The sequence below is a fragment of the Pseudalkalibacillus decolorationis genome (assembly GCF_024609785.1).
Classification (GTDB): domain Bacteria; phylum Bacillota; class Bacilli; order Bacillales; family Fictibacillaceae; genus Pseudalkalibacillus; species Pseudalkalibacillus decolorationis.
Window position 1 is genome coordinate 1 of the sequence record NZ_JANHJQ010000005.1, and the last position, 57671, is coordinate 57671.

Genomic DNA, 57671 nt, shown 5'->3' on the forward strand with positions numbered 1-57671 from the left:
TCCCGTATATAAGTTTTCGGGGCTCCATCCCTTCAGCCATTTGGTTTTCGGCCCACTGTCTTGCTGTCTACGCTTAAAGATAGGAGTTACCTCCAACCCTCCAAGACTCGCTACAGGTGAATGGCTAGTTCTTACCTGATGGGGTTCCCACCCATTATGGAATATCACCTATGCTCGGACGCTCTATACTTTCTTAACGTGAAAAAAAGGATTGACCCAATAACGAGTCATCCTTTTTCGAGCATTCTTTTATTTATTCTACAGTCTTTGATACTAATAAGTTTGTAAGACTATCGATTACCCCTTTGTTTTGCTCCTCACTACCGACAGTGATTCTGACACAGGTAGGAAATCCAAGTGCGTTGCCTGACCGGACGATATAACCTTGTCGCAGTAAATATTGGAAGACCTCATCCCCTTGTTTCGTTTTAAAATCTATTAAAATGAAGTTACCCTGAGAAGGATAATAGCTAAGACCATGCTGATCACAAAATTGTTCATACAAAACCATTCCTTCACGGTTACGGGCTTTACACATCTTAAGGTAATCAAGATGATCGAGCGCTGTGATAGCCGCTCTTTGGGCAACTCTAGATGTATTGAAGGGTTCACGAACAGGATCGACGACCTGAATTAAGTCCTCATGAGCTACACCATATCCAATCCTTAACGAAGCAAGACCAAATGCTTTTGAAAACGTCCGCAAAACAACGAGGTTCGGGTATTCCCGTTGTAATTCAATCGTGTCAGGGTAGTCTGGTGCATCGACATATTCACAATACGCCTCATCACAAGCTACGATAACATCGCTTGGAACACAATCTAAGAAAGAAACAAGCTTGTCCTTTGGAATGTACGTACCTGTTGGGTTGTTTGGTGTACAAAGCCAAACAATCTTAGTGTCCTTATCAATCGCTTTATACATTTCATCAAGATCATGATCTCCATTCCCATTCAATGGGATCTCCCGGATTTCTGCTCCTTCAATTACCGAATTATGACGGTATTGAGGAAAGGTTGGTGTTGCCATTACTGTATTTGTACTCGGACTAAGATACGTCCTACAAAACATCTGCACAACTTCATCCGATCCATTCCCGAATAAAATTTGCCGTGCTTGAACGCCAAGATGCCGGGAAAGTTTCTCACGAATTTCAGCTGCGTAACCGTCGGGGTAAATGGACACCCGATCAAGCTCATCCATAACGGCTTCTTTAACAGCCGGAGCACATCCAAATGGATTTTCATTCGAAGCTAGTTTAATCACGGAGGTCAGACCAAGTTCTTTCTTAACTTCTTCAATTGGCTTTCCTGGTTGATACGCCTTTAAGGTCAAAATTTGTTCTTTTGCTTTCATTCTAATACACCTCACAACCCTAAATGTGCAGCGGTTCCATCCTAGGAAGAAGTGTGTGTTCAAAAGGCGAACGATCTAGAGCTAATACGGTTTTGGGTATGGTAGAGTCAGTTGCTTACTTTTTGAACACCTTCTAATAGGAGAGAACGTACAAAATTTCTAAAAGATTCCTTCCAATCTTGTGTTTCTGCCTTACTTGATCCGGCTCTTAGCTCATCAGCCTTTCGGATTAGTGAACTGCCAATGATTACCCCATCACATAGTTTACTTATTTCATTGAATTGTTCTGGGCTTGAAACTCCAAACCCTAACGCAACAGGCACATCAGAATGCATGCTAGCTTCCTTCACCATTCGCTGAATCTCCGGGTGAAATACACTTCGTTCTCCTGTTACACCTAGCGAAGATACACAATATAAAAAGCCTTCAGCACTTTGAGCAATTTTCACTAAACGCTCTTGAGAAGTCGTAGGTGCAATAAGCGGGATATAACTTATATGATGTGCTTTACATAAATTTCGGATGGACTCACTTTCTTCAAATGGAAGGTCCGGAACAAGCATTCCATCAACACTATATCTATTCATTAAGTCGACCACATGCTGTTGTCCTAATTGTAGCAAAAGATTGTAATAAGTAAATAGAACAACTGGAATGTGTAATCCTTCTTCTCGCATCTTTCCAATCATTTGAATAGCCTTCTCTAAGTTCATGCCACTTGTAAAAGCACGTTTGGATGCCTCCTGAATCACAGGTCCATCCGCAAGCGGGTCGGAATAAGGGATTCCGATTTCGAGTACATCGGCCCCCTCTTCTTGCAAGATAAGAGCGAGATCAATAGTATCTTTTTCAGTGGGATCGCCCGCCATCAAAAACGGAATGAACAAAGGTTTTTCCGAAGATTTAATACAATCAAACCGATTCATCTTCTTCTCCTCCTTTAATAATTTTAATCAGGGTAGAGACATCCTTATCTCCTCTTCCCGATAAACAAATAACGATTGTTTCATCTCGTCCACGTGAAGCCGCTTCTTTAAATCCCTGTGCAAGGGCATGCGCGCTTTCGATCGCGGGTAAAATCCCTTCTTTTTCAGAAAGAAATTGTAACGCTTCAATCGCTTCCGCATCAGTAATTGTATGATAGGTAGCACGACCACTCTCCGATAAATGAGCATGTTCAGGTCCCACCCCAGGATAATCGAGTCCAGCTGATATGGAATAGGGTTCAGTGATTTGTCCAAAGGAATCCTGCATCAAATAGGTCATTGAACCGTGAAGCACTCCAACGGTACCTTTAGTAATAGATGCAGCATGCTTTTCTGTTTCCGTGCCGAGTCCAGCCGCCTCTACACCAATCAACTCTACCGGGTCATCGAGAAATGGATGGAAGATGCCCATCGCATTACTCCCACCGCCAACACAGGCTATAATTGTGTCAGGGAGTTTATTTAATCGATCCAACATTTGAGACCTCGTTTCTATACCGATAATGCGTTGTAGATCGCGGACGATTGTCGGATAAGGATGAGGACCAACAACGGAACCGATACAATAAAATGTATCCTGAACCGCTCCAGCCCAATAACGGATTGCTTCATTTGTCGCATCCTTTAACGTCATGCTCCCACTCTTTACAGGGATAACCTCCGCACCAAGCAATTGCATCCGAAATACATTCAAGGACTGTCTGTGAACATCCTCCTCCCCCATGAAAACCTTACAGGATAACCCATATCTTGCACACGCGGTTGCCACTGCAACACCATGTTGACCAGCACCAGTTTCTGCAACCACCTTTGTTTTGTTCATCCTTTTTGCAAGAAGAACTTGCCCGATCGCGTTGTTGATTTTATGTGCACCTGTATGATTCAAATCCTCTCTTTTCAAATAAATACTCGCACCTCCAAGCTGTTCCGTACAATTTTGCGCGTATGTTAGTGGAGTAGGACGCCCAGAGTATTCAACAAGTTCGTGTTCAAGTTTTTCCAAAAAACTGGAATCTTCCATTGCCTCTTTAAATGCTTTTTCTAGCTCTTCAAGAGCGAACATTAACGTTTCGGGAACAAACTGTCCCCCAAATTGACCGAAACGTCCTTTTTTCTCATTCGGAATCGTTGTTTCCATAGTTTCTCATCCTTTCAATAAGAAGATTAAACAAGGTTGGGTCTTTACTAGAACCTTTTTCTATTCCACTCGATAAATCAATACCATCAGGACCATACGATAAGCATTCTGAAATATTGTCCGGAGTAATTCCTCCAGCAATAAAGCATCGTTTTTGTAATAACTTCGCAAGCTCTTTGTAGGAAGGGATCGATTGCCAATCAAAACGACATCCTGTACCACCGCTTTTCCCGTCGATTTTCGTATCGATTACAAATCCATCAACGAAACTAGCGTATTCCTTCATCATTGCACTTGTATTTTCACTATGCGGGATCGCTTTCCAAATTTCTATATCCAGTTTCTGTGCACGAATTTGGTCGATTAATTCGTTCTGCTCGTTTCCGTGTAACTGGATTACATCAATCTTCACCATTTTACAAACACGAATGATCTCTTGAATTGTCGGGTTAACGAAAACAGCGACATGATGGATGTTCGATTGAACCTTAGAATCACTCACTACAGAGCAGATATGTTCAGGTGTTACTTGCCTTTTACTTGGGGCAAAAACAAATCCGACATAATCGATATCTCCTTGAACAATAAGCTCATAATCTTCAACAGTCCGGACCCCACACACCTTTATCGCACTCATATTGAAGCTTGCTTCCTAAATAGCTCTGTTATCGCACTACTAATCTGTCTTGATTTCATTAACGATTCTCCAACTAATACAGCAGACGCACCTGCCTTTTTAACAAATTGAACGTCCGTTGAAGTATGGATACCACTTTCACTAACAAATGGAATATCATTGGGTACAAGCTGTGCGATTTTTAATGTGTTTTCAAGATTCGTTTCAAACGTTTCCAGGTTACGGTTATTGATACCGATAAGATCAGGTGTAAAACACGATAGGACCCTTTCAAGCTCATCAACAGTATGGACCTCAACAAGCACCTCAAGTTCTAGATGTTGGGCATACTCGTAAAGTTCTTTTGCCTTGGTACCTGAAAGAGCGGCTGCGATTAAGAGGACAGCATCCGCTCCGATTGCTTTACTTTCTTCGAGCTGAATCGGTTCAATAATAAAGTCCTTCCGTAAAATCGGCACATTTACTGCTGCTTTAATCCTTGTCAAGTAGGTGGGATCCCCTTGGAAAAAGGTTTGATCGGTTAAAACTGAAATTGCATCAACTTGACTTGCCGCATATTCTTTTGCGATTTCAACGGGTTCAAAATCTGTTCGAATGATCCCTTTCGAAGGTGAAGCCTTTTTCACTTCAGCAATAAGAGCAACTTCTCTTGACCGGTTCTTAATAGCATTGATTAGAGAACGATGTTGTTGTTGAACGACTTGCTCAGGCTTCAATAATTTTGCAATCTCCGTGCGTTTCACTTCTAAAATCTTATCAAGCATAGACACGTTGCGCCCCCCTTGCCATTTGAAGGTAATGGTTCATTACCTTACCAGATTTAATTGCATTTTTGGCAAGCTTTACACCTGATTTAATCGAAGTGACTTTGCCAGCTGCAACAAGTCCAACTGCTGCATTTAGGATAACAATTTCACTTGCAGAGCGGTTTGCTTTGCCAGCGAAGATATTCTTAATTAAATCAGCACTCTCAGAGGGTGTTGAAATTGCTAAATCTTTTAGATTTCCTTTTTCAAGGTCCACCTCTGTTGGATCAATGATGATTTTTCTAATCGCATCGGGTGTAACTTCAAGAATCGTTGAACTTGTTGTGATGGAGCATTCATCGAGTCCATCATTACCTGTCACGATCATTACCTTCTCCATTCCAATTCGCTGAGCTACAACAGCCATTTTCTCCGCTAACACCGGATCGGCAACACCAAGCATTTGTCGTTGACAGGCGGCAGGATTACATAGTGGGCCTAATATATTAAACACGGTTCGAAAACCGATTTCTTTTCGAGGTGCAACGGCATACTTCATCGCTTTATGATACTGCGGTGCATAAAGGAAACACATCGAAACCTCGTTCAGTGCCTTCAGTGCTTCTTCTTGACCGAGTTGAATCGGAATATTCAAGTACTCAAGTACATCCGCACTTCCGCTTTTCGATGAAAATGCTCGATTACCATGCTTCGCCACTTTTACATTAAGTGATGCCATGACGATCGCTGCCGCTGTCGAAATATTGAATGTTCCCGCACCATCACCGCCAGTTCCACATGTATCAATCACGTCTTCAAATGGTGTTGAAAAGCTTGTCGCATGCAATCTCATCGAACGAACAAAACCAGTCAGTTCATCAATTGTTTCTCCACGTACCCGCAACAATGTCAATAGACTTGCAATCTGGCTTTCCGTAGCGGCTCCAGTCATAATGTCGTCCATAAGTGCCGTTGCTTCGGATTCGGTGTACGTTGCACCCTCTATTCCTTTACTCAGTAGTTGTTTAAACATGATTTTTCTCCTTTCAATCATTAAATCCAATTTTATTTGTAAGATCATGCTTTGGATTGAAAAAAGAAGTTCATGGTGGAACGTTTTCCGCTTTTCTTATAATGTCTAGCTCCTGCGCCCAGGTGCTCGAGGTCGCTTCGATTCTTTCACAAACACAAAGGGCGTGTTCTGTTGCAGAATCTCCAGCGCTTGCACTCTCAAGCATAAGGGCAACTAAGGCAACCGCTTTCGCACTGCTCGGCGCTGGCCAAGTTTTCTTTATCGCACCTAAACAGGGCGCTTCCGCTTTTCTTACAATGTCTAGCTCCTGCGCCCAGGTGCTCGAGGTCACTTCGATTCTTTCACAAACACAAAGGGCGTGTTCTGTTGCAGAATCTCCAGCGCTTGTCGCACCTAAACAGGGCGCTTCCACTTTTCTTACAATGTCTAGCTCCAGCGCCCAGGTGCTCGAGGTCGCTTCGATTCTTTCACAAACACAAAGGGCGTGTTCTGTTGCAGAATCTCCAGCACTTGTCGCACCTAAACAGGGCGCTTCCGCTTTTCTTATAATTTTTTGAAAAAAAGTATGGATTTTCACGGCTCTATCACACTCCCTTTGTTAAAAGAGAAAATCTGATAGAGTTGAGGTTAAGCTATGAGGTTTAATTTTGTGGTTGTTATTGAAGAAAGGGCTGAAACACCAAAAACTCCCATGGACAAATAGAGGCCATGGGAGACTATCTCTTATCATTTCTCAACCCTATTGCTCGCCTCAGCTCATTATTAAACTCAACTCTGATCCTAACTCTACTCAGCTCTCAAAAACTTAACTTTATACTAGTAAAGATCCATGAAGATGTCAAGAAAATTCACACATTCTTGCTCCAAACATTGAAATCATTGAGTTCATGCAACAGATCGTGCTCAGATACTTTCTCAAGTGCAACCTGTTCGAAACCATTATATAAAACCATTCGAATTGTTTGATCTCTATTTTTCTTATCTTGTCTCATTTTCTCTAGTAATAATTCCGGTCTTCCAAGCGTTGGGTTCCAAATGGAATAACCTAAGCTTTTGATCCATGGAACGATGTTCTTTGGAATCAACGCTTTTCCGTATCTCTTCTCACTCAATCGCATCGCAAACAGCATCCCGATCATGACTGCTTCACCGTGTGCAATGTTTTGATATCGACTTTCAGCTTCAATCGCATGTCCTAACGTATGTCCAAAGTTCAAATAAGCACGAACTCCAGATTCGTGTTCATCTTCTTGCACAATGGCACCTTTGATACCGATGGCTTTTGAAACAGCATAAGAAAGAACCGTTTTATTCTCAATAGGTAGTCGTAGAACGTTCTCATTAAGATAATCGAAAAGCTCTTTATCCCGAATGAATGAAACCTTCAGGATTTCTGCAAATCCGGATCGCCACTCTTTCGGCGTCAGGCTTGTCATAAACGCCAAGTCGTATAGCACAGCCTCAGGTTGATAGAAAGCTCCGATCAAATTTTTCCCGATTGTATGGTTAACTCCTACTTTACCCCCAACACTACTATCGTGGGCAAGAAGGGTCGTTGGTACTTGAATAAACGGTACCCCTCGTAGTAATGTTGAAGCCACAAAACCTGCTAGGTCTCCGACAACACCTCCACCTAGTGCGATTATGACCGACTTTCGATCAAGCTTCTTTTTTAATGCATGGGTGATTATTTTTTCATACTCCCGAAGCGACTTGCTCGTTTCCCCAGCTGGTATCACCCATTCATGAACAATAAAATCGTTGAGAAGATTTTTGACTTGCCCTAAAAATAAAGGAGCGACGTTACTATCCGTTATGATCAAGATCGTCGAAACGTTTCTACTATGTAGAACATCTGGTAATAGCTGTGACGCTCCTTCTCCGATGGTAACGGAATATCTCTTGAATTTTGTATTGATGTCTACGGACTTCACTTTAAAACTCCCTTGAATATAAGGTATATTGATCAAAATTCGACTTAATGCGGTCAATTGATTCATCGCCAAATTTCTCAGTCAATGCTTTTGCCAATTCCCAAGCTACAACAGCTTCGGCTACAACACTCGCAGAAGGGACTGCACAACTATCAGACCGTTCGATGCTCGCAGAAAATGGTTCTTTTGTTTTGATATCTACGCTTTGCAGTGGTTTGTAAAGTGTAGGGATTGGTTTCATCACACCCCGAACAATTATCGGCATTCCATTGGTCATCCCACCTTCAAAACCACCGAGGTTATTTGTTCTTCGGTAATAACCTGCTTGCTCATTCCAAAGAATTTCATCGTGTACCTCACTACCTGGTTTCCCTGCTGCAGTAAATCCAATTCCGAACTCGACCCCTTTGAAGGCATTGATGCTTACTATTGCTGCTGCTATTTTTGCATCAAGTTTACGATCGTAATGAACATGACTTCCAAGACCAATCGGAACCCCCTCCACAATTACCTCTACAACTCCTCCAATCGAGTCACCGTTAGTTTTCGCCTGGTCAATTGCATTTATCATCTTATCCTCTGCATTGCGATCAAAACAGCGGACAGAGGATTCTTCCGTCACTTTTTGCAGCTCAACAAGAGATTGAAAACTTTGATTCTCTGCTTTAATTCCACCAATCTCAACTACATGGCCTGCGACACGAATTCCAAATTGGTTTAAAAACGCTTTGGCCACCGCTCCACAAGCTACTCGTACAGTCGTTTCTCTAGCAGACGAACGTTCTAAAACATTTCTCATATCTTGATGGTTGTATTTAATTGCACCATTCAGATCAGCATGTCCTGGACGTGGTTTCGTAATTACCCGTTTCATTTGGTCCGCTTCTTCTTCAGAAATTGGGTCACTGCCCATAATTTTCTGCCAGTGCTCCCAGTCTTTATTAGATACGGTCAATGCGATTGGTGCACCAGTTGTCTTACCATGGCGAACTCCACCAACAATATTGACGGTATCTGTTTCTATTTGCATTCTCCGCCCTCGGCCATAGCCCTTTTGTCTTCGTCGTAGGTCATAGTCAATCATTTCCCGAGTCAACTCAAGATTAGAAGGGACTCCTTCAATAATTGTTGTAAGTTGTGGTCCATGTGATTCTCCAGCCGTTAAATAACGCATTGCAATAACCCCTTCACCTTATTCACACTGTCAGCCTAGTTTACAAATGGAACTTCTCAATAGGAGTTCCAAAGTCGCTGAATCGGTATCTATATGGACATCTTCTCATAGAAGAAAGTCGAGACAGATTGAAACCCATACTGCTTCGGGTTAAAAATTTGTTCTGTACTCCCAACGTATAAAATTCCACCTGGTCGCAGTGCTTTGCTAAATTTTTTATACAGATGTATTTTAGCCTCTTCAGTAAAGTATATCAATACATTGCGACAAATGATAAGGTCAAAGGTATTTTTGTATGAATCAGCGAGAAGGTTATGTTTCTCAAATGTTATTTTTTCTTTTAGACAATTTTCGACTTTATAGCCAATACCATCTTTTTTAAAATATTTTTCCTTATTCTCATTCGGAACCTCTTGGAGAGCCCGTTCTAAATAATAACCAAGTTCTGCCCGCTTTAATGCTAGTTCATCAATATCAGTAGCTTGAATCGAGTAATTTTCTTTAGGTAGTAGTCCTTCCAAGATCATAGATAGAGTATAAGGTTCCTCACCTGTTGAGCAAGCAGCGCTCCAAGCATTAATTGTTTTTTTTGATTGGAGTAACTTTGGCAGCAATTTTGTTTCAAGAACCTCCCACCGCGATGGATTTCTGTAGAACTCAGATACATTGATCGTCATCCGCTCCAAAAGTTCATCTACTAATTCATTCTTTGTTTGCATGTCCCCAAAATAATCTCGGAAGCTAGCATACCCCTTTTTATCTCGTAATGAGGTTAAACGACGTTTCATTTGTGCTTCTTTATACAAGCTTAAGTCGATGCCTGTTTGATTTTTTATTTGTGTTGTAAAAAAAAGATAATCCTGATCCATTTTATGCTCCTCTATTTTCACGTTAAAAACCCCTATTCTTTCATTCATTTTTTATATCGGGTTACTTGTCTCTATGTTTATTGCGAAAAAGGCAAAGATATGTAAAGAAAACTTGGTAAAGCCAAGCCTTTGGCGCCGGCTGAGCCTTAGTTGCGCTTATACTATAGAAAGTATTTTTATACTTTCTTAACATGTCAAAAAAACTGGCTCAAACGGAATCATCCGCTTAAGCCAGCCTCACAAATTATGCTAGTTCAAAAAGTCTTTACTAGAACTTCATTCAAAGAATTATACCCACTTATCTATAGATTTATCATAAGTAACAAGCTCTTCCTCATTAAAGAACAAGCTAATTTCACGCTCAGCACTTTCAGGTGAGTCAGAACCATGAATAATGTTTTGGCTTACTTGTACGCCGTAATCACCGCGGATTGTCCCTGGTGCTGCGTCTACAGGGTTTGTTTTCCCCATCATGTTACGAGCTGTAGCGATTACATTTTCACCTTCCCAAACCATTGCAAAAACAGGTCCAGAAGTAATAAAGCTTACAAGTTCTCCAAAGAAAGGACGCTCTTTATGTTCACCATAATGATTTTGAGCGAGATCTTCGCTGATCACCATTAGTTTTCCGCCTGCTAGTTTAAAGCCTTTCTTTTCAAAACGATTAACAATTTCACCGATTAAGTTACGTTGAACACCGTCGGGTTTTACCATTAGAAACGTTTTTTCCATGTAAAGCTCTCCCATTCTATGTATGAATTTTTTCGGACATTCGAGTTCGTCTACCTATCCGAAATCGATTTTACCAAACTTTAACCGTTTTCACAACATTCTCAGTTATCTCGGTTGCCAATATATTCAGCAATTTGCAGCAAAGCTTTTTTGGAGCGGCTGTTCGGTAAAGGTTCTAATGCATCGTAAGCTTTCTGTAGATAGCGATCAGCAACCCATTTTGACTTTTCAATTGAATCATTGTTATGAATATTGCGGATTAAACCATTAACAGCTTCACGACCTATTGGTTGATTTTTACACGCTTGTGCCAATTGTTTAGTAAACATCGGATCTTTCATTGCAAAAAATACAGGTAAGGTGATGTTACCTTGCTGGAGATCACCGCCTGCAGGCTTACCCAACTGCTTTTCTGTACCAGTAAAATCAAGGATGTCATCGGTTATCTGAAAGGCCATCCCAACATAATAACCAAAACGTTTCAAGTGTGAGAGGGTATATTCGTCTGTATCGGAGGCAAGTGCACCAAGCTCACAACTTACGGAAATCAATAGTGCTGTTTTTCGTTTAATTCGTCGTAAATAATTTCGCACATTCTGTTCAAGGTTATATTGATCCCTAATTTGCTCAATTTCACCAAGGCTCATCTCAACAATCGCTTCAGAAAGTACCCTGTGTGCTTTTGTATTATTCAAATAAGTGATGTATTCAATCGATCTTGCAAAGATATAATCTCCTGTATACATGGCCACTCGATTATCCCATTGCGCTTTAATCGTTGGTTTGCCTCGGCGAAGTGATGCATCATCAATTACATCATCATGCACGAGGGAAGCCATATGTATTAATTCCAAAGCAACTGCAGCACGCTTCACACGGTCAATATCATATTGCCCAAATTGAGCAGATAACAAAACAAAAACTGGGCGAATTCGCTTCCCCCCTGCTTTCAGAAGTTGACTAGACGCTTCTTGCAAAATGGAATGTTGTGCTTCAATCGTTCGTTCTAAATCCTTTTCGACCATTGAAAGATCGTTGCGTAAATGCGAGTAGATTGTTGTTAATTTCATAATTTCACCCTGACCCTATCATTAAAGCTTTTCCTATTAGTGAGTGTTCAAAAAGGAGGATAAAAAGAACCGAGAAGTTCGAGGCGTGAAAATCTCGAGGACCAGAACGTATGCTATTAATACGTGAGGACCGGAGAGATCGAACAACGAAGAAATTCGACAGTTATTTTTACCGGACTTTTTGAACAACCTTATTTAGGCTTGTTTCCGATATGAGTGGCAGCTACTCCCCCAGAATAAGCCTTTATCTGTACATCTACAAAGCCAGCTTCCCGAAACCGTTTCGCTAACTCATCTCTTCCTGGAAAGTCTTTAGCTGATTCTTGAAGCCACGAATATTCGTGGTAGCTTTTCGCAAACATCCTCCCTAACAGGGGCATTACGTAACGAAAATAGCCGGAATAAAATTGGCGGAAGACAGGAATCGTTGGTTGAGATGTTTCTAAACAGACGACCTTTCCGCCCGGTTTGACAACACGATACATTTCCCGTAACACTTGTTTAAGATTAGGAACATTTCTTAATCCAAACCCAATCGTGACATAATCGAACGAATCGGTATCGAACGGAAGTTCCATCGCGTTTCCATGCACAAGGGTAACGTTAGAAAGCTGATGCTTTTGTACTTTCTCTTGTCCAATTTTCAACATATTCTCACTAAAATCCAAGCCATATGCCTTTCCACTCGAACCGACCGTTTTTGCCATTGCAATTGTCCAATCAGCTGTACCGCAACAAACATCTAGACTGATTGATCCAGATTGAACATTCATTCTCTTCATCGTATCTTTTCGCCAAGCGATATGACGTTGGAAACTGATGATAGAATTCATCGTATCGTAGTTTTTATAGATGGATTCGAATACTTGATGGACACGCTGTTCTTTCGTATTAGGTTGCATACCTTTACCCTTCTTCCACATATCTCTCCATACGAAGCCCTGATCTGTCGATGTATTGTTTCATCTTTTGATCCAATAACCCATACATTACAGGCTCTTCTGACCAAAGTTTTTCTAAACGGTTCTTAGAATGAAAGAGATACCCGTCTACTATTTCTAGAATTTGTTGCTTGATCCCATTCCAGTTTGACTTTGAACGAGTAAGCTGATGGGAAATTTTCTTAGCCATCGGTGTGAAATCATTATTCATTATGCTTGTCCGTTCATTTAATAGTCTTTTCATAAATAAAAACTCATCGGCGATCCCCTTCCACAGAGGAAGATGAAGATGATCAGCTGTTTTTAGAAGTATCGTTGATTCAATGCGATGAAGGTTTTCCATCGATTTCTCAATCGATTGTTGTTTATTTTTATAAAATTGCATTTTATTTTCATTAATTTCCTGAATCGCCTGTGCAAGTGTGCGAATCATCGAAAGGTCTTTAATCTCTGACAGTAAGTGATAATACCAACTGCTATAATAGTCTCCGGCTAATACTGTAAGCTGTCTATTCTTTACATCGGCATCTTCTATTACATCATGGAGGGTCACTTTCTCATGGGTATCAAGGGCGATTTGCACAAGCATTGTGGATACCGCATACTGTTCTCGTTCTTCTTCACTCAAATCCTTCTCATTAAGCATGATGTGGATTAAAAGAAGTTTATCTTCATCGATAACTGGATCTTCGATGAAAAGCATCAAGTATGGGTGTTGCAGTCGTTTATTGATCTTATTCATTAAAGTTGTAATGATTCGACTCGTATCGTTGTTCTTCATTCTGCTCTGGGCCCCCACCAATTCGATGTAACCTATTAAGGCATCCTTATTATATCATAAATAGGTATTGTTCATTCGGCACAATATAGGTTATCAATGTAGTGTTTAAATAGTAGAAATTATGTACGAGAGGAAAAATAGTAGGCTTCTTACGATCGTATTAGGACGTATAAAACAACCTTATCATCTTCCTCAGTTACTCATCTAATCCTTGTCTGTTGCTATCTCACCGTGGCGTGTTTGAATAACAGCTTTTCCCCTTACTTTCACAGCTGAAGTATGCTCAGTAAATTGTGCGATCATGACTTCACCTTTATCCAATTTCTCTGAATGATGAAACCGTGTGTCAGTGCCACGTGTTAAACCGATGACGTTCACACCGTTTTCTTTGGCTTTGATCACAAAAAATTCATTCTCTGTCGACATCTTTTATTACCACCTATCCTTATGATTTAATTAAGCTCATTACTTCAGCCCTAGCAGCTTGATCGTTCTCAAAGATTCCTCTAACTGCGGATGTGATCGTTTTCGACCCCGACTTCTTAACCCCTCTCATCGTCATGCACATGTGTTCAGCCTCAATAATGACCATTACGCCATGAGGAGCAAGGGAATCCCGAAGTGATTCTGCAATTGTAGAGGTAATACGTTCCTGCAACTGTGGTCTTCTTGCAACTGCTTCTACCGCTCGAGCAAGCTTGCTAAGTCCTGTCACCTTTCCGCCCTTTGGGATGTATGCAATGTGTGCTTTTCCGAAGAATGGTACGAGATGGTGTTCACACATAGAGTAAAATGGAATATCCTTTACAAGCACAAGCTCTTCGTGATCCTCACCAAAAATCGTTTGAAAGTGTTCTGATGGATCTTGATTCAATCCCTGGAATACTTCTTCATACATTCTTGCTACACGTTTCGGAGTATCTAACAACCCTTCACGTTCAGGATCCTCACCGATCGCTTCTAAGATCATTTTTACAGCAGTTTCTATTTTTTTGTGGTCCATTTATAGGTCCCTCCATAGTTAGCGTTATCACACAGATAATAGCATACCACGCTCTATAAGAAAAGCGGAAGCGCCCTGTTCAGGTGCGATAAAGAAAACTTGGCCAGCGCCGAGCAGTGCGAAAGCGGTTGCCTTAGTTGCCCTTATGCTTGAGAGTGAAAGCGCTGGTGATTCTGCAACATAACACGCTTTTTGTGTTTGTGGAAGAATCGAAGCGATCTCGAGCACCTGGGCGCTGGAGCTAGACAGAAAAGCGGAAGCGTCCTTCTCCTAAACGCAAAAAGAAGAGCCGGATACTACCGACTCTTCCTTCAAGGCCCTATGTAAGTATTACTTTACAGCGTCTTTAAGGGCTTTACCTGGTTTAAAAGCAGGAACCTTGCTCGCAGCGATTTCGATTTCCTCACCTGTTTGCGGGTTACGGCCTTTACGTGCAGCACGTTCGCGAACTTCGAAGTTACCGAATCCGATTAGTTGAACCTTGTCTCCACTTTTCAATGTGCCTTCGATCGCTTCGAATACAGCATCAACTGTTTTAGATACGTCCTTTTTGGAAAGTTGAGTTTGCTCAGATACAGAATTGATAAGATCTGTCTTATTCATACGATTCACCTCCTCTCAAAGGGTTATACCTTGTTAAAGCGTTTGGAAATTCCTTACACATTATAACCAATTATGCTAAGAACTAACATTATGAATACGTTGACAAGCCTTATATTAAACGATATTGAACGTAAATTCAATGTTTTTTACGGAGATTTGTTTAATCACTGTAAATTATAAACATTAGAGATCAACAAAGAAGAAATTCGACAGATATTTTACCCGACTTTTCGAACAACCTCTTCTATCTGTTTTTTCATTATGGCTGAACCCGCTTAAATGTGCAAACAAAAAAGACTCCGCGGTGGAGTCCCAATTATTAAGTAGACGTTTAAACATCCTCTTATAGAATGATTGCGATTAAGCCGCCCGATCCTTCGTTGATAATTCGTTCAAGCGTTTCCTTTAGTTTATACCTAGCATTCTCAGGCATTAGTGATAGTTTCGCCTGAATACCTTCTCGAACGATTGAGTTGAGGGATCTTCCAAAGATATCTGAGTTCCAGATTGAAAGCGGATCGTCCTCAAAGTCTTGCATAAGGTATCGAACTAACTCCTCGCTTTGTTTCTCTGTACCGATAATCGGTGCGAATTCAGATTCAACATCGACTTTAATCATATGGATGGAAGGGGCGACTGCTTTCAACCGAACACCGAATCGTGATCCCTGGCGAATAATTTCTGGTTCATCCAGACTCATATCACTAAGTGCAGGTGCAGCAATTCCATATCCCGTCTGTTTTACCATCCGTAAAGCATCAGCAATTTGATCATATTCGGCTTTTGCATGAGAGAACTCCTGCATAAGCTGTAACAGGTGATCTTTGCCCCTGATTTCAACCCCTACAACCTCTTTTAGTATTTGATCATAGAGATCATCTGGTGCATAGAGGTCAATCTCTGCGATACCTTGCCCCATCTCAATTCCAGCTAATCGTGCCTCATCAATAAACTCGAAGTCTGTGAAGTTACCGACAACACGATCAACATCTCTTAGCCTTTTAATATCCCTAACTGTATCACGAACAGATTCCTCATAGCTTTGTCTAAGCCAATGTTCGTTGTTTAGAACCATAACCCAGCTTGGTAGGTTAACATTCACTTCGAGTACAGGGAATTCAAACAACACTTCTCGCAATACGTTGTTAATATCATGTTCTGTCATGCTTTCAACACTTAAGGAAAGCACAGGTATATCATGCTTTTCAGATAAATCTCTACGAAGTTTTTCCGTTTCCGGATGATGTGGATGAACAGAGTTGATTACCATAATGAATGGTTTACCCACCTCTTTAAGTTCATCAACAACTCGTGCCTCGGACTCCACATAATCATAACGCGGAATTTCTCCAATTGAGCCATCTGTTGTAACAACAACTCCAAGTGTCGAGTGTTCTTGGATAACTTTCCTTGTACCAATTTCCGCAGCTTCATGAAATGGAATTGGTTCTTCATACCATGGTGTATGAATCATACGAGGTCCATCTTCATCCTCATAACCTTTTGCACCTGGTACAGCGTAACCAACACTATCCACTAACCTCACGTTGACATCCAGCCCATCGTCCACTTTAATACTTACCGCATTGTTTGGTACAAACTTAGGCTCCGTTGTCATAATGGTTTTACCTGCAGAACTTTGAGGCAATTCATCCTGTGCACGGGCCTTATCTGATTCATTGTCAATGTTCGGAAGTACAACAAGTTCCATGAACTTTTTGATGAACGTAGATTTACCGGTTCGAACGGCCCCCACTACACCTAAATAAATATCGCCACCCGTCCGTTCCGCGATATCCTTAAAGATATCTACTTTTTCCATTCGTTCCCCTCCCCATTCCTGAGTAGTGTTTGGGTAATCTTAGACAATATATATCTATGATGTTGTCCAAAGAATATGACTGTTTCTCATATCATAGACATAATAAAACTTGGTTAATCCAAGCCTTCGTCCATTAAGGGATGGCCTAAAGGATTCTGATTCGGATACGAAAAAAGTCTTAACACGGAAAAAATCCCTCCCCTTTCTATACTTTATTGGTAGAAGGGAGGGAACATGCCTATTTTATTAAGAATTCTTAACGTATTAAAAAAACCGGTTCACCGTTTTTAACAGTATAAGGCACAGAAAATGCGGGAACAAACATTGAGTCTTTCATGAGAATATCACGAATATCGTCTCCTTTTTGATAATCGTGACTTGTATTTTGCAACGCCTGGTACAGATCCATCGAATAATCTATGTAGACATGATTTTGTTCATCTACAATTAAAGGTAGATTGTTACCAGTGAACGGACTCTTAACGAACGGTTGTTCTTCATACCCTAGCTTTGTATAGTTGAGTGTGTATCGCTTATTTGCCAGTACATCTTCAAAAGGAACAAAATCGTGCTTTTCTAAATACAGACGGATTTTCATCCGATAATCCTTTACTTTTTCAACTGTCTCTAGGTCAACAAGCTTAACTTTCGGGTCTTTCTCAACATCGATAAGAACATATTGAAAAACACCTCCATTTTGAAAAGAGTTCCCAGGCGGTTCTGGTAAATAACGAGGGATTAATTTTCCGAAATCTATTGGATATTTAATATAAATAGAGGTTTTCATGTCTCTGTTCTCAATTGGTAAAACACCTGTATCTTTACGAAAGTTTATGACCGCTTCCTCTACAGATTGAAGTTGGTCTTCATATGGAATCCGGTTTTTTTCGAGTCGCTCGTCAGGATATAAGCACCCCGTCAACACGACTGTCAATCCGGTTATTAACATGGAGAGTAATAATCGTTTCATCGTATCACCTATTTTTGAAGTCTATTCTGGTACTGGCCCGCTAAATACAACATACATAATTAATAATCCTGCAGTTATCATACATGTATACGCAAATACAGCTACAATACGTTTAATGAACCCGTTCAATTTCAAGCGACTGAACGAAATAGCCATTACAGCGATAAACATTAACCCGATCGCTGATAGCGCAATCCACATTTTAATTAATCCCTCGGACATAACGATTCCTCCTCAATATCGGGTTATATTATAGCACACTTCTGCACGATTTCCATATGTACAATTTTTTAAGAATACATACAAAAAGCTGAAGAAAAGGGGCGCCTTTCTTCAGCACGACTAAATAACCGTTCCCTACAGCAGCTCAAAAATCTCCATTCCATGTTAGTTTATGCAAGATTTATAGATACTGTATCGCTCAATCGCCTAAATCCCGTGAATTATTTCTGTTTGAACATTTTCGCGATCGAGGTCATGTCCAGAGGGATGTTTTTATTTATAATCTGATTAACGATCTGTTCTTCCTTTTCCTTGGATACCGGAATACCAGCTAGTCGAGATACTTGAGCTATCAACTGACGAATTGTCTTTTCATCTTGTAAATTGGCATTTTGTACGGAGTCAGCCAATTTAAAGATATCCGTTTTGTTTACACCGGTTTTCTTTTCAATGTCATCCATAAAGTTATTTCTGTCCATCAAAGTCCTCCTCACACGTAACATTCACCATATACTATGCAAGAGGATTGACTTCGTGTGCTTTAATGCTGGTTTTTTTCGTCTAACGCATACCGATCTGAAGTCAAGGATTGCAGATCTTCTCCTTCATGTGTCTTGCTTCGTTTCATTAAAGAGTCAACAGCTTCTTTTGGTGATTTTGAATGGAAAAGCACCTCATACAGTTCATTTGCGATTGGCATCTCTACACCTTCTTTTTGGGCAAGCTGATGGGCTGCCTTTGTCGTGCGTACCCCTTCAACAACCATCCCCATATTCTCAAGTACTTCTTCTAGGGTATGCCCTTTACCAAGCAGATTACCCGCACGCCAGTTCCGACTATGTACACTCGTACATGTGACAATGAGATCACCGATTCCAGATAACCCCGCGAAGGTTAACGGCTTTGCACCCATAAATGTCCCTAGACGGGATATTTCAGCAAGTCCGCGAGTAATAAGAGCCGCCTTTGCATTGTCCCCATAACCTAGTCCGTCTGAAAGTCCTGCACCTAGAGCAATGATATTTTTAAGTGCGCCGCCTAATTCCACACCGAGTATATCAGGACTCGTATACACCCTGAAATTTGAATTAATGAACAAATCCTGAACGTGCTCAGCAGAGCTTAAGTCTTTCGAGGAGACAGTAACGGTTGTAGGCTGTCGTAAGCTGACCTCTTCCGCATGACTCGGTCCTGACAGAACAACAACCGCCTTACGAAGCGATTCGGGTATTACTTCCTCAATAACTTCTGACACTCGTAAAAGTGAATCTGGTTCAATGCCTTTGCTCGCATGAACAATTGTTACTGGATTCTCCAATTTATCTTTCAAACTTTTTAATATTTCACGCATCGCTTTTGTTGGTGTTACAAGGATAATTGTATCAGTGTTCGATACAGCTTCCTTTAGGTCCGATGTCGCAATAATACTTTCTGGCAGTTTAATTTCAGGCAAATATTTGGAGTTTGCATGCTGAAGATTGATTTCCTCAACTTGTTCTGTACGTCTTGCCCATAAACGGACGTCAATCTCATTGTCGGCCAAAACGATAGCAAGAGCAGTACCCCAGCTACCAGCACCAATTACTGCAACCTTTTTCATCAGCCTGACACTTCCTTTCGTTGTCCAATTTTATTCTCCGTTCCTGTAAACAATCGGTATATGTTTGTTCGATGTCTCCAAATCGACAATAAACTCATAGCCAAAGCAAGCCCTAAATAGGTTAGACCATAACCGCCAAATACAGCTGTCAATATTGGTGCAAGGATCATGAACACGAGTGATCCAAGTGATACATACCTCGTTAAAACAATTGTTACAATGGCTGCTATTCCTGAAATTAAGGTAGGAATAAAAACAAGGATTGCAAATACTCCAATTGTTGTTGCGACACCCTTCCCACCTCTAAAACCGTAATAAATCGGCCAATTGTGACCAACAATCGCAAATAAACCAGCTAGGAAAGCAACCCAGCCCTGAACGCCAAGCATGTTACTTATCAAAACTGCACCTATACCTTTAGACGCATCTAGCAAAAGGACAGCAACAGCAGGACCCCACCCAAGTAATCGTAACGTGTTCGTTGCTCCAGCATTTCCGCTACCCTGTGTTCGAATATCGATTTTCTTTATCTTTTTAGCAATAATATAACTAAAGCTGATTGATCCAATCAAATAACCAATAGCAATGACAAGTAAAACGTTCATAACTTCCCCCTAGTCATTTTTTCTTCGTGCAATGATACGTATCGGTGTTCCAGTAAAACCAAACGCTTCACGTATCCGGTTTTCAATAAACCGTTTATAGGAAAAATGCAGGAGCTCTGGGTCATTTACAAACAATACAAAGGCAGGCGGCTTGGCTGCGACCTGGGTCACATAATTAATTTTTAACCGTTTCCCTTTATCAGTAGGAGTCGGGTTCATCATAACCGCATCCATAATTACGTCATTTAAGACATTTGTTTTCACGCGCATACTATGATTTTCAGCAACAGCGTCAATAACAGGAGTTAACGTGTGTAAACGCTGCTTCGTTTTAGCAGAGACGAAGACGATTGGAGCATAATCAAGGAACAAGAAATGATCTCGAATTTTTTGTTCAAATTCAGACAATGTTTTATCGTCTTTCTCAATTGCATCCCATTTGTTTACAACCATAATGACTGCTCGTCCGGCTTCATGAGCGTAACCGGCTATTTTTTTATCCTGTTCGATAATGCCTTCTTCAGCATTTAATACAACAAGCACGACATCAGAGCGGTCAATCGCTTTAAGAGCACGTAAAACACTGTATTTTTCTGTAGTCTCGTACACTTTTCCTTTTTTACGCATACCAGCTGTATCGATGATGACGTAATCCTGACCATCTCTTGTAAACGATGCATCAATCGCATCTCTAGTAGTCCCAGCAATATCACTGACAATTGCACGGTCTTTACCTAAAATTGAATTGACGAGCGAAGACTTTCCGACGTTCGGGCGTCCAATCAACGAGAACTTTATAGTTGTGTCGTCATAATCCTCTTCTGTCTCTTTAGGAAAATGCTTAATTACTGCATCTAGTAAGTCCCCAAGTCCAAGTCCGTGTGAACCTGAGATACCAATTGGCTCTCCAAAACCAAGAGAATAGAACTCATACACATCATTCATACGTTCTGGGTTATCGATTTTATTAACAGCAAGGACAATTGGCTTTTTTGAACGAAACAAAATTTGAGCAACTTCTTCATCAGCTGCCGTAATTCCTTCTCGTCCATTCACCATAAATACGATGACATCCGCCTCATCAATCGCAATTTCTGCCTGCTCTCTCATCTGTTTTAACAGTGGCTCATCACCGAGATCAATACCCCCAGTGTCGATTACATTAAATTCCCTGTTTAACCATTCGGCTGAACTATAAATCCGATCTCTTGTTACACCTGGTTTATCTTCCACGATAGCCAGTCTGTCACCAATAACCCGGTTAAAAATGGTAGACTTTCCTACGTTCGGTCTTCCTACAACCGCTACAACCGGTTTCTGCATATCATCACGTCCCTTTTTATACGCAAACCATCCTACTGCATAATTATGTATATCTAATCTGCCAGAGTTTGCAGTGTTTACCGTAAGTGCTCATTTATTTTAGCAAAAAACAGGTGGTCTCACAACAACACAATATAAATGTACATACTCTTTAAAGGTTATTGTGCCTTTCCCTTCAGATGGCTAATCGGTCGATCTATCCGTTGTTTTGCGATAGATAACATCGTTTCAATTCCCCACCAAATCAATATACTCATACAAGAGATCGCAATGATATCAAGTACATCTATAGATCCAATTATGTATCCAGGTGCGAACCCATTCATAAAAATGGAGTAACCCAGTTCTCCATGAAACACTCCAGATAAAACAATTGATAGCCTGAGATCTAATGGTTTACTAATTGTAAGAACAAGTGCAGCTATCGGGATAGAGATAAGGTATACGCGATCAATGAGAATCCAAATTGGATCGTAGATAATGAGTAAATGAATACCGATATAAACAAATGATACGAGAAAGCTGAAAAATATCGAGGTTCCAATCGTAAGAATCTTGTATTTACCAATAAAGAGATAACTGATTAGCCCAACCAGTAAAAAAGCTGCATTCATGGCATGTGCCTCAATATGCAAAGTTGTAGTTGAAAGGATAATTACTAAAAGCAGTAGGAGTGACAGCCAAAACCGCTCTGCTGATTTCTTCATAATAAATGTCGTAATCACCCAGCCAATCCATAAAAACCAATAAAAATAAGATCCATCCATTTTAAACTCCCACCTCTACAATGCTTACTAGTGCATGTTCAAAACAACACCTACTAGTACGTGTTCAAAAAGGAGGATAAAAAGAGCAGAGAAGTTCGAGGCGCGAAAAGTCTTGAGGACCGGAAGCGTATGCTATTAATACGTGAGGACCAAAGAGACCGAGCAACGAAGAAATTCGATAGCTATTTTTACCGGACTTTTTGAACAACTTCTATTAGCAGTATAGATTTGTTTATGGGAATTTAAACATACGTATAAAGCCACTCTATACTTGTTAAACTAAATGTAAAGAGGTGAGCATTGTGGGAAAAGATCGCCAGGAAAAAAAGCTTAAACAAACAAAAAGAGTTGAATCAGACAGAGACCAGCATTATCCGGGTTCTACACGGCTCGATACACCGGAAGAAGCTCGTAAAGAAAACCGAAGATAAATATTCGGGAATATTCATAAAGAGTGTATAAGAAAAGCGCAAGCGCCCTGCTTAGCCACGAAGGTCACTGGAAGACCGACGAGGAGGCTGTTGCCGCCGCAGGAGGCCTGAAGTGATCCAAGTGGTTGGGCGCTGAAGCTGGACATTTCATCCATGCCGCAAACTTTTATACTTTCTTTACTCACTAGAAAAGGCGAACGCATTTTACGTTCGCCTGACAAATCAAAGAAGGATGCTTACTTATATTTTTTAAGCTGATCTCCTATCATATCTCCAAGAGAAAAGCCACTGTTTCCATCTGTGTCTTTGCTATATTCCGGATCAATTTTAGATGGACGATTCTCTTCTTCAAGAGTAGCTCTAATACTTAAAGAAATACGTTTTTCAGAAGGGTTGATCTCAAGGACCTTCACATTAACCACGTCACCTTGAGACAAGACCTCACTAGGAGTACCAATATGGCGATTAGCGATTTCTGAAATATGAACGAGACCTTCAACTCCTGCAGCAACTTCTACGAAAGCTCCGAAAGAAACGAGACGTTTTACTGTTCCTTCAACTACCTGTCCCTTTTTCAAGGATTCACCAACGTTATCCCAAGGACCCGGTAATGTTTCCTTAATAGAAAGCGAAATTCGTTCGTTATCACGGTCAACAGAAAGTACTTTTACCTTTACATTATCCCCTTCATTCACAACTTCAGAAGGTGTCTCCACACGATGATGTGCTAGTTGCGAAATATGAACAAGACCATCAATTCCACCGATATCAACAAATGCACCGAAGTCAGTTAAGCGTTGCACAGTTCCTTCTAATATTTGACCAGATTCCAACGAATGAAGTACTTCTTGCTTTTTGGAATCCTCCTCTTCTTCTAGGACTGCACGATGAGAGAGGATTAACTTGTTATTTTCTTCGTCAAGTTCAACAATTTTCACATCTAGTGTTTGACCTTTGTACGATGAAAAGTCTTCGACAAAGTGACGTTCAACAAGTGAAGCAGGAATAAAGCCCCTTACGCCAAGATCAACTACAAGACCGCCTTTTACAACGTCTGCAATTTCAACTTCAAACGTTTTGTTTGCTTCTTTTGTTTCTTTAAGCTCAGACCATGCTTTTTCAGCAGTTACAGCTCGTTTTGACAATACTAATTCGTCTTCTGTAAGTTTAATAACCTTTAAGGTTAATGTATCTCCTTCAGACAAAATATCACTTACTTTTTCCACATGTAAGCTGGACAGCTCACTGATGGGCAGGATGCCATCCATTTTATATCCTGCATCGATTAAGGCGTGCTTCTCCTCGACCTTTGTAACAGTACCATCTACTGCATCACCTGTTTCCAAAGGTTTAATCTCAGATAACTCTTGGTTCATTTCATCAGCCATTGGCTTTACCTCCTTAAGTCTCTATGCAAAGAAAATATGTGGACCCTCCACTATTGTGGAAGAGTATGTAACAATATTCAAATTCCTTTCCTCTAACTTCTTATAAATACAGGTATTTGTCAAGTAACTTGGCCTCGTTTTTACGACTTATTCGCATCGTAGAGCTTTTGAATTTCTTCCATGATTTTAAGGGTTGCCTCCCTAGCAGAAGCTTTACGTTCCTTAAATTCTGTCAGATCAATTGCTTCTCCATATACAATCTTAATCTCATTGAACACTTTAAATGGTCCAATGATCGCGCATGGTACTACTTTTGCATCTGTTTTTAACGCAAAAAAGCCGGCACCTGCAAGCCCCTCACCTACTACTCCGGTTTTGTTCCTCGATCCCTCAGGGAATAGACCTACTACTTCACCGTCTCTAAGAAGCTGAAGTCCATTTCTAAGTGCTTGTTTATCACTCATTCCTCTACGGACCGGAAAGGCATGGACTCTTGGCAATACATATTTAAGAACAGGCATATCAAACAATTCAGATTTAGCCATAAAATGTACATTACGGTTATTTGCAGTTGATCCAACGAGCGGCGGGTCTAAATTACTAATGTGATTGGCGCAAATGAGAACACCGCTATCTTTTGGAACATTATCTTTACCGATTACCTTTATGCGGTAACCTACAGCAAAAATGCCGCTGAACAACGAACGACCAAACGCATAAAGATTCACCAATCATCAAACCCTTTCTTTGTGGTGTACAATTTCCATGATTGCAGTAACAACCTCTGAAATTGACATTGCAGTCGTATCGAGCTCGATTGCATCTTCAGCCTTTCTCAGCGGAGATACCTCACGATTCGAATCAAGTAGGTCACGTTGTTCAATTTCCTTTTTTATTTGATCCAAGTTAGAAGGAATGCCTTTTGTAACGTTTTCTTCGTGCCGTCTTTTCGCACGTTCCTCGACAGAGGCAACCATAAAGATCTTAACCTGTGCATTGGGAAGGACATGTGTGCCGATATCCCGTCCATCCATAACAACTGGTTGTTCTCGACTTAATTCTCTTTGTCTTTCAACCAATTCAAACCTTACTTCTAAGTGACGAGCGACTTCTGATACATTATTTGTCACCTTCGCTAAACGAATGGCTTCTGTAACATCTCTTCCATCTAATAAAACCTTTTGTTCACACTCGACTTTACAAAGTTCTATCTTTGTATGTTGGATCATCTCTTCAAGCTTACTACCGCTCGTAATATCTATATTTTGTTCAAGTGCTTTAAAAGTGATTGCACGGTACATAGCCCCTGTATCTATATATACATACGATAATCGATCCGCTACCATTTTAGCGACTGTACTCTTTCCAGCTCCAGCCGGACCATCAATTGCAATTGTCATCAACTTACCCATAATTCCTCCTGAATCGTTCTACATTCTTGACGCTCTTATACTTTTTTATCGTATAAAGAAAACTTGGCCCCTATTTAAAGGACCAAGCATTCTATTTTTTTCCCATTTCATCATACCACAGTAGGTTTGACCGGTCTATCGTTTCTACTGTGTCTCCTCTTTCCTCAGACATGATTCCTTCATATTCGTAAACTCGATTTAAATAGAAAGCCCAATCCTTGTGGGTGATTACCCATTGAGCAACTAATAGGAATACACCCTGAACAATAACTACCTTTATCCATATCCGCTCAACCTTCTTCATAAATATGCCACCTTTTTACATGATCACTTATATTGCGTGTTCAAAAAGGAGGACAGACTTTTTGAACAACCTCTTATTAGCTTGACCAAAAAAAAAGGCGGATATAAGTAAATCTCTCTATAATAAGCCTTTCTTTTTGAGTAACAACTGTTCTTCAAAACAAAATCGTAAAATAGATCGTCTATCTTCCTCTGTTACATCAATAAAGTGTAAAGTTGCTTTGTTTCTTTCCCCGTTATTCCCTTCCAGAATTCGAATGACTTTTGCTTTTTGTCGCAAATATTGGTATTCGGTTTTTATAGGAAGTACAATCCAGCATTCAACATCGGAATTTTCTTGTAATGGATGATTTTCTGGTAAAATGATTGCACACCCGCCAGCACTAATATCAGAGGTTAATGCTTTGAAAGGTTGAAACTTGTCGGATACAGAATGTACAGCAACATCAATTGAAGAATCGACCCGTACATAAGCCCTTCTTTGAATTTTTTCAATTTGATCACTCTGTGGTAAGCTTATTTTTAATAATGGTATATGTTCCTTTAATCGGTCGATTAATTCTGTCCGAAATGCATAAGTCTCTTTCTCTTTAGTTGTATATTGTGCTTCAAAAAACGTCCCTACCTTAAAAAATTCTGTTTTATTCGTATGTAAGTTGGTTGGATAGGTTATGTAAATATGATCATTTGTTACCTGTTCGACTTTACATTTATATTGGGTCAGCTCTTTTCCTTGTTGGATATCTAAAAAGAGTGTTTCACCGATTGAAAGCATTTCCTTGACACCACCTTCAATATTCTAGGTATATTATCTCATTGAAATATGAAAAGCGGAAGTGCCCTGTTCAGGTGTGACAAGCGCTGGAGATTCTGTAACATAACACGCTTTTTGTGTTTGTGGAAGAATCGAAGCGACCTCGAACACCTGGGCGCTGCAGCTAGACATCGCTTCTATGCAGCAAATTTTTATACTTTCTTTACTCATAAAAAAAGGAAAAGCGAAATTCGCTCTTCCTTCTTCTTAATCCTGATTTTTCAAAGTTCCTTAAATGATGAATTAATATCATCGAGTTTCTGAACTTTTTCTTCCAACCCAGTATTGGCGTTAATAAAGATTCGATACGTATCATTCTTCATTGTGGCTAAGAATTCATAACAATGTGCCTCTTCACCAAGGTCGTTCACAATAACCCCCTGATGGGTTTCTTGAATCTTAAGATTTGGGTTCATCTTTTGTTTTGCTTCTTCTTCTGAAAGCTTGGGCTTTCCAATGTTCCGGTCTTTTTCACCGAGCAAGTAATTCATACCTTCATAAGCAAGTAATTCCCCATTATCTAAAGCCACCTTGATGGTTACAGATTGCGGATAGATTCGGACACCGTCCTGTACCTTTACATAGGTAAAAACTCCCGTGTTATCATATTGATCACTTTGTGCCAATTCCATCTTATCCATGGCGTGCTTCTGCAAAAATGCATCGGCTTTTTGTGTTGCTTTATATAAACTAATTTTCGGTTTTCCGACTTCTCGTTCCTGCATAATCCAAACTGGATGGCCACCCTTTTTAGTCAATTCCATATAAACAGTTGAATTGCTATCAGGCTTATTAACAGAAACTCGATAAGCCTCATATGGCGACCCTTTTCCGTTCTTTTCAACGGTTACTTTACTTTTAGTGCTCAGATTAAGAAATTCAATAGCCTTTTTCTTCGCTTCTTCCTTCGATATTTCTTCTCCACTCAATACCTTATATTTGCTGTCCTTATACTCAGAAATTTTTGTCATCTCAGGTCCCCAATTTACTTCTGAGTAACCTTCTACTGATTTTGAGACTGTTTTTAATCCATCAATAATCGTGTTGTCTTTCGGATCACCCTCTGTAGCAAGGGCAAGCTCTACATCCATCCACCTTAAATTTTCCTCTAAGACAAGCGATTGGACCTGCTTCAACTCTGATTTAATTTCAGTCGCGTGTTGATGCAACGTTTCCAATGTTTGATATTCTTTATCTGATAAAGGATTTTTCTCTAAATCTCTTATCGCAATTCGATAACTGAATTCTCCGATATTTGCCAAAAATTCTTCCGTTTTGTTAAATGGGAGCAATGCAAGTGGCAATTGCCCAACATCATTATGCGCCTCAGATGTAAGTCGCCATACCTCCGCAAGAGCAGGTGAAAGTTGTTGTCTAGAATTCATAGCGAGTGTTGCACCAATTTTATCCTCTAACGCATCCATATGATAGTTCAAATCATGGAAAGCCCGTTGGTAATTGTTTTCAGCATTTATCAGAATTGCGTTCTTTTCCTGATGTTCCTTATATCCCCAGTATCCTGTGCCAATAACAGCAAGTGCTAGTATTGTAATAAATATTGTTCGGATCATATCTCCTTCACCTCCATTATTTTGCAAAGATATGCTTTCCGATTTGGGTTACTTGTGCACGTGTCCATATCCAACCCGAAGTAGCTGTGTCCGGGTTAAAGTAGTAAATACAACCATCAGATGGATCCCAACCGTTAATTGCATCACGAACTGCTTTCTCAGCAGTCTCATTAGGTGTTAACCAGATTTGTCCATCTGCTACTGCTGTAAATGCACCTGGCTCAAAAATGACACCGGAAATTGTGTTTGGAAATGCTGCACTTTCAACCCGATTTAAAATAACAGCCGCAACTGCAACTTGACCTACATAAGGTTCTCCACGAGCTTCACCATAAACAGCATTCGCCATTAATTGAATATCATTTTCAGAGTATCCACTCGGCACATTTTTTTGTTGCTTGTTTGCTGGTTTTTTTTGAGGTTGAGCTTGTTGCTGGTTATCCTGTCCTCCCTGCCCACCTTGTCCTTGTTGCTGCTGAGGGGCTTTCCCTCCTTTTTCAGCCTGTTTCTTAAGTGGTGTACCACCATAATGTGTAAAATCTTTTCCTTTTCGGATATTCTTTTTTACATAGCCCTCGTTGTACTTCGATGCATCAACTAGCTTTTGCCTTGTCGTTAAACCAGCAAGACCATCGACTTCTAATCCGAATTCATACTGGAAGTTCCGAAGTGCCCAGTATGTACTCCATCCGAAGATTCCATCGATATCGCCATTATAGAAACCTAAATATTGCAATCTCGACTGAAGCTCGATAACATCCTCCCCCGTTGCCCCATGCTGGATCACCTGCTGAGTAAATGCTTCGGCCTTATCAACAGAAACCCCATAAGACAATGGAACTACTATCAGAATCAACGATATACATACTTTGATGCACATTACTCCAATTTTCATATTACAGCCTCCTGTTGAATCCTGTCTTACTTTTTCGATGATTGTAGTTTTTGTTAAAGCATGGATTTTATACTTATATAAGGAGAAATTAAATGCAACGTTCCAGCTCAATCCAATCGATAATGCCTCTTCCATTAAAATAAGCCAGCTCAATTATGAGCTAGCTGTAGCATTTATTATTGTTTTCCTATAAGTCAGCTGTTTATACCGGGTTACTTGAACAACCTGTGTAAAAAAGGTTATTTTAAAAAGACTTTCCTTGATGCTTGCTGGGCATGCTTCACCTTCCTTAATCCAAGCCACCACAAAAACAGCATGAACGGTAACATGATGTAGATCCAGCGTTGAACATGATAAAGAAGGATATAATCATAAAAACCATGTAAAAGGATAGGAATTACGAGTGAGTAGACTAAAAAAATCCTTTTTCTTTTTGCAAGGTTAGAAAACTTTCCTCTGCTTAAATAATAGCCCATCATAACCCCAATTAAAGCATGACAAGGAACTGGCAGGATCGCACGTAACATTGCAGTATCAATTCCATTTGCAAATAAAAAGAGAACATTTTCAGCAGTAGCGAAGCCTAAAGCAATTGAAGTCCCATAAATAATACCATCATAGGGGTCATTAAATTCAATTTGTTGATATGCAGCAAAATATAAAAGGAACCATTTAAAGAATTCTTCTAATACACCTGATACAACAAACGCATCGACCCAATCTGTAACCATTAATTCTTCATGGATCCCAAATTGCAACACCATAACAGGAAAAACAAGAAGGATTCCGAATAAAAATGTCCGAACGACCATAAAAATTGGCTCAGGTTCGTATTTATCTTTTAAATAAAAAAACGATAGTAGAGCGATACCAGGTGCCATTCCGGCTGAAATTAACGTAAACATCTCTCTCGTTCCTATCCCATATATTTTGATTCCCATAAATTATGTAATCAAATGTTGCAATCGGTATTTACACTTTAAAATTTCTCTCAATTTCCTCTTCTTCAGATGCTAATAATACTGCTAATTTCAGCCTCGCCTTCTTCGCATCATAATCACTACCTAATATAACACCTCTCGTAAGTAAATCATATGAGCTACCATCGTAATCATATGCCGGAAAGACATGCCCCTCTACAGCGCTAGTTGTAATAACAAAATAGACTCCTTTTTTAATCCCTCGTGTAATTTCATCAACCATGTTCGGAGTTACCTGTCCTCTGCCAACACCTTCAATTATGATTCCTTTCACTCCAGAATCAATTGCACAACGAATAAACTTTCCATCTGAGTTGATATACGATTTAATAATGTCAACGGAAGGAAGATCATTTTTTATTTGATAAACGGTTGTCCGGGATGGTCGTTGATAGGTTAACACAACATCATTGTCAATGATTCCAAGATAACCATAGCCGAATGAGGTAAATCCTTGTGGGTTTGAGGAGTGCGCTTTTTTAACATATCTTGCAGAAAAAATCCGCTCATTAAAGACGACTACCGTACCGAAGTTTCTTATTTCCTTATTGGATGCAACTAACACAGAGTGTCTGATATTGATATATGCATCTGTTCCTACCACTCCTGGTGGACGTTGTGAACCCGTTACCGCAACGGTACGAGGATCATCAATTGTCAAGTCCAGGAAATAAGCAGTTTCTTCTAAAGAATCTGTTCCATGGGTAACGACAATGCCTGCTACATTCTCATCTTTCAAGTGCTCTTCGATTCGGTTCTTTAATCTTAATAGATGATTAAACGTAATATGCATGCTTGGAACCTGAAAGATCGAATCAATGACAATTTCCATATCAGAGGGAAGATCACAAAGACTTGTCAACTCCTCACCTGTCATTACACCTGACTCCAGCAATCCAGTATCTGTTGATGGCTTGCTTGCAATCGTTCCACCTGTCGTTATGAGTACTACTTTTTTCATTTTTTTCACCTCTCAACCGTTATTTTTCATTCATTACCCTTATGCTATTGCCGCTTTCTAATTTCATCTGCTATCAGTTTACCGTGAAATCGACCGTTTTCAATAAAAATTTCATTTGCATTATTCCCTGCAGCGATCACACCAGCAATAAAAATGCCCTTAACGTTCGTTTCCATGTTTTCCAAATTGAAGGCTGGTCGCCCTGTCTCTGGTTCAATATGAATACCCATCTTTGTTAAAAAAGCGTGGTCAGGGTGGTAGCCTGTCATAGCAAAGACAAAATCGTTACGCAGTTCTTTTTGTACACCGTCCACATTGTAGATGATTGCATGAGGAGTTATTTTAATCACTTCTGCATTAAATTCCATGTTTACTGTACCTTTACGAACTAATCCTTCAAACTCAGGAAGAATCCATGGTTTAATACTTGAAGAGTACTCAGAACCCCGATAAATCACTGTTACCCTCGCACCCGCTTTTTCAAGTTCTAGCGCTGCATCCACCGCGGAATTTTTCCCACCAATGACAACGACATCTCGATCAAAATATGGGTGAGCTTCTTTGAAGTAGTGAAATACCTTATCAAGATCCTCCCCAGGAACTCCTATCATATTTGGATGATCGTAGTAACCTGTCGCAATAACTACATATGGTGTTACATAGGTCTGCCTTGTTTGATCCGTTTTTTCTGTAGAAACCGTAAACTCTTTTCTAGACCTCTGCTCCACAGTGAGTACTTTTTCAAAAGGAAGGACAGTGATTTTTTTCCTCTTAACAACCTCCCTATAATAAGCTAACGCCTGATTGCGCTTTGGCTTACGTTGTTCAATTACAAATGCGACTTCACCGATCTCTAACTTCTCACTTGTGCTAAAAAACTGCTGATGTGTTGGATAGTTATAAATGGATTGAACGATATTTCCTTTTTCAATCACAATCGGATTAAGACCAACTTTCTCCAGTTCAATTGCAGTGGATAAGCCACAAGGACCTCCACCCACAATAACAGCATCAACGTGCATAATTTCAACTCCTAAACCACACAACGCTTTCTTATCTTTATAAGAAAGAAAATGGGGTCGACTCTATATCTGACACCCCCACTCTAGAAGAAAGGAGGAGCCAGACACTTATGAGTCTGCCCCATTTTGGTGTTTCATTCAACTAAACAGTCTTAAATCCAACCTCTAAATCGGGATGCTTCGGCCATTTTACGAACTCCTACCATATAAGCAGCAAGTCGCATGTTCACTTTTCGATTCGTGGATGTAGTTAAAACATTATTAAAAGCTTTTACCATCACCTGTTCAAGCTTTACTTCAACCTCATCTTCGGTCCAATAGTAGCCTTGGTTGTTTTGTACCCACTCAAAATACGATACAGTTACTCCACCGGCGCTAGCGAGAACATCCGGAACAAGTAAAATTTCTCGTTCTGTCAAAATGTTTGTTGCTTCTATCGTTGTTGGCCCATTTGCAGCTTCTACTACGATGGACGCCTTTATGTTATGGGCGTTATGCTTCGTTATTTGATTTTCAATTGCCGCAGGAACTAGAATATCGCAGTCCAGTTCAAGCAATTCTTTATTTGTTAATGTATCTTTAAATAACTTCGTTACGGTACCAAAGCTATCACGGCGATCAAGTAAATAGTCAATATCAAGTCCTTCCGGGTCGTGCAGAGCTCCATATGCATCGGAAATTCCAATGACTTTGGCTCCAGCGTTATACATAAACTTCGCGAGAAAGCTACCCGCATTACCAAAACCTTGAATGACAACACGCGCCCCTTCAAGGTTAATTCCTTTCTTCTTCGCCGCTTCACGGATACATATTGTAACCCCTTTAGCAGTTGCAGATTCACGTCCATGTGAACCTCCTAGAACAAGCGGTTTTCCGGTAATGAATCCTGGTGAATCAAATTCACGAATACGACTGTATTCATCCATCATCCAAGCCATGATCTGTGAGTTTGTAAAAACATCCGGTGCTGGAATATCTTTTGTCGGTCCAACAATTTGACTGATTGCACGTACATATCCGCGGCTTAAGCGTTCAAGCTCCCGAAATGACATATCTCGAGGATCACAGATAATTCCGCCTTTACCGCCGCCGTATGGCAAGTCGACAATTCCGGCTTTTAAGCTCATCCAAATAGAGAGAGCCCTTACTTCTGTCTCTGTTACCATCGGGTGAAACCTAACGCCACCTTTAGTTGGTCCTACCGCATCATTGTGTTGAGCCCGGTAACCTGTGAAAATTTTTATCGATCCATCATCCATCCTTATTGGAATTCGAACCGTCATCATACGAATCGGTTCTTTTAACAACTCGTAAACTTCTTCAGGATAACCTAACTTATCTAATGCATCCCCGATCACTGTTTGAGTGGATGTAAGTACATTGTCTTGTCCATTATTAGCTTGCTCATTATCTGATGTATTGGCAGCCATGGTTTACCTCCCGTAAAAAATCCATAATGTATTGTGGGTTAACCCTTAAGGGTCAGCCTCGTCATTCTAAAAGTTATAATTTCAATTTCTCATTGCATAGTATACACCTTAGTGTGGTTTATGAGAAGTAATAATTGCAAGTTTTACGCATTATTTTGGAAACGTTTTCGTTGTAACTTATCATGTACTATAAATTCAAGAATACCCTTTTTAAAAAGTAAGAAAACTTGGCGATCGCCAAGCCTTAGCGCTGGCGATCGCCTTAGTCCCTAAAGGGATGACCTAAAGGCCCTTGCTTTATACTATGGAAAGTATTTTTATACTTCATTAATGTGTCGTATAAGAGGGTGAACCAAGAGGATAAACCTGCTCATGGACAACCTCTTTAACCAACCTACTTAAAGTATTGATTGACTTGTTCCATTGAATTCTCAGACATGATGGGTTTGCCGTATTCCCTCACACGCCACCTAGTTATCGTTGAAGGATTTCCGAACTCAGATAATAGGGCAACGAACATATCAACATCCATATGCTCATATTCTGATTCTTCAAATGAGACATAATAGCTACCCTGAAAAGAAAAGATTTCTCCTCCTGTAATGTCAAGGGGCAATATTCGTTTTGCCAATGAAATAATGTCCTCAAATTGCCTAAACTCATAAAAGACATCATCACTGATATCTAGTGTTACCTGCAGCTCTAAAAAGTCATCATCATATTCTTCATCATCATCATTCGTAGCCATTTGACCCTTCGTTACGATCACAACCATACCTTGAGCAGGTAAGGAAAATACTTCAACCGCAATGGGACCTTCTGCTCTAAAGCCAAGCTCATCATCTGCTTCGAGCATCATATCACGGAATAATTCATGCACTTTAGGAAGGTCCTGCCACATTTCTTCCTTGGAGATTCCGCGTTCACGAAGGTCATCCAATGTCAAAAACACTTTAATTTTGTTATATGTTAAACGCTCCAGTCGCATTTATGGCCCCCCTCAACAACATTACTCCATCCACTCCTATAATATGTTGCAATAGAAAGATGGTTCTTATCGGTCAAACTAATTGATAGAAATAAAGTTCATTTTCAAAGGGTCAAACGCTTGTCCAATTTCAAACCGTTTAACATGTTATATTAATTGTAACTACTCTGCCTTTGATTTAAAAGTAATAACATGTGCTTCAGATGGTGCGCATAATCGAAAGGGCAGTTTTGTGTAACCATACCCATTGCTGACAAACACCTTCGTGTTCCCGTTATCCTTTAAACCACCGCGTTCAGTTAGACCCCATTTAAACAATCGTATCTGCCCACCATGAGTATGACCACTTAAAACAATTCCTATTTGATGGTGTTCGTCTACCTTTTCAGCAATTATCGGGTTATGACTTGCCAGAATCCTATAGCCCTTTCCATCAACATCCTGTAATGCCAAATCCAATCTATCCCTTTCTAATGTTGGATCATCTACACCTATTAAATAAAGTACCGCATCAGCTGTTTCGAATTTAGCACAGGTGTTATCCAGTATTTGGATCCCGTTTTCTCTTAACAGTACATCTAACTGTCTGAAATCAGTCTCATAATCGTTATTTCCCCAAACAAAGTAGGTTGGGGCTAACTGGGTCAATTGATCAATGTTCTTCTTAACTCGTTTTAGCGGTACGCCACTTTCCATGAGGTCACCGCCGATTATGACTAAATCAACAGATGTGCGAATTTGTTCTAGCAATTTCTTATTTATAGTACGAGTATGTATATCTGAAATAAAAAAAATACTTAGACCATCGAAGCTATAAGGGAATTGATCCATTTCAAGCTCAAGGTGATGGATTGTATTTCGATGCGCCTCATACCACATATATCCAAGAAGCGTGATGGATACACATGAGATTATAATTAATATAGGTAGAATCATCCTGCACCTTCCTGACGTTTGATGGTCTTATCTTGCCTAAATTGAGATAACGAAATCATACCATAAATGAATAAACAAAGTAAGCAAAACACCGCAATCACAAGGTCAAGGCTTATTAAAATAACAAAACTAAGCACAAAGCTTAATATGAATAAAATGAAATGTAATAAGGAAGAATCATTTTTATTTAAAATATCAGATACAACAAATGAATACGATACGATTCCTGTAAGTAGAAGAAGCGATATCCGGATAAAGTGAGTTGGATCGAAAATAACTTGACTTAACCAACTAAGGAACGACTCCATTGACTCTGTCGGTAAGTCTTTTGAAACGAAATATAAACACCAATATCCAATTGCGAGTACAATCCATTGTTTAACCATAAAAAAATCCTCCCCTCTTCAAACGATATGAAGGAGAAGGAGGATCAATGTCTTAATCTTCTTTTATATAAAGGATACGAAAGCCCGATAATTCTAATTTTTGGATAAATTTATCCATATTTTGTTTCTTTTCCAACACATCATAGCGAGTAACAATTCCATTAAATTCACCGGATTCATTTACTACTGCTACAAGAGGGCGATCTTTTAAAGATAAAAATGTTTGTTCAAAAATCCCGTCATTTGGGTAAATCCTACTAAATTTCAAAAGTTTTTTGTTTTTATCTGAAAATTTCAATAATGGAGGTTGAAATATCTGTAAATTTCAATTAAGATAAAACTACGAATTAAATTGTCAACATTCTTAGCTGTTCAATCTATGCAAAAAAGTTATACTTTCTTTAAAAAATTCATGTTAGGAGAGGACACAACATGACCATATCCAAGTTTACAAATAAATCTCTTGTCTTGAATCAGGATTTGGAATACACCCAGAAAATCGGACTCCCAGTGGAAGTTTTTTGCATGAAAGGTTATGACACCGTTGCTTTTGGACGTATTCAAACAATTACAGACGATCATGTCCGAGTAAACAATCAGCTTTATTGTCGCCAGAATCACGCCTTTTTCGGTTGTCCTTGTCCGATTTAATCCGTATTATTTATGGTAAAGATTAATATCATGTTCGTTTTTCAACCAATCAAACACCTCATGTCGATGTTTCCAAGGAACTGGTTTTTCCCATAACTCTTCCCCTCGTTCTATGGTCGTTTTCCTAAGTTCTTCATACTCATTTTCTGCTTTTTGATGTTTCTTCTTATAAGCAAACAGTTGAATCAAGCAGGTTAGTCCTGCCACAGTCATTACTAGTAAGAGCTTATCCTGAATGATAAACTCGAACATCCCTTTTGTACTAAAAAAAGACTGCTGTACTAAACGTAGCTTATAGAAGTAAACGTACAAGAACGTAAAGAAGATAACGACAAACAAAGACAAGGACCACTTAAGTAATGTCTGTTCATACTTTTGTTCTTTTTTTCTACGATCAATTAATTGATCAATTACTTCAACCGTTACTCCTGAAATCATGTACTGTTTGAATTTCCGATCTTTTAATCCATCCATCCCATTCCCTCCTATTCAAACGTATGCCACGAGGGAATGGTGTATTACATTCGAAGTGCTACCTTATCGAATAATTTTCAAGAGGTTATCCGGAGTTTTATCATTAGGTATATTACTCCATTGTTCAGATGAAAAATAAACGATTAAACCAACCAATAAACAAATAAAAAGAAAGGCGATACCGCGTGTAACCCAGAGATGCCAGTTAATCGATGCGGACGTCTTTTTTTGTTGTTCTCTTTCCTTTCGACGACGTTCTGTTCTAGTAGGAAGACTTTGTACATCCACTACCTCTATTGTTTCATTTGAATTTACATCAAAATGTTTATCACTCAAGTTAGAAGCTTGATCTTGATGACTCAACCTGACGCTCCCCCTTTACAAACGCGTAAAAAATAGCTTTATTTACCCTTCTCCACGCATTTGCCTGTTCCTTTTTTTCGATAAAACTAACCAATTAAAACGGATCATAAGTCCCAATATAAAGTCAATGAGAAAATGCACAAGTATCGGGATAAGTAAGTTGTCTGTCCATAAAAACAGAGCACCAAGCATAAAACTAAGGATGATTGCCACCGTTAACAATACTGGCTTCAGTAGGTATCTTATATGCATCAATGCAAACAAAACACTTGCTGTTAGGTAACCGATATTTTCTTGTAAGACACCCCTGAATAAGATTTCTTCAGAAACCGCAATGACAAAAGCAAGAAAAGCAAGGTGAAAAATGGATATGGTTGAGAAAATCCGCTCATTGATCCCACCGTCATCTACCCAATTAAAAGGTAAATAACTCCAAATTATTAGGTCACAAACAATTACAAGTAGGGCTGCAGGGACAGACCAAACTAATATCATCAAAGGATTAAAGCGTATCATACTCTTCCAGTCATGGTAATCTTGATCAAATACAATTGAAAGTATAAGGGCGATGCCTAAAAAAATGGCTTGAGTTACATAAAGGTTTATATATAATTCCTTTTGTGAGATAGAGGCGATAATCTGTTGCTGCTTTTTCGGATTAAGCATTTTTCTCCACCTGATGAAACGTTTTTCGTAATTCCTCTTCCCATTTATATTCATTGTAAGGTTGTACGAATGGGTCCGACTCGAGGTTATCTGGAATATTCAGACCACATACATCACAGCATTGTTTTGGGCCAGATTGATACTTTTCGTTGAATTCATCTAATATTAACGCTCTTCTGCAAGTGTCTGTGTGAATCCATCGTTTCATCTTATGGATACGCTGTTGTTTCTCCAATTTCCGTGAACGAATTAAATCTTTTACATTCATACCCCACTCCTGCAAGTCTGAGCTACTGTCGAAGTTAATCGACTCTGATTGATAGCGCAGAAAACGTTCAGCTGTATCTGATGAAAGAGGAAGAGATTTCAGTGCTTCTGTAGTTGTGGAATGCTCTTTATAAAGCTGGACAAACCGATCAATTTCAAAATCACTAGGATACTCAGAAGCAACGAGTCGCGCTGGTATAAAATCGTCATCATGATGGTAAAGCAAGAGGGCAACACTTTGTTCTCCATCTCTGCCAGCACGACCAATTTCCTGTAAATATGATTCTATATGAGCTGGAAAATGAAAATGGATGACATAGCGAATGTTTGGTTTATTAATTCCCATACCAAATGCATTCGTACAGCAGATCACATCGAGTTCATCGTAAATAAATTGTTTCTGGATCAGCAGGCGATCACCATTTTCCATGCCACCATGGTAATAGGCTACTCGTCCAATACCTGCTGATTTTAAGGACTCGGTTATGGATTCTGCAACATTTCGACTTGATGTGTAGATAATCCCTGGGCCGTTAAGTTTACGTACACTGGAGATGAGCATGTCGATTTTATCTGTTTGGGTATCAACCTTCTCGACTCTCAACGCAATATTAGGACGATCAACGGAATAAATATGTAATGCCGGTTCTTTGAGCTTCAACTGGTCAATGATATCCTCTCGTACTTGCTTCGTTGCCGTAGCCGTCAACGCAATAATTGGTGGTCTTCCAACTTGTTCACAGACGGATGATAACTTCATATAATCAGTTCGAAACTCATGTCCCCACTGAGAGATACAATGAGCTTCGTCCACAACGAATAATGAAATTTTCGATTTTTTCAATGCCCTCAACAAATAATCAGATTGTAACGTTTCTGGGGATAGGTAGATGAATCGGTATGACGAAAGACTTTGCAGAATGCTTTTACGCATAGGAATAGGAATTCCGCTATGAAATGCACAAACTCTCTTTTCTCCATTACGTTTCAGTTGCTCAACTTGATCTTCCATTAAGGAGATTAAGGGAGAAACAATAATAACAGTTCCCTCTAATATATATCCAGGCAGTTGATAACAAATCGATTTACCGGTACCTGTCGGCAGCATTGCGAATACATCCTTACCGACTAATACGTCTTCAATAATTGGACGTTGTCCAGGTCGGAATGTTCGATGTTTAAATCGATCAAATAGTAGTTGGTCAATTGACAATAGTAACATTCCTCTCTTTAGACTTGCTAGACTGGTCATCTATGCTTGCGAGTGTAAGTCGAATCTGAAAGTAAGAGTAACGTTCTTCTAATCGCTCTTTTATGGCTTTAAGTCGTTTTGTATTCATTGTAGTGGACGTCTCGATTATTGCCTTTTGGTCGGATTCAGAAATAAACGACTCAATCGGAAAATTAGGTACATGAATGACAATTTCGACAATGTGGTCTTCAATCGTACTCGTCTTTAATTCACGACTTGCTGCTATTTCTTCCTTCGCATACCCTTTTTGTAATAGCTTAAAAGTCTTCAAGGTGGAATTGGTTAGTGTATAGGGCTTGTCGAGATCAGTGATAAACAAGTAAAGACCTGGAACACCAATTGGGTCTTTGAGCAGATAAGCCATTAGATTATGGAGTATTCCTTGAAAACGAAAATCACATTCTATTGGATCCATCCTTAATTCTTGAGCGATTTGCAGTGATGTTTTTCCGATTTTCCCATGACGAGTTAGACGGTGAACGATGTTTTCAGCATCTCTTTTATCTAACATACTCAAAAACTCGAAAAGTTCGGTATAAAGGAGTTCGGAGGCACCTACCCGATGACTGTGATCTTTTGGAAAGTATTCTTTGACCCATGATAAGATATCAGGTTCATTCTGAATCGGATAAAAATTGGGTTCCCCTTCTAAAAGGTGAGACAACGTTTGAATGAAAAGTGTAAACCGTCTCCAAAAAGTTCTGCTTATATCCCCATACTTCCAGCCGTTCAAATGAATAGGCAAAGGATGTTTACTCAAAGAATCGTTCATTCTTGATAAACCGGTTTCAGAAATAACAGCTTGGCTTTTATCATTAATTAGCACTAATTCTTGGTGAAATAGTTGATGAATAGTAGATTTAAATTCAGCATAAGTAATATGTGGCATTGTCCCAAAAAGGTTAGACAGACCAAAAAGCTTTCCGTCTTGTATAACCTGTGAAGATTTTTTTCCTTTTAAAAGATGGAACAAACCGAATATTGTTCGTTCTCCGGACAATTGTTTGAGCCCATATAAATAGATCATATCCTGATACTTCACTCTGGTCGCCTTCTTTCGCAGAGTTTCTTTATTTATTGTATCAAAGGTCGTTTAGAAAGTGTTCAATCTAGGGAAATTCTTTATAAGTCCTTGTTTGATAAGGATTCTCATTGAATTTAACTGTTGAAATCTCTATCCAACAGTCTTACAATAGAATCGAGGATTAAAATTGATTTCATTTGGAGAATATGAACTGTTTTGTTTAATGATAATAGGATAGATAACAGGAGAACAGTTTCATCAATTTCTAGGAGGGTTATTTCGAAATGGCAAAGTATACAATTGTGGACAAAGAAACTTGTATCGCATGTGGGGCTTGTGGAGCAGCTGCACCAGATATCTATGATTACGATGATGAAGGAATTGCGTTTGTAACACTCGATGATAATGAAGGGATTGTAGAAATTCCTGATATTCTTCACGAAGATATGACGGATGCGTTTGAAGGATGTCCTACGGATTCCATCAAAATCGCTGATGAACCGTTTGATGGTGACGCTACGAAGTTTGAATAAAGTAAGAGGATAGACCATTGGTTCTTCACTTTAACTTATAAGAACGGCATCTTTTTACAACAAAGATGCCGTTCTTTTTCGATAGTTAAGTATAAAATGTTGTTGCGTTATTGTTTCAGAATTCCAATTAAAGCAGTGGATTTGTCCTTAGCTTGGGAAAGAACAATGAATCTCAATCCATAATCAGGAATGTTACGCCCTGCATCAGGTAATCCATTATTTAAATAATCATCCGAGTCATCAAACATACGATCACCTTTCAACTTTTCTGAAGTTAAAGTGATCCCTAATGTATCACTGTAATCGAGAAACTCTCTATTCGTTTTTTCTAAACCGAATGCAGCATCATTAATTTGATATCTCGTCGCAGCCACTGATCCGTCGCTCCATTTTAATGTTTTTTGATGTGCATCAACTACTCCAAGGAATCCTTCACCAGGATGAATTCCAGTCCAGTTTTCCTGGTAAGAATTATCTACATACCAAACCATTAGACCCTCATCATACTCCATCAATGATTCACCACGGGCGATATGCTTTAATCCAAGATCGACACCTTGGTGGTTTCTCCATTCTAGTAAATAATAATGTTCAGATTTGAATTTACCAGTACTTTTTTCAAATCCTTCTAATGTGAAAGGGCTTTCTCCTTCTGCATCATCCATCAATACTTGTGATCCGTCTATGTTGATTGCGATATCATCTACATAAAAACCTCGTTCAACAGCCGCTACATCTGTCCAATAATTTAGTTTTAACTGAACAGTCTTTCCTGCGTAGGAAGATAAGTCAAACGCTCCATCGACCCATCCACCAGAATGACCCGTAATACCATGGCCAGGATTTTGTTCATACGGATCATCCGTTGTCGTTAGGTTACCCGGAATCGCAACCCAATTTTCAGATCCTTCTTCCTTAACTTGAACGGATGCATAATCCCAGTCTTGTTCAATCTCATACCAAGCCTTAAAGGTAAGCTCAGCGCTCGTTGCTTGTGATAAATCCACTGTCGTTATCATTGAATTATCAAGTTCATTTCCACTTCCACCGTGATATTCATACTCACCACTATATGGTTCATTCACAATCGTTTCTTTATCTGGTAAATTAACTCTTACTGCATCATTTAATGTCCCTTTGTCATTGGCTTGATCCAAAAATACAAAGTCCCCTTTAAAGGATGAGTCCGTTGCATCAATTGATTTACCACTTAACCAATTTCCACCTACATACCCTTGTAAAAACTCTTTTGCATATGGACTGAATCCTGTTGGCTCAGTCCCTGGAATTTTTCCTGCCCAACTGCCACTACTCATAATTGACCAATAAGCAATCGGCTCTCCTGCACCAGAATATTGTGTATCATACTCATCAGGTAATTCTAGATCATGTCCGTATTCATGGGCAAATACACCTGTTGCCCCATCTTCGGGTTCAATTGTATAATCATAAGCGGCCATTTGCCCGCCCCAATAAGGAACATCTGTTTCCGTACCAGGTATAGCAAATACTCCTCCTAAATTCCAACGATGAGACCAGATCGCATCTCCACCAAGTGCTCCCCCGCCAGCTTCTTCTCCAACACCCGCGTGTATGATCATTAAGTGATCGACAATCCCATCTGGTTCACGGAAATCTCCATCACCATCAAGATCATAACGATCCTCTTGATCATACTCACCTAAATCAAGATTTGGATCCTGACCAGCATGTTTCAAGGCTTCAGCAACTAGAGACCTAGGTTTTGCGTCATTCCCATCTGGTGTAGGTACATTACCTCCATAATAAGCCGCTGGATGTTCAGCAGTATACCAGCCGGCAACCTCACCCTCAACTGTATAACTTCCTCCAGACTGCTGTTCATAATATTGTTTCATTGAGATCAGATTTTCCCCACCCGGACCTTGGTAGCCTTCCTCGCCAAAAATCATTTGCTGATAGTGTTCGGTAGGATAATTATCATAATACATGTCCGTTTCGCCTTCTAGAATACTACCATTCTCGTAATTCGGAAAATCGATAAGCAAAACAAGAACATTATCTGTTCTAATATCACCAGTCCATTTTTCTTTATTAATTGATGGGAGATGATAACGATTCTGTTTCCCTTTACCTTTTTCTATATTTTTAAAAGCTTTACCCTTACGTAGTTTTTCTCTAGTATCCTCAAGTTTATCATTTTTATGTTCCTCAAAAACTCCTTTATGCTCTAGTGAATCTTCATGAAGATTTGTCCTCTTTTTCAAATATTGTTTCAATGCCTTTTCTTTACCTGCAGCGCTTAGTCCTTTTGGTATTTGTCCACGTTCAATAAGAGATTCGATCAACTTCTCATCGTTTACAATTCCTGCATCAATAGGACCGGGTTGAGTTAAGTCAGGTTTCAATGGACTTACTTCTGGTGCGGCTGATGCAAGTGGTGCAAACGAACCTAGCATTAAACCAAATGAGAGAGTCGAAACTCCTAACTTCTTTTTCCAATTTTTCAAGTTTCCTAACCTCCTGTTTTTGTTTTATGAATGAGCGAATCTACGAATACCCCCTTTGTCCTATTTTTCTGCTCACGAAAATAGGCCTTATAATTTAGCAGAATATTCTATATTTATCTGCTTTTTAAAAAATTTCTACAAAATACAGGAGTTTCCTTCTATTTTCTTTCGGGACTTTCTTTTATGTTCTAACAATGTTCGACATTCGTATAAATTTTTACTTTAATACGTTAAGTGTTTGTCCAACCACAATCAAATCGGTTTTGAGATGATTCCACTCTTTGATTGTGTCAACAGTAACTCCATATTCATTTGCAATCCCCCAAAGAGTATCACCTTTTTGTACGGTTACTTCACTCTTATTTGATTTCATAGTCGATGCAGTTTCAATGGTTTCAGCCTCCACTGTAACTCTCTCCAATGTTTGATCAAAATAGACGACTGGGTCAACAGCCTTCGTTTTATGTGCGTTCCATTCTCCTTCATGAACTTCAAAATGGAGGTGGTTTCCATGTGAATTACCTGTATTACCGACAGTCCCGATTATTGTCCCTCTTTTCACTTGTTTGCCCTTTGGAACAAGTCGCTCACTCAAATGGGCATACACTGTCTCTAATCCATTTACATGACGAACAAAAACAACATGCCCATATGAGGTCGAATAGTAGGATTTCTTAACTGTTCCATCCTCGACAACACGGACCTCAGAACCGCTGGGAGCAGCTATATCGACACCATAATGATTACCACCACGTGTCCCGAAATGGTCCGTTAGTTCCCCAATCACAGGCCATTCCCAATCTGATTCACTATCACTCCTTGCAGAGCCTTCTGCAGAAACTTCATCTGTCGTATGTATGATCAAGAGAAACATAAATGATACAATCACCAAAAAACCAAGAGCTTTTTTCAATATAAAAATACCTCCATTAAAGTGTATGTTCGGGCTTGGACAAGCACATAACATATCCTATGGAGGTAAGGTCATTTTTATAACTTGTATAATCAATTGTAATTATAGTGTAATATGCACATATTTGCAGTCTATTTCGCCTACTGTTACGCATGAAACAAGATTTGTCGTCATTTTAGGATTTCTTTCTCTTCTTTTCGAGGTAAAAAGAATGTAAATGTCGTGCCCTCATTTACCCTACTATGCACGGAAATCTTTCCACCATGTCCTTCTACAATATTTTTGACAATTGCAAGCCCAAGACCTGTTCCTGATCGCCCTCTCGTTCTTGCTTTATCTATTTTATAGAAACGCTCAAATACAAACGGCAAATCTTCATTCGGGATGCCAGTACCCGTATCAGTTACTTCAACCGTAATACCTGCTTCATTGTTTTTCATCGATACATGGACTGAACCACCTGAGTTGGTATGTCGCAATGCATTATCAATCAGGTTGGTCATTACTTGTTCGATACGATCTGCATCTGCATGGAATTGTACTGACTCTTCCGGTAAACTCAACTCGATTCCAACATTCCGTTCCCTAGACAGACCTTGAAACTTATGAACAATGCGCTTATAAAATTCGTTAAGCTGAATTTCAGCAAAGTTCAGTGAAACAAACCCTGCTTCCATTCGAGCTAGGTCTAATAGTTCATTTACGAGACGTCCCATTCGAAGAGACTCATCATAAATAATTTGTGCGATATCCTTCTTCTCTTCTTCCGTACCTGCAATATCATCTATAATTGCTTCGCTATATCCTTGAAGCATTGCAATCGGTGTCCGTAATTCATGTGAGACATTGGCGATAAAATCTTTGCGAAGTTTATCATGCTGTCGTTCTTCTGTCATGTCCCGAAAGACAGCTACTGCACCACGTACATAGGAGTGGTTATAAAGTGGAGTCATGACAACTACCCAGCTTCTACCTTGAATACTTACTTCCGCCATTTGTTCTTTTTCTAAATTTACAACCTGTAGGAATAATTCATTTATTTGTTCTGGTACTTCCTCACCACTCTCCCTCTGATCCTGCATACCATTTTCATAGTACCAGGCTTGAACAAATCGTTCAGCGGGAGGGTTAGTAACTAGAATCTTTCCTTTTCCATCGAACGTAATAACACCATCCGCCATACTGCTTAGTATACTCGACAATTGTTCTTTTTCCTGACTTAATGCGTTTATATTGTTCTTCAGCTGGCGCCCCATTCTGTTAAACGATAAGGCGAGTTCACCAATCTCATCGTGAGTTAGAATCGGAACCTTCGTATCGAATTTACCTTGAGCTACTTCAACTGCTGCTTCACGCATACGTCGTAATGGGGCGGTAATACGTGTCGAAAGGAAAAATGCGAAAATGGTCGTCAATATGATTGCAATCCCTGCAGATAAATAGATAATCTGCTTTGCTTTTTGATTTGTTTCTTCGATGAGTTCAAGCGACTGATAAATATAGATGGCTCCTTGCTCTGTAGAAGATAATTGAACAGGTACTCCAACAATAAGAATTTCGTTATGTTGAGTTGTCCCATTTCGTTTAATCGGAAAGTCACCTTGGACATCTACAGTCTCCTGGTTCTCAAGCACCTTCGAAAGATCTTCATCTTTTCGGAACATTGAATATGGAATGAGCGGTAGCATCGTCTTATCTGAAGCATGTGAAAATTTCGTATCCTCTCCGACCACAATCACATTACTTGAATGGGCATCGACAATAGTAGAAACCGTATTAATCGATTGTTCAAGTTCCCCTTCTTCTTCAATCATTTCAGACAAAGATTCCGCAAGCTGAGTGAGTTGTACCTTTGCATCTTCTACGATAAAGTTCTCGAAAAATTGAAGCAAAAGGACGGTTAAGATAAAGAGTACGACGGATACAAGAAGGAGTATTGTCCCCCAAAGCTTTCCTACAACACTTCTCCAGATCATTCTTTTTCGTCTACCTCGAACTTATATCCGACTCCCCACACTGTTGTGATCATCAAGGCAGCCTCAGGAGAAACACGGTTTAATTTCTCTCTTAGCCTTTTAACGTGTGTATCTACCGTTCTAAGATCCCCAAAGAACTCATAGTTCCATACATCCTTCAATAGTTGTTCCCTGGAGTAAACTTTATCAGGTGTTTTTGCTAGGTACAGTAAGAGTTCGTATTCTTTAGGGGTGAGATTGATTTCTTTTCCATCAGCGGTAACACGGTGTGCATCATTATCAATCGTTAAACTAGAGAACACGAGCACATCTTTGCTGACTGTATCCGTATGTAAGAATTTCGTTACAGTCGATCGGCGTAAAAGTGCTTTTACACGTAGTATAACTTCACGTGGACTAAATGGCTTAACGACATAATCATCTGCACCTGCTTCAAACCCTTGAACTCGATTTGATTCTTCGCCTTTTGCCGTTAGCATGATAATGGGTGTCGCTTTGTGCAACCTTAATTGTTCACAGACTTCGGTTCCATCCATTTCCGGGAGCATCAAGTCAAGGAGAATGAGATCAAATTCCTCATTATTTGCAATTGTTAATGCTGTTTCTCCATCCTCTGCCTCAACAACTTCAAAGTTTTCTCGTTCTAAATACATTTTCAACAATTTCCGAATGCGTTCCTCATCATCAACAACTAAGATTCGTGCTTCCTTTTCCATGCTTAACACACCCTTCCTTTCGATTCATTCTACATAAATTTATCAAGTGTGACAAAGGGGCTGATCCTGATGTAAGGTATCAGGTCATTTATGAACAAACCAGATACTTATGGATCAACCCCACGATTTAATTATTATGCATATGAGTGTAAACCGGCAATGACCAGATTCACTGCAATTAGGTTAAACATAATGATAAGGAACCCGACAACGCAAAGCCATGCGGATTTTTCCCCATGCCATCCTCTCGATAGACGCAAATGTAAATAAGCTGCATAAAAGAGGAATGTAATCAATGCCCATACTTCCTTTGGATCCCAACCCCAAATTCGCGTCCAGGCGTCGTATGCCCAAATCATTGCGAACACTAATCCACCAAGTGTAAAAATCGGGAAACCAATCGCAACTGCCCTGTAACATATCTCATCTACCAGCTGTAGGTTCACATTTTTAAAGGCAGGTTGAATCGCTGCACCAATCCGTTTTCTGAGACTGAGAAGCAATAGTCCATACAGGAGTAAGCCACTAAACAACGACCAGATAAATGTGTTTAATTTCTTAGGTGCTTCAACACCCTCCATCCAAGCAGGAGCCTCAAACAAAGGACCAAAACGATTGTCGGTTAATTTCTCACCATCATGGGGACCAGCGATTGCAGGCATTTGATACGTTAGTGTAGCTGGTTTTTCTTGTTCATCCACCCACTTGAAGCTTACTTCGTAGTCCATTGTACTAAATGCAATTGAAACAAGAATAAATCCAAGAGCACTTAATAATGAATAGAGAATTACCTCTAGCATTACTGTTTTTAACGATCGTCTTGTTTGGTCGATTTTTGCAATTAAGTATATTAATCCGGCAACAAAGCTTATTGCTAAAATTCCTTCTCCAAGCGCCACAGTCGTCACATGGATTTTCAACCAGTCACTTTGAAGCGCTGGAATGAGCGGCTCAACCTCTTTTGGGAACATACTTGCGTATGCAATGACGAGTAGTGCAATCACCATTGCAAACACGCCGATCGCATTAAGTCGATAGATTGCGTAAATTACAATGAAACCGAATACCATCATCATGCCAAAAAAAGTTGTGAACTCAAACAAGTTACTTACGGGAGCATGTCCTGCAGCAATCCACCGGGTAATAAAGTATCCAAGCTGGGTAAGGAAACCAAGAATGGCAAGGATAAATCCTCCAATTCCCCATTTATTTGTTTTCTGGTCTGCTTGAGTGCTCTTTTTTACTGTAATCGAAATAGTAAATACGACCATTGCGACCATATAAATGAAGAATGCGATATACAATAAAGTACTACTTAACTGAGCCATTTGTTGCCTCCTTTCTAGTTATTTGGTTCTTTACCTTCCTGATAATCAACTAATTGATTGATTCCTAATTTCGTTGTAACATCATCTACTTCACGTTTCACACCATACCAGTTTTTGTTCGTATGAGCGGCCATCCAAACTTCGTCCTCTGTAATTTTGACCCATATTCGTCTATGGTTCCAGTACAATCCTTGAACAACCCCAAGCATGAAAATAATACCTCCAATTAGAAGCATTGGTAGGGTTTTATCCTTCTTAACGGTTAAACCGGTTATAAACTCCGTTTCAATTCCATCGAATGTGATTTTATACTGATTATCATTTGATGGATCAAGGTTTTGACGAATCCCTATGAACGCAATTTCACCTTTTGGTGTCTCAGGTGTAAACATTTTAAAGATAAATGCTGGATTATTCGGTATGTTTGTTTTTGTAGCTGGTTTATTGTTTTCAGCATCAAAATAGAAATCAGGGAAGTAGTTTTGCAATACCACTTTCCTACCATTATCAAGCTTGTACACTTCTTTCGGGTTTAAGAGATCGACCTTGAATTTACCAAGTGCTTTCCCTGTCTCGCTATTCTCAAGCTTAAAGTTCATCTTCCGCATTTCCTGACGATAGTCCACTTGGAATACAGCAAAGTCTTCAAATTTGAGTGGTTTGTTCACTTGAATTGAATATTCCTTTACTTTTTCGAGCTCTGGTTTTGCTCCAGGTAGCTTTTCTCCAGCTTTATAAAGAATGATATCACTTTGATAATTTTTCGGAATAGGTTGTTGAACCCGTTCCAATGCCTCAGAATATTGGTCATTCTCTTCGTCATACACTTCGAATGTGAATTTCTCGTTTTTGAGATAATAGGTGTGATCTGTGCCATCGATCGCTTTTGTTTCTCCTTCACGAACCCACATATCATCATCTAAGTGCATCCCTGGCACACTTCTTAGCATTGCTCCTAATAAAAAGATGATAAGTCCTACATGATTAACATAAGGTCCCCATCGTGAAAATCTTCCTTTTTCAGCAAGAATGCTTCCATTCTCTTTACGTACACGGTACCGCTTTTCCTTCAAGCGAAAAATAATTTCTTCCAAAAGCTGTTCTTCATCATCACCACGCTTTGTAGTGGAAAACATGCGCTGTCGTTTCAAGAAATTGTCGTGTTTAGTTACACGCTGATTTTTTAAAGAACGGTACAGCGGTATACCACGGTCAATACTTGCAACAATTAACGAAACACCTATTAAACCTAATAGTAATACGAACCACCATGAAGTATAGAGGTTATGGAATCCCAGTTGGTAATAAGCGTCACCAAGAAAACCATATTCTTCCTCATAGTATAAAGCTGGATCGGCTGATGTTGGAATATACATCTCTTGCGGGAAAATTGTCCCGACTGCTGAAGCAATCAAGGTAATCACAATCAGCCATACGCCAACCTTAACACTCGAAAAGAAATTCCAAATCTTATCAACAACATTGGTGTTATAGGTTTGCGAGCGTCGAGCACTACCTTCATACCTCATATTTAGTAGCTCTGTAGACTCGTTTTCTTTAATAGGCTTACCACATGATTCACAAATTATTGTACCGTAGGGATTCAGATGGCTGCACTCGCATTTAACCTTGTCCATTTGAACACCCCGTTATGGTTTGATTTTTTCTAAATAATTTCGAATGACTGTGTCAGTTAGTTCTCCTGTTGTCTTCTTAATTACTTTCCCCTCTGGTGAAATAAGATACGTTGCAGGTAAATTTCCTACTCCATAAGCATCTACTACTTCCCGCTGCTCATCTAGGACAATCGGAAAAGTTAGTCCTAAGCGATCGGCAAAGTTTTGCACCGTAAATTGAGATTCTGCAATATTGACAGCAAGAATGACGACACCCTCATCCTTGTATTTTTCATATTGACGTTGCATTGCAGGCATTTCTTTTTCACACGGCGGGCAATATGTACCCCAGAAATTCAAGAATATACCTTGACCTTTATAATCTTCTAGCTCAACTTTATTTCCTTCTAAGTCTTGTAGAGCAAAGTTTGGAGCCGTATCCCCTACTTCGACGAGTCCTTTCTGGTTGCTGAACACCGTTTCGTAGAGGGAGTATCCAAGGGCAAGGGCTATTACAACCAATATGAGTGAACGCATGATTAAACGTTGTCGTTTTTTCATTTGGCAGTCGCTCCAATCTAGTCTTCTTCCTTATCTACTATAACGCTATTTTTCTCTGTGTTAACAGGGTTTTTTTGACGTTTATGTGACAGCTAGAGTCCGTAATTGTTTAATTTCATGCGGAGTAAGTGGACGAAATTCTCCAGGGTTTAATCCTTTCAAATCCAATAAACCATATCGTTCACGCTTTAATTTTTGAACAGGAAATCCGATCGCATCGAACATCCTTCTCACCTGCCGATTTTTACCTTCATGTATGGTAATCTCCACTATTGCTGTTTGCTTTTTCTTCTCTAAACTTTTCAGCCTTACTTTTGCAGGTGCCGTTTTTCCATCTTCAAGACGAACCCCAAGGGCTAGCTGATTTATGTCCTGTTTCGAAGGGATCCCTTTTGTTTTTACAATGTAGTGCTTCTCCACTTTATACTTGGGGTGCATAAGTAAATTAGCAAATTCACCATCGTTAGTCAGTAACAAGAGGCCGGATGTATCATAGTCCAGTCTTCCAATTGGGAACAGGCGTTGCTCAATCTCTGGAAAATAATCGGTAACGACTTTCCTTCCCTTTTCATCCTTTACACTAGAAATAACAGCAGACGGTTTATAAAAAAGGAAGTACACAGGTGCTTCTTTTTCAATTGGTACTCCGTTCACTTCTATTTCATCGGAGGGGCTAACCTTAGTTCCTAGTTCGGTCACGGTTGTCCCATTTACTTTCACTTTTCCATCTTCTATAAGCTTCTCAGCATTTCTGCGAGAAGCAATTCCAGCTTGTGCAATCACTTTTTGTAAGCGGTCCATACTTTCACCTCATTTTCCATCATACTCTTCGATTCTTTAATTCTCAAGTTTCTAATAAGAAAAGCGCAAGCGCCCTGGCTAGCCACGAAGGTCACTGGAAGGCCACTGAGGAGGCTGTTGCCGCCGGAAGGGGACTGAAGTGATCCGAGTGGCTGGGCGCTGGAGCTAGACATTGCCTCTCTGCATCAAAATTTTATACTTTCTTACCTCAATATGAAAAAAGCGGGTGACTCACAAGGAGTCACCCGCTTTTTTACTACCTTCCAATATCAGAACGACTTGTTATGGGATTAGAAATCCTCCTAAAATACAAGAATAACGACGATTACAGCACTAATTATCCCTACCAGATCAGCAAGTAACCCAACTTTTAACGCATCTCCCATCTTACGGATACCAACCGCCCCAAAATAGACGGTTAGTATGTAAAGGGTCGTATCTGTACTACCTTGCATTGTGGAGGCTAAACGTCCGATGAAAGAGTCCGGACCGTGTGTTGCTATTAGATCTGATGTCATTGCGAGCGCACCTGTTCCTGAGATAGGTCGAATAAGGGCAAGCGGCACAACCTCGCTTGGTACCCCAACTGCTGATAAGAATGGCTTTATAATCTGAATCAAAAAGTCCATCGCACCAGATGCACGAAATACTGAAATTGCAACAAGCATTCCTACTAGATAAGGTATGATGGAAATGGCAATTGAAAAACCTTCTTTCCCACCTTCTACAAACTCTTCATAGGTCTGTACACGTTTAAACGTTGCATAAACAAGAACAAAACCAATTAGACAGGGGAGGATCCAGATAGAAATGATTGTAACAATACCCACACTAGAGCCTCCTTTTTCTTACTCTACGTGTATAAAAATACCGATCAATCAAAATCGCTGATATCGTAGAACAGGCAGTTGCAATGATTGTAGTACCAACAATTTCTGTCGGTGAAGCCGATTCATAGTTCATTCGAATCGCAATGACTGTCGTTGGGATTAGCGTTAAGCTTGAGGTATTAATTGCTAAGAACGTAATCATGGAACGCGAAGCCTCTACTCGATCATTATTTAAACGTTTCATTTCCTCCATCGCTTTGATCCCCATTGGTGTAGCAGCATTCCCCAGCCCAAAAAGGTTGGCGACCATATTTGATAAAATATAGCCCATTGCCGGATGGTCTTTCGGAACTTCAGGGAATATCCTACTCACAACTGGGCGAAATAACCCTGTTAATTTATCTAGTAGCCCTGCTGTCTTTGCAATATTCATCAGGCCGAGCCAGAAAACGAGTATACTTATTAACCCGATACAAATCACAACTGCTTCCTGAGCACTCTTAAATAAAACCTTGTTCACTTCATCCATTGTTCCATTGATTGCTGCAAAAAGCAGACCAAAAACGAACATGAACACCCAGATAATATTAACCATAAGGCACCGTAATCACAAAGAATTTTTTAACAACGTTCTTCATTGTCTCCCAGAATGTTTTCTGTTCAAAATTTCTGTGGGTTCCTTCTATAAATAAGGGCATTGTACCTATCGTTTGATCAGCTACATGGATCGTTAACTTACCTATGGGGCTTGGAAGTTTATTCTTCCATTCTCCTTCTTTCGGTGGTGGGATTAATGTAATCTCGTTCTTCACTTGCGACTTTTCCTTTTCTGTCAATGGATACAAAAAGCTCCTTACCGTTTCAACAGAATCTTTGTATATCTCACCCTCTAAACCCTCTATCGTGCCTTTTTCAACAATTGGTACGAGATCATAGGTCTCAAAACCCCATTCAAACAAATTGATATGGTCCTGCCAATCATCTCCATCATTTAAAGTAACAGCGATCAATCCCATGCCTTCCTTTTCAGCAGTAGATACAAGAGTCCGTTTTGCACGTTTTGTGAAACCGGTCTTTCCTCCGGTAGAGTACTCATACATTCTTAATAGTTTATTTTTATTTTTCCATACCCGCCCCCATTTCTCTCCTTCTTGAGGCGCCTTATGGGTCTTTGTACCAGCAATTTTTCTATATTTACCATTATTCATCGCGTATTTGGTAAGAAGTGCCATATCATAGGCTGTTGAAAAATGTTTTTCATGATCATCAAGTCCATGAGGATTTGAAAAATATGTATCTCTCATTCCAATTTCTGTAGCCTTCTGATTCATTAAAAAGACAAAGCCGTCTAAACTTCCTCCAACGTGTTCTGCAATCGCTACCGCTGCATCATTACCTGACCGAAGCATCAACCCATACACAAGATCCTCTAATAGGATTCTTTCTCCCTGCTTTAAATAAATGGATGATCCTTCTGTATAGACAGCTCGTTCGCTTACTTTAACCATTTCATCCATTTTCCCTGATTCGATTGCAAGAACGGCTGTCATAATCTTAGTAATACTTGCGATTCGCATTTTTTCATGCTCGTTCTTACCAAAAAGGACACGACCAGAGTCCTGGTCCATCAACACGGCTGCCTGAGCGGACACACCTGGATTTTGGGCATATACGGTGTTTGCAAGTGGTACGAAAAACAGTAAGAGTAGTAAGGATAAACTTATGATCATTGCCCTTTTTGTTAGTATTGAACCCATAACATCCCGTCCCTTAGCCTTGTTTTGTACAAGTTTATGCCGAAATAGACAGGATATGATTTAAAATAATTGTAGCCGTGTGTGTTTTTGATAATGTAAACGTAATATTTTTATGGTAAACAAATTGATTAACGTTGTCTTTTTGTTGTTTGGGGTAAAAATTTCGGAGTGCTGGCAAATGCATTTGAATAATTGGACTGATCAGATAATGCCTTCTCTTCAAAGGGGATTCGAACAAAAGTAAGTAATAAGGAATTCAGCACTGAGAACAAAATCGCTGTAACGTATGCATTAAAGAGTATGGGGATAATAACAATTTCAAGAGCTACGATTACATAATTCGGGTGTCTTAGAAAGTGGTAAGGCCCACGTTTCACAACATTTGCATCAGGAAGAATGATTACTTTCGTATTCCAAAACATTCCTAAGGAACGAATGGTCCAGATTCTCAGTGCTTGGAGGAAAATAAACATCACAAATAGGATCGATGCTAATGGGGATAGTCGGTATCCAGTTAATACCACTTCTACTATAAAACTAATAAAGAAAAAGGAATGAAGCAATACAATATATACATAATGCTCCTGACCCAGCTCAACCGCTCCTAGTTGTTTCATTTTCATTTCATTTCGCTTTGCTACAATAAGCTCCATCACACGCTGAAGAACCAATAAAGATGTAAAGATTAAAAACAAAACCAACAAGCTCACCCCCTTTTAATCACTGCTCCACTCCAGAAGTAATATTTCAGAACTAAACCCTGGACCAAGAGCCAGCAATATACCTAGTTCTCCCTCTTCGATTGTTTTATTCATGAATCGTTCAAGGACGTAAAGTACAGTTGCGGAAGACATATTTCCAAAGTCACGAAGGACATGCATCGAATCTTCGAACATCTTGTTTGATATTGATAAAGCCTGTGCATATGCATTTAATACTTTTAAACCACCTGGATGTGCAATGTAATGGTGTATTTGATCCAATGAAACATCTTGGTCAAGTAAAAACTTTACCAGATTGGGTTGTAACCAGCTGGAAACAATGTTTGGAATATCTTTTGAAAAAACTACGTATAAACCATTGTCTTTAACATCCCATCCCATAACGTCTTCAGAATCGGGCATTAAAGTAGATTGTGTAGCTCTTATTTTCGGAGACGCCGATTGAGAACTATATTGACTGCGTCGAATCTCATCACCAACCATTAGTGCACAACTGACCCCATCTGCGAACAAAGAGGTTCCAATCAAATTGCTTTTCGAGATATCATTTTTTTGAAAGGTTAAACTGCACAATTCCACACATAAGACGAGTACTTTTGAAGATGGATAAGCAAGGCAATGTTCATACGCTCGCGATAATCCTGCTGCACCTCCAGCACAGCCAAGACCCCAAATCGGGATTCGTTTCGTATGAGGATTAAACGGTAGAATATTCATAATTCGAGCTTCAATACTAGGTGTAGCTAGTCCGGTACTCGAGATGAAGAGGATTGCGTCAATATCATTGATCGGGATAGGGCGTTGTAAGTAGTGGTCATTGGTGACACACTGGCGAATCGCTTCTACACCATATTCAACAGACTTCTCAATGTATTTATCATTCCGTTCTTGTAAAGAGTGTTCCTCCTTATACCATTGCATTCCATTTGCAAAATAACGTGTTTCAATTTGACCATTCTGAAAAACGCGTAATAGTCGATCAATATTAGAGAAATGATCCTCAAATAACTCTTTTGCAAACTCTACTGTTTCATTTTGAAGAAGCGGATATTCCGGATTACACGTACCGACAGATAAAATCGAAGGCATAGGCTTTGTCCTCCTAGAATGATATGTACCTATGATATATGTTCACTAAGTTAACAATTTGAAAACCTTTTTATAAGTTTGTACCTATTTAATACAATTATGTAAAATCGGTATAAACGTCTAGTCCGCCCACTAGACGAATGCATATAGTATGGGTGAGTGCTTATAAGGAAGAGGGGATATTAAATGTCTGAAGGATTAGGAAATGGATTTATTTTAGTTGTGGTCTTGTTCGTATTGTTAGTTGTTATTGGGGTTACTGTTTATTCTGGGTCTCGTGGCTAATTATTATAGGGGATGGTATCGTTCGAACATCCCCTATTCTACATATTACTTTGAAAGGCTGAGCTTACCCTTCTCATAAAGCTCTGTCACCATATGCTTCAATTGATCTGGTTCGATTCCTTCGAACAAGTCAGCGAACTGTTGATTGTCATTTATGTATACGCGATGACGTTTTTCATACTCAGGGTGTTGATATAGGGCAATTAGACCGATCACATCTTTTAAATGAACGCTTTGATTATTAATTTCATAGATTGGGTTTTCATTAAATGGTGTCAATTCACCAATTAAATCGTCAAAATAACGAAGATACAGCAGTGCAAAAGTACGTTCCTTACCGGATTTTACCGTATAAGTTACCTCGGATCGGTTAAAAAAGTCCTCAGGTGAATTGGATTGTGACTTTTCAAGTTCATAGCCGTTACACGACGTTATAATCATTGTTCATCCCCCTTATTATCAGCTGGATCGAGAATCGATTCGAAATTCTCGAAGAAAAGGTCTGCTTCACTTTCATCACCCTCTTCTTCATGCTTTTCAGGTAAAACAGGTAACTCAGCTGTAGACTTGAGTCCGAAGTATTCAAGAAAGTCCTTGGTCGTCCCGTATAATATGGCTCTTCCTGTTCCTTCTGCTCGGCCTACTTCTTTAATCAACAATTTTGCGGATAACGTCTGAAGCGGTTTCTCTGTTTTTACCCCTCTTATTTCCTCAATTTCCGTACGGGTAATCGGTTGTTTATAGGCAATGATTGCGAGGGTTTCTAGCGCTGCCTGAGATAATGAACTTGTAGTCGGTGATTCTAAAAAGCGCTCATAATATGAAATGTGTGCCGCTTTTGTAGTAAATTGATAACCACCTGCGATTTCAACAATTTCAATCCCTCGATCACGTTTCGTATAGACATCTTTCATTTCCTGCATCAGTTCTTCAACCTCGATCGGATCAATTTGTAATACATCCGCAATCTGCTTAGCTTCTAATCCTTCATCTCCTACAACGTAGAGTAATCCTTCAATCACAGCTCTCTGCTCTGCTCTCGTTGTCAACCTGCATCCTCCTTTGTTAGTTGGATCGTAATGTCATTGAAGTTCGTCGTTTGGACACATGAAATTTGTTTTGTTTTCATAAGCTCAAGGATGGCAAGGAACGTAACGACGAGGTGTTCTTTATTCGGGTATGGAAAGAGTGTCTGAAATGTTTGATACCCTTTATTAAATCGTAACTCTGAAACAATTTCAGTCATCCTAGTTTCAATTGGGATTTCCTGACGATCAATTTTAGTTTGAGTGGGTTTAGGTTTCCGTTTCTTAGTTGATATCCGTTGAAAAGCATCGATTAAATCATACACAGTAATATTCGAAACAGGATTAACAGGCTCTTGATGTTTCTCGATATGATCAAGGTTGCTTGGTTGCTTCGTCAACGTTAAACTCCGCTTAATCTCCCTCTCTTTTAAATACGTAGAGGCTTCTTTAAACTTCCTATATTCAATCAAACGCCTGACGAGTTCATCCCGTGGGTCCTC

General features: G+C 39.7%; 65 protein-coding genes (1 of these 65 running past the window's edge). 4 read left to right on the forward strand and 61 right to left on the reverse strand.

Translation table 11 applies throughout. The features are described 5' to 3' along the window. Nucleotides 1-253 precede the first annotated feature (253 nt). From hisC to NON16_RS05990, 25 genes are all read right to left on the reverse strand, one after another. On the reverse strand, nt 254-1357 hold the full coding sequence (hisC, locus tag NON16_RS05870) for a histidinol-phosphate transaminase (protein WP_257347683.1): 1104 nt from the start codon (nt 1355-1357) through the stop codon (nt 254-256). Nucleotides 1358-1464: 107 nt separating this feature from the next. Then, complete coding sequence (gene trpA, locus NON16_RS05875) at nt 1465-2283, reverse strand: tryptophan synthase subunit alpha (protein ID WP_257347684.1); 819 nt, start codon at nt 2281-2283, stop codon at nt 1465-1467. After that, nucleotides 2270-3481: a tryptophan synthase subunit beta gene (gene trpB, locus NON16_RS05880; protein WP_257347690.1), complete on the reverse strand. Its 1212-nt coding sequence runs from the start codon at nt 3479-3481 to the stop codon at nt 2270-2272. The genes trpA and trpB overlap by 14 nt, the downstream gene beginning before the upstream one ends. Continuing rightward, entirely contained in the window at nt 3459-4118 is a 660-nt protein-coding gene (locus NON16_RS05885; protein ID WP_257347693.1) for a phosphoribosylanthranilate isomerase, read from the reverse strand. Before NON16_RS05885 ends, trpB begins: the two co-directional genes overlap by 23 nt. Further along, entirely contained in the window at nt 4115-4882 is a 768-nt protein-coding gene (trpC, locus tag NON16_RS05890; protein ID WP_257348056.1) for an indole-3-glycerol phosphate synthase TrpC, read from the reverse strand. The genes NON16_RS05885 and trpC overlap by 4 nt, the downstream gene beginning before the upstream one ends. Then, nucleotides 4875-5897 carry an anthranilate phosphoribosyltransferase gene (gene trpD, locus NON16_RS05895; RefSeq protein ID WP_257347695.1) on the reverse strand — a complete coding sequence of 341 codons (1023 nt, stop codon included), beginning with the start codon at nt 5895-5897 and terminating at the stop codon, nt 4875-4877. Before trpD ends, trpC begins: the two co-directional genes overlap by 8 nt. A gap of 70 nt (nt 5898-5967) precedes the next feature. After that, nucleotides 5968-6474, reverse strand: a complete 507-nt coding sequence (locus tag NON16_RS05900) for a hypothetical protein (protein WP_257347697.1) — start codon at nt 6472-6474, stop codon at nt 5968-5970. A 271-nt stretch (nt 6475-6745) separates the two neighbouring features. After that, on the reverse strand, nt 6746-7831 hold the full coding sequence (aroB, locus tag NON16_RS05905) for a 3-dehydroquinate synthase (RefSeq protein WP_257347698.1): 1086 nt from the start codon (nt 7829-7831) through the stop codon (nt 6746-6748). Between the two features lies 1 nt (nt 7832). Further along, nucleotides 7833-9005, reverse strand: coding sequence for a chorismate synthase (gene aroC, locus NON16_RS05910; RefSeq protein ID WP_257347700.1), 1173 nt, complete (start codon nt 9003-9005; stop codon nt 7833-7835). Between the two features lie 89 nt (nt 9006-9094). Further along, a complete protein-coding gene (locus NON16_RS05915; RefSeq protein WP_257348057.1) occupies nt 9095-9874 on the reverse strand; it encodes a CheR family methyltransferase in 780 nt (259 codons plus the stop codon). Nucleotides 9875-10162: 288 nt separating this feature from the next. Then, entirely contained in the window at nt 10163-10606 is a 444-nt protein-coding gene (ndk, locus tag NON16_RS05920) for a nucleoside-diphosphate kinase (protein ID WP_257347701.1), read from the reverse strand. Between the two features lie 101 nt (nt 10607-10707). Further along, nucleotides 10708-11676, reverse strand: coding sequence for a heptaprenyl diphosphate synthase component II (hepT, locus tag NON16_RS05925; RefSeq protein WP_257347702.1), 969 nt, complete (start codon nt 11674-11676; stop codon nt 10708-10710). A gap of 191 nt (nt 11677-11867) precedes the next feature. Then, nucleotides 11868-12578 carry a demethylmenaquinone methyltransferase gene (gene menG, locus NON16_RS05930; RefSeq protein WP_257347703.1) on the reverse strand — a complete coding sequence of 237 codons (711 nt, stop codon included), beginning with the start codon at nt 12576-12578 and terminating at the stop codon, nt 11868-11870. Between the two features lie 4 nt (nt 12579-12582). Continuing rightward, a complete protein-coding gene (locus tag NON16_RS05935; protein ID WP_257347706.1) occupies nt 12583-13398 on the reverse strand; it encodes a heptaprenyl diphosphate synthase component 1 in 816 nt (271 codons plus the stop codon). A 204-nt stretch (nt 13399-13602) separates the two neighbouring features. Next, nucleotides 13603-13824: a trp RNA-binding attenuation protein MtrB gene (gene mtrB, locus NON16_RS05940; protein WP_257347708.1), complete on the reverse strand. Its 222-nt coding sequence runs from the start codon at nt 13822-13824 to the stop codon at nt 13603-13605. Nucleotides 13825-13843: 19 nt separating this feature from the next. Beyond that, a complete protein-coding gene (gene folE, locus NON16_RS05945; RefSeq protein ID WP_257347710.1) occupies nt 13844-14401 on the reverse strand; it encodes a GTP cyclohydrolase I FolE in 558 nt (185 codons plus the stop codon). A 330-nt stretch (nt 14402-14731) separates the two neighbouring features. Next, nucleotides 14732-15004: an HU family DNA-binding protein gene (locus NON16_RS05950; protein ID WP_257347712.1), complete on the reverse strand. Its 273-nt coding sequence runs from the start codon at nt 15002-15004 to the stop codon at nt 14732-14734. A 343-nt stretch (nt 15005-15347) separates the two neighbouring features. Continuing rightward, the gene (spoIVA, locus tag NON16_RS05955; protein WP_257347713.1) at nt 15348-16826 is read right to left on the reverse strand and encodes a stage IV sporulation protein A; all 1479 of its coding nucleotides are present in this window, start codon (nt 16824-16826) and stop codon (nt 15348-15350) included. Between the two features lie 256 nt (nt 16827-17082). After that, a complete protein-coding gene (locus tag NON16_RS05960; protein WP_257347714.1) occupies nt 17083-17796 on the reverse strand; it encodes a hypothetical protein in 714 nt (237 codons plus the stop codon). 21 nt (nt 17797-17817) lie between these two features. Beyond that, nucleotides 17818-18018, reverse strand: coding sequence for a DUF2768 domain-containing protein (locus NON16_RS05965; RefSeq protein ID WP_257347715.1), 201 nt, complete (start codon nt 18016-18018; stop codon nt 17818-17820). 221 nt (nt 18019-18239) lie between these two features. Further along, nucleotides 18240-18497 (reverse strand): stage VI sporulation protein F, encoded by a 258-nt coding sequence (locus tag NON16_RS05970; protein ID WP_257347716.1) that lies wholly within the window; start codon nt 18495-18497, stop codon nt 18240-18242. A gap of 62 nt (nt 18498-18559) precedes the next feature. Then, nucleotides 18560-19618 carry an NAD(P)H-dependent glycerol-3-phosphate dehydrogenase gene (locus NON16_RS05975; RefSeq protein ID WP_257347717.1) on the reverse strand — a complete coding sequence of 353 codons (1059 nt, stop codon included), beginning with the start codon at nt 19616-19618 and terminating at the stop codon, nt 18560-18562. Further along, nucleotides 19618-20223, reverse strand: a complete 606-nt coding sequence (gene plsY, locus NON16_RS05980; protein ID WP_257347718.1) for a glycerol-3-phosphate 1-O-acyltransferase PlsY — start codon at nt 20221-20223, stop codon at nt 19618-19620. The genes NON16_RS05975 and plsY overlap by 1 nt, the downstream gene beginning before the upstream one ends. 9 nt (nt 20224-20232) lie before the next feature. Continuing rightward, entirely contained in the window at nt 20233-21546 is a 1314-nt protein-coding gene (der, locus tag NON16_RS05985) for a ribosome biogenesis GTPase Der (protein WP_257347722.1), read from the reverse strand. A gap of 158 nt (nt 21547-21704) precedes the next feature. Next, on the reverse strand, nt 21705-22313 hold the full coding sequence (locus NON16_RS05990) for a YphA family membrane protein (protein ID WP_257347723.1): 609 nt from the start codon (nt 22311-22313) through the stop codon (nt 21705-21707). Between the two features lie 302 nt (nt 22314-22615). Between NON16_RS05990 and NON16_RS05995 the strand changes: the two genes are divergently transcribed. After that, nucleotides 22616-22744: a YpzI family protein gene (locus NON16_RS05995; RefSeq protein WP_257347725.1), complete on the forward strand. Its 129-nt coding sequence runs from the start codon at nt 22616-22618 to the stop codon at nt 22742-22744. Between the two features lie 236 nt (nt 22745-22980). Here NON16_RS05995 and rpsA read toward each other — a convergent pair whose 3' ends face one another. From rpsA to NON16_RS06070, 15 genes are all read right to left on the reverse strand, one after another. Continuing rightward, entirely contained in the window at nt 22981-24132 is a 1152-nt protein-coding gene (gene rpsA, locus NON16_RS06000; protein ID WP_257347729.1) for a 30S ribosomal protein S1, read from the reverse strand. A 140-nt stretch (nt 24133-24272) separates the two neighbouring features. Next, nucleotides 24273-24860, reverse strand: coding sequence for a lysophospholipid acyltransferase family protein (locus NON16_RS06005; RefSeq protein WP_257348058.1), 588 nt, complete (start codon nt 24858-24860; stop codon nt 24273-24275). Nucleotides 24861-24866: 6 nt separating this feature from the next. Then, on the reverse strand, nt 24867-25544 hold the full coding sequence (gene cmk / locus NON16_RS06010) for a (d)CMP kinase (RefSeq protein ID WP_257347730.1): 678 nt from the start codon (nt 25542-25544) through the stop codon (nt 24867-24869). A 91-nt stretch (nt 25545-25635) separates the two neighbouring features. After that, nucleotides 25636-25848, reverse strand: a complete 213-nt coding sequence (locus tag NON16_RS06015) for a YpfB family protein (protein ID WP_257347731.1) — start codon at nt 25846-25848, stop codon at nt 25636-25638. A 117-nt stretch (nt 25849-25965) separates the two neighbouring features. After that, complete coding sequence (locus tag NON16_RS06020; protein ID WP_257347732.1) at nt 25966-26622, reverse strand: flagellar brake protein; 657 nt, start codon at nt 26620-26622, stop codon at nt 25966-25968. Between the two features lie 260 nt (nt 26623-26882). Next, complete coding sequence (ypeB, locus tag NON16_RS06025) at nt 26883-28232, reverse strand: germination protein YpeB (RefSeq protein WP_257347733.1); 1350 nt, start codon at nt 28230-28232, stop codon at nt 26883-26885. Between the two features lie 16 nt (nt 28233-28248). After that, nucleotides 28249-29127, reverse strand: a complete 879-nt coding sequence (gene sleB, locus NON16_RS06030) for a spore cortex-lytic enzyme (RefSeq protein WP_257347740.1) — start codon at nt 29125-29127, stop codon at nt 28249-28251. Between the two features lie 239 nt (nt 29128-29366). Beyond that, nucleotides 29367-30032 carry a glutamic-type intramembrane protease PrsW gene (prsW, locus tag NON16_RS06035; protein WP_257347743.1) on the reverse strand — a complete coding sequence of 222 codons (666 nt, stop codon included), beginning with the start codon at nt 30030-30032 and terminating at the stop codon, nt 29367-29369. 67 nt (nt 30033-30099) lie between these two features. Beyond that, entirely contained in the window at nt 30100-31068 is a 969-nt protein-coding gene (locus NON16_RS06040; RefSeq protein WP_257347745.1) for an asparaginase, read from the reverse strand. 44 nt (nt 31069-31112) lie between these two features. Further along, nucleotides 31113-32093, reverse strand: a complete 981-nt coding sequence (locus NON16_RS06045) for a YpdA family putative bacillithiol disulfide reductase (RefSeq protein WP_372508757.1) — start codon at nt 32091-32093, stop codon at nt 31113-31115. Between the two features lie 149 nt (nt 32094-32242). Beyond that, complete coding sequence (locus NON16_RS06050) at nt 32243-33520, reverse strand: Glu/Leu/Phe/Val family dehydrogenase (RefSeq protein ID WP_257347748.1); 1278 nt, start codon at nt 33518-33520, stop codon at nt 32243-32245. A gap of 394 nt (nt 33521-33914) precedes the next feature. Next, on the reverse strand, nt 33915-34508 hold the full coding sequence (locus NON16_RS06055; protein WP_257347750.1) for a genetic competence negative regulator: 594 nt from the start codon (nt 34506-34508) through the stop codon (nt 33915-33917). Nucleotides 34509-34670: 162 nt separating this feature from the next. After that, nucleotides 34671-35444: a metallophosphoesterase gene (locus NON16_RS06060; RefSeq protein WP_257347752.1), complete on the reverse strand. Its 774-nt coding sequence runs from the start codon at nt 35442-35444 to the stop codon at nt 34671-34673. Next, nucleotides 35441-35830 carry a hypothetical protein gene (locus tag NON16_RS06065; RefSeq protein WP_257347754.1) on the reverse strand — a complete coding sequence of 130 codons (390 nt, stop codon included), beginning with the start codon at nt 35828-35830 and terminating at the stop codon, nt 35441-35443. Before NON16_RS06065 ends, NON16_RS06060 begins: the two co-directional genes overlap by 4 nt. Nucleotides 35831-35882: 52 nt before the next feature. Next, a complete protein-coding gene (locus NON16_RS06070) occupies nt 35883-36128 on the reverse strand; it encodes a CBS domain-containing protein (protein ID WP_257347755.1) in 246 nt (81 codons plus the stop codon). Between the two features lie 134 nt (nt 36129-36262). On the opposite strand from NON16_RS06070, the gene NON16_RS06075 reads away from it, so the two are divergent. Continuing rightward, nucleotides 36263-36481 carry a hypothetical protein gene (locus NON16_RS06075; RefSeq protein WP_257347756.1) on the forward strand — a complete coding sequence of 73 codons (219 nt, stop codon included), beginning with the start codon at nt 36263-36265 and terminating at the stop codon, nt 36479-36481. Between the two features lie 6 nt (nt 36482-36487). Here the strand turns inward: NON16_RS06075 and NON16_RS06080 are convergent, their stop codons facing one another. The 5 genes from NON16_RS06080 to NON16_RS06100 form a co-directional block, all read right to left on the reverse strand. Then, nucleotides 36488-36955: a YpbF family protein gene (locus NON16_RS06080; RefSeq protein WP_257347757.1), complete on the reverse strand. Its 468-nt coding sequence runs from the start codon at nt 36953-36955 to the stop codon at nt 36488-36490. A gap of 63 nt (nt 36956-37018) precedes the next feature. After that, the gene (locus tag NON16_RS06085; RefSeq protein WP_257347758.1) at nt 37019-37318 is read right to left on the reverse strand and encodes a hypothetical protein; all 300 of its coding nucleotides are present in this window, start codon (nt 37316-37318) and stop codon (nt 37019-37021) included. 42 nt (nt 37319-37360) lie between these two features. After that, on the reverse strand, nt 37361-37984 hold the full coding sequence (locus tag NON16_RS06090; protein ID WP_257347760.1) for a CPBP family intramembrane glutamic endopeptidase: 624 nt from the start codon (nt 37982-37984) through the stop codon (nt 37361-37363). After that, complete coding sequence (locus NON16_RS06095) at nt 37977-39464, reverse strand: RecQ family ATP-dependent DNA helicase (RefSeq protein WP_257347761.1); 1488 nt, start codon at nt 39462-39464, stop codon at nt 37977-37979. Before NON16_RS06095 ends, NON16_RS06090 begins: the two co-directional genes overlap by 8 nt. Continuing rightward, on the reverse strand, nt 39454-40545 hold the full coding sequence (locus NON16_RS06100; protein ID WP_257347763.1) for a YpbB family protein: 1092 nt from the start codon (nt 40543-40545) through the stop codon (nt 39454-39456). Before NON16_RS06100 ends, NON16_RS06095 begins: the two co-directional genes overlap by 11 nt. A gap of 266 nt (nt 40546-40811) precedes the next feature. Here NON16_RS06100 and NON16_RS06105 point away from each other — a divergent pair, with 266 nt between their 5' ends. Then, nucleotides 40812-41060 carry a ferredoxin gene (locus NON16_RS06105; RefSeq protein ID WP_257347765.1) on the forward strand — a complete coding sequence of 83 codons (249 nt, stop codon included), beginning with the start codon at nt 40812-40814 and terminating at the stop codon, nt 41058-41060. Between the two features lie 107 nt (nt 41061-41167). On the opposite strand, the gene NON16_RS06110 is transcribed toward NON16_RS06105, so the two are convergent. The 13 genes from NON16_RS06110 to NON16_RS06170 all read right to left on the reverse strand — a co-directional run bounded on the left by NON16_RS06110 (nt 41168) and on the right by NON16_RS06170 (nt 55891). Next, nucleotides 41168-43498, reverse strand: a complete 2331-nt coding sequence (locus tag NON16_RS06110) for an immune inhibitor A domain-containing protein (protein WP_372508758.1) — start codon at nt 43496-43498, stop codon at nt 41168-41170. A 268-nt stretch (nt 43499-43766) separates the two neighbouring features. Continuing rightward, nucleotides 43767-44462, reverse strand: coding sequence for a peptidoglycan DD-metalloendopeptidase family protein (locus NON16_RS06115; protein WP_257347771.1), 696 nt, complete (start codon nt 44460-44462; stop codon nt 43767-43769). A 170-nt stretch (nt 44463-44632) separates the two neighbouring features. Then, nucleotides 44633-46438, reverse strand: a complete 1806-nt coding sequence (locus NON16_RS06120) for an ATP-binding protein (RefSeq protein WP_257347773.1) — start codon at nt 46436-46438, stop codon at nt 44633-44635. Next, nucleotides 46435-47154, reverse strand: a complete 720-nt coding sequence (locus tag NON16_RS06125) for a response regulator (RefSeq protein WP_257347775.1) — start codon at nt 47152-47154, stop codon at nt 46435-46437. Before NON16_RS06125 ends, NON16_RS06120 begins: the two co-directional genes overlap by 4 nt. A gap of 134 nt (nt 47155-47288) precedes the next feature. Then, nucleotides 47289-48482 (reverse strand): c-type cytochrome biogenesis protein CcsB, encoded by a 1194-nt coding sequence (ccsB, locus tag NON16_RS06130; protein ID WP_257347776.1) that lies wholly within the window; start codon nt 48480-48482, stop codon nt 47289-47291. 14 nt (nt 48483-48496) lie between these two features. Next, a complete protein-coding gene (gene resB, locus NON16_RS06135; RefSeq protein ID WP_257347777.1) occupies nt 48497-50119 on the reverse strand; it encodes a cytochrome c biogenesis protein ResB in 1623 nt (540 codons plus the stop codon). Nucleotides 50120-50131: 12 nt separating this feature from the next. After that, a complete protein-coding gene (resA, locus tag NON16_RS06140) occupies nt 50132-50659 on the reverse strand; it encodes a thiol-disulfide oxidoreductase ResA (RefSeq protein ID WP_257347778.1) in 528 nt (175 codons plus the stop codon). Nucleotides 50660-50740: 81 nt separating this feature from the next. After that, nucleotides 50741-51460: a pseudouridine synthase gene (locus NON16_RS06145; RefSeq protein ID WP_257347779.1), complete on the reverse strand. Its 720-nt coding sequence runs from the start codon at nt 51458-51460 to the stop codon at nt 50741-50743. 302 nt (nt 51461-51762) lie between these two features. After that, nucleotides 51763-52290: a spore maturation protein gene (locus NON16_RS06150; RefSeq protein WP_257347782.1), complete on the reverse strand. Its 528-nt coding sequence runs from the start codon at nt 52288-52290 to the stop codon at nt 51763-51765. Nucleotide 52291: 1 nt separating this feature from the next. Then, on the reverse strand, nt 52292-52885 hold the full coding sequence (locus tag NON16_RS06155) for a nucleoside recognition domain-containing protein (RefSeq protein ID WP_257347783.1): 594 nt from the start codon (nt 52883-52885) through the stop codon (nt 52292-52294). Continuing rightward, the gene (locus NON16_RS06160) at nt 52878-54047 is read right to left on the reverse strand and encodes a D-alanyl-D-alanine carboxypeptidase family protein (RefSeq protein WP_257347784.1); all 1170 of its coding nucleotides are present in this window, start codon (nt 54045-54047) and stop codon (nt 52878-52880) included. Before NON16_RS06160 ends, NON16_RS06155 begins: the two co-directional genes overlap by 8 nt. 128 nt (nt 54048-54175) lie before the next feature. Continuing rightward, nucleotides 54176-54748, reverse strand: coding sequence for an isoprenylcysteine carboxyl methyltransferase family protein (locus tag NON16_RS06165; RefSeq protein ID WP_257347785.1), 573 nt, complete (start codon nt 54746-54748; stop codon nt 54176-54178). Nucleotides 54749-54763: 15 nt separating this feature from the next. Then, complete coding sequence (locus NON16_RS06170) at nt 54764-55891, reverse strand: type III polyketide synthase (RefSeq protein WP_257348059.1); 1128 nt, start codon at nt 55889-55891, stop codon at nt 54764-54766. Nucleotides 55892-56044: 153 nt separating this feature from the next. Between NON16_RS06170 and NON16_RS06175 the strand changes: the two genes are divergently transcribed. Beyond that, nucleotides 56045-56143 (forward strand): YjcZ family sporulation protein, encoded by a 99-nt coding sequence (locus NON16_RS06175; RefSeq protein ID WP_257347786.1) that lies wholly within the window; start codon nt 56045-56047, stop codon nt 56141-56143. 45 nt (nt 56144-56188) lie between these two features. Here NON16_RS06175 and NON16_RS06180 read toward each other — a convergent pair whose 3' ends face one another. The 3 genes in view from NON16_RS06180 to NON16_RS06190 are tightly spaced (each overlapping or abutting the next) and all read right to left on the reverse strand, a layout consistent with a single transcriptional unit that may run on beyond the window. Further along, entirely contained in the window at nt 56189-56584 is a 396-nt protein-coding gene (locus NON16_RS06180; protein WP_257347788.1) for a hypothetical protein, read from the reverse strand. After that, nucleotides 56581-57192, reverse strand: coding sequence for an SMC-Scp complex subunit ScpB (gene scpB, locus NON16_RS06185; protein ID WP_257347789.1), 612 nt, complete (start codon nt 57190-57192; stop codon nt 56581-56583). Before scpB ends, NON16_RS06180 begins: the two co-directional genes overlap by 4 nt. Then, on the reverse strand, nt 57189-57671 hold the 3' portion of the coding sequence (locus NON16_RS06190; protein ID WP_257347790.1) for a segregation/condensation protein A. The gene runs 276 nt beyond the window's last position; only the last 483 of its 759 coding nucleotides appear in the window; the start codon falls outside the window, past its right edge; the stop codon is at nt 57189-57191. The genes scpB and NON16_RS06190 overlap by 4 nt, the downstream gene beginning before the upstream one ends.

What these genes read in the sequence shown, in the direction of transcription:
- folE (WP_257347710.1), bottom strand. Translation starts at nt 14,401, where the DNA reads ATGGACCACAAAAAAATAGAAACTGCTGTAAAAATGATCTTAGAAGCG.
- NON16_RS06120 (WP_257347773.1), bottom strand. Translation starts at nt 46,438, where the DNA reads ATGATCTGGAGAAGTGTTGTAGGAAAGCTTTGGGGGACAATACTCCTT.
- prsW (WP_257347743.1), bottom strand. Translation starts at nt 30,032, where the DNA reads ATGTTTACGTTAATTTCAGCCGGAATGGCACCTGGTATCGCTCTACTA.
- sleB (WP_257347740.1), bottom strand. Translation starts at nt 29,127, where the DNA reads ATGAAAATTGGAGTAATGTGCATCAAAGTATGTATATCGTTGATTCTG.
- NON16_RS05960 (WP_257347714.1), bottom strand. Translation starts at nt 17,796, where the DNA reads ATGAAACGATTATTACTCTCCATGTTAATAACCGGATTGACAGTCGTG.
- trpC (WP_257348056.1), bottom strand. Translation starts at nt 4,882, where the DNA reads ATGCTTGATAAGATTTTAGAAGTGAAACGCACGGAGATTGCAAAATTA.
- NON16_RS06020 (WP_257347732.1), bottom strand. Translation starts at nt 26,622, where the DNA reads ATGCTTTCAATCGGTGAAACACTCTTTTTAGATATCCAACAAGGAAAA.
- NON16_RS05935 (WP_257347706.1), bottom strand. Translation starts at nt 13,398, where the DNA reads ATGAAGAACAACGATACGAGTCGAATCATTACAACTTTAATGAATAAG.
- NON16_RS06155 (WP_257347783.1), bottom strand. Translation starts at nt 52,885, where the DNA reads ATGGTTAATATTATCTGGGTGTTCATGTTCGTTTTTGGTCTGCTTTTT.
- NON16_RS06105 (WP_257347765.1), top strand. Translation starts at nt 40,812, where the DNA reads ATGGCAAAGTATACAATTGTGGACAAAGAAACTTGTATCGCATGTGGG.
- NON16_RS05970 (WP_257347716.1), bottom strand. Translation starts at nt 18,497, where the DNA reads ATGGACAGAAATAACTTTATGGATGACATTGAAAAGAAAACCGGTGTA.
- resA (WP_257347778.1), bottom strand. Translation starts at nt 50,659, where the DNA reads ATGAAAAAACGACAACGTTTAATCATGCGTTCACTCATATTGGTTGTA.
- der (WP_257347722.1), bottom strand. Translation starts at nt 21,546, where the DNA reads ATGCAGAAACCGGTTGTAGCGGTTGTAGGAAGACCGAACGTAGGAAAG.
- trpD (WP_257347695.1), bottom strand. Translation starts at nt 5,897, where the DNA reads ATGTTTAAACAACTACTGAGTAAAGGAATAGAGGGTGCAACGTACACC.
- trpA (WP_257347684.1), bottom strand. Translation starts at nt 2,283, where the DNA reads ATGAATCGGTTTGATTGTATTAAATCTTCGGAAAAACCTTTGTTCATT.
- trpB (WP_257347690.1), bottom strand. Translation starts at nt 3,481, where the DNA reads ATGGAAACAACGATTCCGAATGAGAAAAAAGGACGTTTCGGTCAATTT.
- ndk (WP_257347701.1), bottom strand. Translation starts at nt 10,606, where the DNA reads ATGGAAAAAACGTTTCTAATGGTAAAACCCGACGGTGTTCAACGTAAC.
- NON16_RS06040 (WP_257347745.1), bottom strand. Translation starts at nt 31,068, where the DNA reads ATGAAAAAAGTAGTACTCATAACGACAGGTGGAACGATTGCAAGCAAG.
- NON16_RS06175 (WP_257347786.1), top strand. Translation starts at nt 56,045, where the DNA reads ATGTCTGAAGGATTAGGAAATGGATTTATTTTAGTTGTGGTCTTGTTC.
- NON16_RS06015 (WP_257347731.1), bottom strand. Translation starts at nt 25,848, where the DNA reads ATGAAGAAGGTTGAGCGGATATGGATAAAGGTAGTTATTGTTCAGGGT.
- NON16_RS06110 (WP_372508758.1), bottom strand. Translation starts at nt 43,498, where the DNA reads ATGCTAGGTTCGTTTGCACCACTTGCATCAGCCGCACCAGAAGTAAGT.
- rpsA (WP_257347729.1), bottom strand. Translation starts at nt 24,132, where the DNA reads ATGGCTGATGAAATGAACCAAGAGTTATCTGAGATTAAACCTTTGGAA.
- NON16_RS06180 (WP_257347788.1), bottom strand. Translation starts at nt 56,584, where the DNA reads ATGATTATAACGTCGTGTAACGGCTATGAACTTGAAAAGTCACAATCC.
- menG (WP_257347703.1), bottom strand. Translation starts at nt 12,578, where the DNA reads ATGCAACCTAATACGAAAGAACAGCGTGTCCATCAAGTATTCGAATCC.
- mtrB (WP_257347708.1), bottom strand. Translation starts at nt 13,824, where the DNA reads ATGTCGACAGAGAATGAATTTTTTGTGATCAAAGCCAAAGAAAACGGT.
- ypeB (WP_257347733.1), bottom strand. Translation starts at nt 28,232, where the DNA reads ATGATCCGAACAATATTTATTACAATACTAGCACTTGCTGTTATTGGC.
- spoIVA (WP_257347713.1), bottom strand. Translation starts at nt 16,826, where the DNA reads ATGGAAAAAGTAGATATCTTTAAGGATATCGCGGAACGGACGGGTGGC.
- NON16_RS05915 (WP_257348057.1), bottom strand. Translation starts at nt 9,874, where the DNA reads ATGGATCAGGATTATCTTTTTTTTACAACACAAATAAAAAATCAAACA.
- hisC (WP_257347683.1), bottom strand. Translation starts at nt 1,357, where the DNA reads ATGAAAGCAAAAGAACAAATTTTGACCTTAAAGGCGTATCAACCAGGA.
- NON16_RS06075 (WP_257347756.1), top strand. Translation starts at nt 36,263, where the DNA reads ATGACCATATCCAAGTTTACAAATAAATCTCTTGTCTTGAATCAGGAT.
- resB (WP_257347777.1), bottom strand. Translation starts at nt 50,119, where the DNA reads ATGGACAAGGTTAAATGCGAGTGCAGCCATCTGAATCCCTACGGTACA.
- NON16_RS06050 (WP_257347748.1), bottom strand. Translation starts at nt 33,520, where the DNA reads ATGGCTGCCAATACATCAGATAATGAGCAAGCTAATAATGGACAAGAC.
- NON16_RS05885 (WP_257347693.1), bottom strand. Translation starts at nt 4,118, where the DNA reads ATGAGTGCGATAAAGGTGTGTGGGGTCCGGACTGTTGAAGATTATGAG.
- ccsB (WP_257347776.1), bottom strand. Translation starts at nt 48,482, where the DNA reads ATGGCTCAGTTAAGTAGTACTTTATTGTATATCGCATTCTTCATTTAT.
- NON16_RS06145 (WP_257347779.1), bottom strand. Translation starts at nt 51,460, where the DNA reads ATGGACCGCTTACAAAAAGTGATTGCACAAGCTGGAATTGCTTCTCGC.
- plsY (WP_257347718.1), bottom strand. Translation starts at nt 20,223, where the DNA reads ATGAACGTTTTACTTGTCATTGCTATTGGTTATTTGATTGGATCAATC.
- NON16_RS05990 (WP_257347723.1), bottom strand. Translation starts at nt 22,313, where the DNA reads ATGGATGGATCTTATTTTTATTGGTTTTTATGGATTGGCTGGGTGATT.
- hepT (WP_257347702.1), bottom strand. Translation starts at nt 11,676, where the DNA reads ATGAAATTAACAACAATCTACTCGCATTTACGCAACGATCTTTCAATG.
- NON16_RS06090 (WP_257347760.1), bottom strand. Translation starts at nt 37,984, where the DNA reads ATGCTTAATCCGAAAAAGCAGCAACAGATTATCGCCTCTATCTCACAA.
- aroC (WP_257347700.1), bottom strand. Translation starts at nt 9,005, where the DNA reads ATGCGTTATTTAACGGCTGGAGAATCACATGGACCACAACTTACAACA.
- cmk (WP_257347730.1), bottom strand. Translation starts at nt 25,544, where the DNA reads ATGGGTAAGTTGATGACAATTGCAATTGATGGTCCGGCTGGAGCTGGA.
- NON16_RS06060 (WP_257347752.1), bottom strand. Translation starts at nt 35,444, where the DNA reads ATGATTCTACCTATATTAATTATAATCTCATGTGTATCCATCACGCTT.
- NON16_RS05965 (WP_257347715.1), bottom strand. Translation starts at nt 18,018, where the DNA reads ATGTCCGAGGGATTAATTAAAATGTGGATTGCGCTATCAGCGATCGGG.
- NON16_RS06055 (WP_257347750.1), bottom strand. Translation starts at nt 34,508, where the DNA reads ATGCGACTGGAGCGTTTAACATATAACAAAATTAAAGTGTTTTTGACA.
- NON16_RS06065 (WP_257347754.1), bottom strand. Translation starts at nt 35,830, where the DNA reads ATGGTTAAACAATGGATTGTACTCGCAATTGGATATTGGTGTTTATAT.
- NON16_RS06125 (WP_257347775.1), bottom strand. Translation starts at nt 47,154, where the DNA reads ATGGAAAAGGAAGCACGAATCTTAGTTGTTGATGATGAGGAACGCATT.
- NON16_RS06160 (WP_257347784.1), bottom strand. Translation starts at nt 54,047, where the DNA reads ATGGGTTCAATACTAACAAAAAGGGCAATGATCATAAGTTTATCCTTA.
- NON16_RS05975 (WP_257347717.1), bottom strand. Translation starts at nt 19,618, where the DNA reads ATGAAAAAGGTTGCAGTAATTGGTGCTGGTAGCTGGGGTACTGCTCTT.
- NON16_RS06080 (WP_257347757.1), bottom strand. Translation starts at nt 36,955, where the DNA reads ATGGATGGATTAAAAGATCGGAAATTCAAACAGTACATGATTTCAGGA.
- NON16_RS05950 (WP_257347712.1), bottom strand. Translation starts at nt 15,004, where the DNA reads ATGAATAAGACAGATCTTATCAATTCTGTATCTGAGCAAACTCAACTT.